General features: G+C 58.3%; 58 protein-coding genes (2 of these 58 only partly in view). 8 read left to right on the top strand and 50 right to left on the bottom strand.

The features are described from left to right. The 10 genes from ACQR3R_RS29270 to ACQR3R_RS29225 all read right to left on the bottom strand — a co-directional run. Nucleotides 1-816: the beginning of a sulfatase-like hydrolase/transferase gene (locus ACQR3R_RS29270; protein WP_428277990.1), read on the bottom strand. Its footprint begins 1,278 nt before the window's first position; 816 of the gene's 2,094 nt are visible here — the first part of the coding sequence; the start codon lies at nt 814-816; its stop codon lies off the left edge, out of view. 276 nt (nt 817-1,092) lie between these two features. Further along, a complete protein-coding gene (locus ACQR3R_RS29265; RefSeq protein WP_428277988.1) occupies nt 1,093-1,695 on the bottom strand; it encodes an START domain-containing protein in 603 nt (200 codons plus the stop codon). 40 nt (nt 1,696-1,735) lie between these two features. Beyond that, nucleotides 1,736-1,990 (bottom strand): YkgJ family cysteine cluster protein, encoded by a 255-nt coding sequence (locus tag ACQR3R_RS29260; protein WP_428277986.1) that lies wholly within the window; start codon nt 1,988-1,990, stop codon nt 1,736-1,738. Nucleotides 1,991-2,156: 166 nt separating this feature from the next. Further along, entirely contained in the window at nt 2,157-2,585 is a 429-nt protein-coding gene (locus ACQR3R_RS29255; protein ID WP_428277984.1) for a hypothetical protein, read from the bottom strand. 134 nt (nt 2,586-2,719) lie between these two features. Continuing rightward, nucleotides 2,720-4,159, bottom strand: coding sequence for an aminotransferase class I/II-fold pyridoxal phosphate-dependent enzyme (locus ACQR3R_RS29250; RefSeq protein WP_428277982.1), 1,440 nt, complete (start codon nt 4,157-4,159; stop codon nt 2,720-2,722). Between the two features lie 201 nt (nt 4,160-4,360). Then, on the bottom strand, nt 4,361-5,173 hold the full coding sequence (locus ACQR3R_RS29245; protein WP_428277980.1) for an OmpA family protein: 813 nt from the start codon (nt 5,171-5,173) through the stop codon (nt 4,361-4,363). Next, on the bottom strand, nt 5,170-5,526 hold the full coding sequence (locus tag ACQR3R_RS29240; protein ID WP_428277978.1) for a DUF4398 domain-containing protein: 357 nt from the start codon (nt 5,524-5,526) through the stop codon (nt 5,170-5,172). The genes ACQR3R_RS29245 and ACQR3R_RS29240 overlap by 4 nt, the downstream gene beginning before the upstream one ends. A 9-nt stretch (nt 5,527-5,535) precedes the next feature. Continuing rightward, a complete protein-coding gene (locus tag ACQR3R_RS29235) occupies nt 5,536-6,360 on the bottom strand; it encodes a transporter substrate-binding domain-containing protein (protein WP_428277976.1) in 825 nt (274 codons plus the stop codon). Nucleotides 6,361-6,453: 93 nt separating this feature from the next. Next, on the bottom strand, nt 6,454-7,383 hold the full coding sequence (locus ACQR3R_RS29230; protein WP_428277974.1) for an FAD-binding protein: 930 nt from the start codon (nt 7,381-7,383) through the stop codon (nt 6,454-6,456). A gap of 2 nt (nt 7,384-7,385) precedes the next feature. Next, complete coding sequence (locus ACQR3R_RS29225) at nt 7,386-8,135, bottom strand: electron transfer flavoprotein subunit beta/FixA family protein (RefSeq protein WP_428277972.1); 750 nt, start codon at nt 8,133-8,135, stop codon at nt 7,386-7,388. Nucleotides 8,136-8,678: 543 nt separating this feature from the next. Here ACQR3R_RS29225 and ACQR3R_RS29220 point away from each other — a divergent pair. Then, nucleotides 8,679-10,343, top strand: a complete 1,665-nt coding sequence (locus tag ACQR3R_RS29220; protein WP_428277970.1) for a 4Fe-4S dicluster domain-containing protein — start codon at nt 8,679-8,681, stop codon at nt 10,341-10,343. 187 nt (nt 10,344-10,530) lie between these two features. Here ACQR3R_RS29220 and ACQR3R_RS29215 read toward each other — a convergent pair whose 3' ends face one another. Next, complete coding sequence (locus ACQR3R_RS29215) at nt 10,531-11,421, bottom strand: AraC family transcriptional regulator N-terminal domain-containing protein (protein ID WP_428277968.1); 891 nt, start codon at nt 11,419-11,421, stop codon at nt 10,531-10,533. Between the two features lie 189 nt (nt 11,422-11,610). Here ACQR3R_RS29215 and ACQR3R_RS29210 point away from each other — a divergent pair, with 189 nt between their 5' ends. Further along, complete coding sequence (locus tag ACQR3R_RS29210) at nt 11,611-12,663, top strand: alcohol dehydrogenase catalytic domain-containing protein (RefSeq protein ID WP_428277966.1); 1,053 nt, start codon at nt 11,611-11,613, stop codon at nt 12,661-12,663. On the opposite strand, the gene ACQR3R_RS29205 is transcribed toward ACQR3R_RS29210, so the two are convergent. From ACQR3R_RS29205 to ACQR3R_RS29185, 5 genes are all read right to left on the bottom strand, one after another. Then, nucleotides 12,660-13,463, bottom strand: coding sequence for an IclR family transcriptional regulator domain-containing protein (locus ACQR3R_RS29205; RefSeq protein ID WP_428277964.1), 804 nt, complete (start codon nt 13,461-13,463; stop codon nt 12,660-12,662). The two genes, ACQR3R_RS29210 and ACQR3R_RS29205, sit on opposite strands and share 4 nt — an antisense overlap. Nucleotides 13,464-13,523: 60 nt before the next feature. Next, nucleotides 13,524-14,834 carry a D-galactonate transporter gene (locus ACQR3R_RS29200; protein ID WP_428277962.1) on the bottom strand — a complete coding sequence of 437 codons (1,311 nt, stop codon included), beginning with the start codon at nt 14,832-14,834 and terminating at the stop codon, nt 13,524-13,526. Between the two features lie 192 nt (nt 14,835-15,026). Beyond that, a complete protein-coding gene (gene dgoD, locus ACQR3R_RS29195) occupies nt 15,027-16,175 on the bottom strand; it encodes a galactonate dehydratase (protein ID WP_090186690.1) in 1,149 nt (382 codons plus the stop codon). Nucleotides 16,176-16,223: 48 nt separating this feature from the next. Further along, nucleotides 16,224-16,844 (bottom strand): 2-dehydro-3-deoxy-6-phosphogalactonate aldolase, encoded by a 621-nt coding sequence (locus ACQR3R_RS29190; RefSeq protein ID WP_428277960.1) that lies wholly within the window; start codon nt 16,842-16,844, stop codon nt 16,224-16,226. Between the two features lie 19 nt (nt 16,845-16,863). Then, nucleotides 16,864-17,856, bottom strand: a complete 993-nt coding sequence (locus tag ACQR3R_RS29185; RefSeq protein ID WP_428277958.1) for a 2-dehydro-3-deoxygalactonokinase — start codon at nt 17,854-17,856, stop codon at nt 16,864-16,866. Nucleotides 17,857-18,047: 191 nt separating this feature from the next. Here ACQR3R_RS29185 and ACQR3R_RS29180 point away from each other — a divergent pair, with 191 nt between their 5' ends. Beyond that, the gene (locus tag ACQR3R_RS29180; protein WP_428277956.1) at nt 18,048-18,491 is read left to right on the top strand and encodes a hypothetical protein; all 444 of its coding nucleotides are present in this window, start codon (nt 18,048-18,050) and stop codon (nt 18,489-18,491) included. On the opposite strand, the gene ACQR3R_RS29175 is transcribed toward ACQR3R_RS29180, so the two are convergent. Beyond that, nucleotides 18,488-18,970 carry a GNAT family N-acetyltransferase gene (locus tag ACQR3R_RS29175; protein WP_428277954.1) on the bottom strand — a complete coding sequence of 161 codons (483 nt, stop codon included), beginning with the start codon at nt 18,968-18,970 and terminating at the stop codon, nt 18,488-18,490. The genes ACQR3R_RS29180 and ACQR3R_RS29175 overlap by 4 nt on opposite strands. Nucleotides 18,971-19,248: 278 nt before the next feature. Here ACQR3R_RS29175 and ACQR3R_RS29170 point away from each other — a divergent pair, with 278 nt between their 5' ends. The 3 genes from ACQR3R_RS29170 (at nt 19,249) to ACQR3R_RS29160 (ending at nt 21,182) form a co-directional block, all read left to right on the top strand. Next, nucleotides 19,249-20,454: an MFS transporter gene (locus ACQR3R_RS29170; protein WP_428277952.1), complete on the top strand. Its 1,206-nt coding sequence runs from the start codon at nt 19,249-19,251 to the stop codon at nt 20,452-20,454. A gap of 83 nt (nt 20,455-20,537) precedes the next feature. Beyond that, entirely contained in the window at nt 20,538-20,876 is a 339-nt protein-coding gene (locus tag ACQR3R_RS29165) for a hypothetical protein (protein WP_428277950.1), read from the top strand. A gap of 51 nt (nt 20,877-20,927) precedes the next feature. Next, complete coding sequence (locus tag ACQR3R_RS29160) at nt 20,928-21,182, top strand: hypothetical protein (protein ID WP_428277948.1); 255 nt, start codon at nt 20,928-20,930, stop codon at nt 21,180-21,182. A gap of 86 nt (nt 21,183-21,268) precedes the next feature. Here ACQR3R_RS29160 and ACQR3R_RS29155 read toward each other — a convergent pair whose 3' ends face one another. The 27 genes from ACQR3R_RS29155 to ACQR3R_RS29025 all read right to left on the bottom strand — a co-directional run bounded on the left by ACQR3R_RS29155 (nt 21,269) and on the right by ACQR3R_RS29025 (nt 45,813). Then, nucleotides 21,269-22,198, bottom strand: coding sequence for a PfkB family carbohydrate kinase (locus tag ACQR3R_RS29155; RefSeq protein ID WP_428277946.1), 930 nt, complete (start codon nt 22,196-22,198; stop codon nt 21,269-21,271). After that, on the bottom strand, nt 22,191-23,657 hold the full coding sequence (locus ACQR3R_RS29150; protein ID WP_428277944.1) for a cytosine permease: 1,467 nt from the start codon (nt 23,655-23,657) through the stop codon (nt 22,191-22,193). Before ACQR3R_RS29150 ends, ACQR3R_RS29155 begins: the two co-directional genes overlap by 8 nt. 226 nt (nt 23,658-23,883) lie before the next feature. Continuing rightward, nucleotides 23,884-24,882 carry an ADP-ribosylglycohydrolase family protein gene (locus ACQR3R_RS29145; protein WP_428277942.1) on the bottom strand — a complete coding sequence of 333 codons (999 nt, stop codon included), beginning with the start codon at nt 24,880-24,882 and terminating at the stop codon, nt 23,884-23,886. After that, nucleotides 24,879-25,556, bottom strand: coding sequence for a GntR family transcriptional regulator (locus ACQR3R_RS29140; protein ID WP_428277940.1), 678 nt, complete (start codon nt 25,554-25,556; stop codon nt 24,879-24,881). Before ACQR3R_RS29140 ends, ACQR3R_RS29145 begins: the two co-directional genes overlap by 4 nt. 233 nt (nt 25,557-25,789) lie before the next feature. Next, nucleotides 25,790-26,758, bottom strand: a complete 969-nt coding sequence (gene araH, locus ACQR3R_RS29135) for an L-arabinose ABC transporter permease AraH (protein ID WP_428277938.1) — start codon at nt 26,756-26,758, stop codon at nt 25,790-25,792. Nucleotides 26,759-26,767: 9 nt separating this feature from the next. Then, a complete protein-coding gene (araG, locus tag ACQR3R_RS29130; protein WP_428277936.1) occupies nt 26,768-28,312 on the bottom strand; it encodes an L-arabinose ABC transporter ATP-binding protein AraG in 1,545 nt (514 codons plus the stop codon). 65 nt (nt 28,313-28,377) lie between these two features. After that, nucleotides 28,378-29,382, bottom strand: coding sequence for a substrate-binding domain-containing protein (locus tag ACQR3R_RS29125; protein ID WP_428277934.1), 1,005 nt, complete (start codon nt 29,380-29,382; stop codon nt 28,378-28,380). A 126-nt stretch (nt 29,383-29,508) separates the two neighbouring features. Further along, nucleotides 29,509-30,327 carry an SDR family oxidoreductase gene (locus tag ACQR3R_RS29120; protein WP_428277932.1) on the bottom strand — a complete coding sequence of 273 codons (819 nt, stop codon included), beginning with the start codon at nt 30,325-30,327 and terminating at the stop codon, nt 29,509-29,511. Between the two features lie 198 nt (nt 30,328-30,525). Continuing rightward, on the bottom strand, nt 30,526-31,401 hold the full coding sequence (locus ACQR3R_RS29115) for an SMP-30/gluconolactonase/LRE family protein (RefSeq protein ID WP_428277930.1): 876 nt from the start codon (nt 31,399-31,401) through the stop codon (nt 30,526-30,528). Nucleotides 31,402-31,445: 44 nt separating this feature from the next. Then, nucleotides 31,446-32,162, bottom strand: a complete 717-nt coding sequence (locus ACQR3R_RS29110; protein WP_428277928.1) for an FCD domain-containing protein — start codon at nt 32,160-32,162, stop codon at nt 31,446-31,448. A gap of 91 nt (nt 32,163-32,253) precedes the next feature. After that, nucleotides 32,254-32,814, bottom strand: coding sequence for a DUF1285 domain-containing protein (locus ACQR3R_RS29105; RefSeq protein WP_428277926.1), 561 nt, complete (start codon nt 32,812-32,814; stop codon nt 32,254-32,256). Nucleotides 32,815-32,830: 16 nt separating this feature from the next. Next, entirely contained in the window at nt 32,831-33,439 is a 609-nt protein-coding gene (locus ACQR3R_RS29100) for a DUF4823 domain-containing protein (protein ID WP_428277924.1), read from the bottom strand. Between the two features lie 105 nt (nt 33,440-33,544). After that, on the bottom strand, nt 33,545-34,513 hold the full coding sequence (locus ACQR3R_RS29095; RefSeq protein ID WP_428277922.1) for a radical SAM protein: 969 nt from the start codon (nt 34,511-34,513) through the stop codon (nt 33,545-33,547). A 138-nt stretch (nt 34,514-34,651) separates the two neighbouring features. After that, the gene (locus ACQR3R_RS29090; RefSeq protein ID WP_008152317.1) at nt 34,652-35,290 is read right to left on the bottom strand and encodes a TetR/AcrR family transcriptional regulator; all 639 of its coding nucleotides are present in this window, start codon (nt 35,288-35,290) and stop codon (nt 34,652-34,654) included. A 342-nt stretch (nt 35,291-35,632) separates the two neighbouring features. After that, nucleotides 35,633-36,418, bottom strand: a complete 786-nt coding sequence (locus tag ACQR3R_RS29085; protein WP_428277920.1) for a YchF/TatD family DNA exonuclease — start codon at nt 36,416-36,418, stop codon at nt 35,633-35,635. A 14-nt stretch (nt 36,419-36,432) separates the two neighbouring features. Beyond that, on the bottom strand, nt 36,433-36,789 hold the full coding sequence (locus tag ACQR3R_RS29080; RefSeq protein ID WP_428277918.1) for a PilZ domain-containing protein: 357 nt from the start codon (nt 36,787-36,789) through the stop codon (nt 36,433-36,435). Between the two features lie 42 nt (nt 36,790-36,831). Next, nucleotides 36,832-37,818 (bottom strand): DNA polymerase III subunit delta', encoded by a 987-nt coding sequence (locus ACQR3R_RS29075; protein ID WP_428277916.1) that lies wholly within the window; start codon nt 37,816-37,818, stop codon nt 36,832-36,834. Beyond that, the gene (gene tmk / locus ACQR3R_RS29070; RefSeq protein WP_428277914.1) at nt 37,811-38,443 is read right to left on the bottom strand and encodes a dTMP kinase; all 633 of its coding nucleotides are present in this window, start codon (nt 38,441-38,443) and stop codon (nt 37,811-37,813) included. The genes ACQR3R_RS29075 and tmk overlap by 8 nt, the downstream gene beginning before the upstream one ends. A 19-nt stretch (nt 38,444-38,462) precedes the next feature. Further along, nucleotides 38,463-39,650 carry an endolytic transglycosylase MltG gene (gene mltG / locus ACQR3R_RS29065; protein ID WP_428277912.1) on the bottom strand — a complete coding sequence of 396 codons (1,188 nt, stop codon included), beginning with the start codon at nt 39,648-39,650 and terminating at the stop codon, nt 38,463-38,465. 3 nt (nt 39,651-39,653) lie between these two features. Next, nucleotides 39,654-40,469 (bottom strand): aminodeoxychorismate lyase, encoded by an 816-nt coding sequence (gene pabC / locus ACQR3R_RS29060; protein ID WP_428277910.1) that lies wholly within the window; start codon nt 40,467-40,469, stop codon nt 39,654-39,656. After that, on the bottom strand, nt 40,469-41,713 hold the full coding sequence (fabF, locus tag ACQR3R_RS29055; protein WP_428277908.1) for a beta-ketoacyl-ACP synthase II: 1,245 nt from the start codon (nt 41,711-41,713) through the stop codon (nt 40,469-40,471). Before fabF ends, pabC begins: the two co-directional genes overlap by 1 nt. A 110-nt stretch (nt 41,714-41,823) precedes the next feature. Continuing rightward, nucleotides 41,824-42,060, bottom strand: coding sequence for an acyl carrier protein (gene acpP / locus ACQR3R_RS29050; protein WP_094468504.1), 237 nt, complete (start codon nt 42,058-42,060; stop codon nt 41,824-41,826). 190 nt (nt 42,061-42,250) lie between these two features. Continuing rightward, nucleotides 42,251-42,994, bottom strand: a complete 744-nt coding sequence (gene fabG / locus ACQR3R_RS29045) for a 3-oxoacyl-ACP reductase FabG (RefSeq protein ID WP_008014356.1) — start codon at nt 42,992-42,994, stop codon at nt 42,251-42,253. Nucleotides 42,995-43,010: 16 nt separating this feature from the next. Further along, nucleotides 43,011-43,949 carry an ACP S-malonyltransferase gene (gene fabD, locus ACQR3R_RS29040; RefSeq protein ID WP_428277906.1) on the bottom strand — a complete coding sequence of 313 codons (939 nt, stop codon included), beginning with the start codon at nt 43,947-43,949 and terminating at the stop codon, nt 43,011-43,013. A gap of 125 nt (nt 43,950-44,074) precedes the next feature. After that, nucleotides 44,075-45,085, bottom strand: a complete 1,011-nt coding sequence (gene plsX, locus ACQR3R_RS29035) for a phosphate acyltransferase PlsX (protein WP_428277904.1) — start codon at nt 45,083-45,085, stop codon at nt 44,075-44,077. 4 nt (nt 45,086-45,089) lie between these two features. Then, nucleotides 45,090-45,272 carry a 50S ribosomal protein L32 gene (gene rpmF, locus ACQR3R_RS29030; protein WP_008152339.1) on the bottom strand — a complete coding sequence of 61 codons (183 nt, stop codon included), beginning with the start codon at nt 45,270-45,272 and terminating at the stop codon, nt 45,090-45,092. 13 nt (nt 45,273-45,285) lie between these two features. Further along, entirely contained in the window at nt 45,286-45,813 is a 528-nt protein-coding gene (locus ACQR3R_RS29025) for a YceD family protein (protein ID WP_428277901.1), read from the bottom strand. 105 nt (nt 45,814-45,918) lie between these two features. Here ACQR3R_RS29025 and ACQR3R_RS29020 point away from each other — a divergent pair, with 105 nt between their 5' ends. After that, entirely contained in the window at nt 45,919-46,497 is a 579-nt protein-coding gene (locus tag ACQR3R_RS29020; RefSeq protein ID WP_428277899.1) for a Maf family nucleotide pyrophosphatase, read from the top strand. A 46-nt stretch (nt 46,498-46,543) separates the two neighbouring features. On the opposite strand, the gene sppA is transcribed toward ACQR3R_RS29020, so the two are convergent. Genes sppA through rluC form a run of 3 tightly spaced genes read right to left on the bottom strand, consistent with a single transcriptional unit; the run spans nt 46,544 to nt 49,166 of the window. Next, nucleotides 46,544-47,533: a signal peptide peptidase SppA gene (gene sppA, locus ACQR3R_RS29015; protein ID WP_428277897.1), complete on the bottom strand. Its 990-nt coding sequence runs from the start codon at nt 47,531-47,533 to the stop codon at nt 46,544-46,546. A 21-nt stretch (nt 47,534-47,554) separates the two neighbouring features. Next, on the bottom strand, nt 47,555-48,217 hold the full coding sequence (locus ACQR3R_RS29010) for an HAD-IA family hydrolase (protein ID WP_428277895.1): 663 nt from the start codon (nt 48,215-48,217) through the stop codon (nt 47,555-47,557). Further along, nucleotides 48,204-49,166 carry a 23S rRNA pseudouridine(955/2504/2580) synthase RluC gene (gene rluC / locus ACQR3R_RS29005; protein WP_428277893.1) on the bottom strand — a complete coding sequence of 321 codons (963 nt, stop codon included), beginning with the start codon at nt 49,164-49,166 and terminating at the stop codon, nt 48,204-48,206. Before rluC ends, ACQR3R_RS29010 begins: the two co-directional genes overlap by 14 nt. Nucleotides 49,167-49,876: 710 nt before the next feature. Here rluC and rne point away from each other — a divergent pair. Further along, nucleotides 49,877-53,095, top strand: coding sequence for a ribonuclease E (gene rne, locus ACQR3R_RS29000; protein WP_428277891.1), 3,219 nt, complete (start codon nt 49,877-49,879; stop codon nt 53,093-53,095). A gap of 77 nt (nt 53,096-53,172) precedes the next feature. Here rne and ACQR3R_RS28995 read toward each other — a convergent pair whose 3' ends face one another. The 3 genes in view from ACQR3R_RS28995 to ACQR3R_RS28985 are tightly spaced (each overlapping or abutting the next) and all read right to left on the bottom strand, a layout consistent with a single transcriptional unit that may run on beyond the window. After that, the gene (locus ACQR3R_RS28995) at nt 53,173-53,763 is read right to left on the bottom strand and encodes an NTP transferase domain-containing protein (RefSeq protein ID WP_428277889.1); all 591 of its coding nucleotides are present in this window, start codon (nt 53,761-53,763) and stop codon (nt 53,173-53,175) included. Further along, on the bottom strand, nt 53,760-54,743 hold the full coding sequence (locus ACQR3R_RS28990; protein ID WP_428277887.1) for an XdhC family protein: 984 nt from the start codon (nt 54,741-54,743) through the stop codon (nt 53,760-53,762). The genes ACQR3R_RS28995 and ACQR3R_RS28990 overlap by 4 nt, the downstream gene beginning before the upstream one ends. Next, nucleotides 54,743-56,222: the 3' portion of a molybdopterin cofactor-binding domain-containing protein gene (locus tag ACQR3R_RS28985; protein WP_428277885.1), read on the bottom strand. The gene runs 851 nt beyond the window's last position; 1,480 of the gene's 2,331 nt are visible here — the last part of the coding sequence; the start codon falls outside the window, past its right edge — the gene reads right to left on this strand; it ends in the stop codon at nt 54,743-54,745. Before ACQR3R_RS28985 ends, ACQR3R_RS28990 begins: the two co-directional genes overlap by 1 nt.

Genomic DNA, 56,222 nt, shown 5'->3' with positions numbered 1-56,222 from the left:
CTGTGGCAGGGTCGCCTTCCAGATGTTGTCGCGATCTTCGGACATCCGGCTTTTGGCCGCACCGATCAACGACAGCGTGCCATTGAGGCCCAACTGGTTAGCGAAGTTGGAGTCGGTGGTGTAAACGTCACCCCAACGCAGTGGCGGGCCTTGACGCAACGTGCCACGAGCGGCCACGACGCAAATCAGCAGGCACACCACGAATACCGCCGCGCGTGTATACCACGGGGCAATCTGGCGAGTGCCAACACTGCCGCCGCTGAACGGACCACGAGGACGGGTGGCGCGGTCCGCGCCCTTGAATGCCAGTGTCAGGATGACAGTACCCACGACCCAGGCCAGCAGGTAACGCACCACTGGAAAGCCGTACCAGAGCATGCTCATCACGGTTTTCGGGTCTTCTTTCACGTACTGGAACACCAAGCCATTGAGGCGCTGGTGGAACTCGCGGTAAAAGTCCATCTCCATCAGGCCAAGGAACAGCGCGATACTCGAGACGATGGTCAGCCAGAAACGGAAGAATCCGCGAGCAGCCATGGCCCGCGCGCTGAACAGGGCCAACAGCAGCGGAACGCTGAAGTAAACCACCAGGCGCAGATCGAAACGCATGCCATTGATGAACGCTTCGAGAAAGGTCGAGGCCGGCGTATCAAGGATCATCTCGCGGTTATAAACCAGCAGCGCAACGCGCAGCAGGCTGAACATGACCATCATGATCAGGGCGCACAGCAACGTGTAGGCCAGATGCGATTTGACGGTCGGTTGCAGCAGGCGACTAGAAGCTCGCTGCTGATTCAGGGCGTCCGGGTTTGCCATGTCGTTTTAGGACCCATTGGAAGTTGAAGTTTCAAAAATACAGCTGCGCCCTGCCCTCTGTTGGCCAAAACCTGGCCCGGGGCTTGCGCGGTGCGCAAATGTTGCACGATCACCCGCAGCATTGCCATTGATTAGTGTCGGCATGTTGTCGCGGGCAAATTGTCTTGGAGCCATTGTGAAAATTTTGTGCAACGCATATTCGGAAACAAAATAAAGACCCGTTAACTAAAAATGCAAACGCCCCGATTAATCGGGGCGTTTTTTTAGCGGCGTGAATTACTTTTCAGCGCGCTCTTTGAGCGCTTTCAACGTATTGAACGGAGCGTCGACCACAAACTTGTTGGCCAGCCAAGATGGCACACTGCCACCCGGCTCGGTGTGAACCTGATAGGTCACTTCAACCTGATCGCCTTTAGGCACGAACTTCCAGAAACCCTGGACCTGAGTAACTCGCACATAACCTTTTTCTTCCGGAATGTACGTTGGCACACCTTCAAGTTTACGCGTCAGGCTGCCATCGGCACCTTCAACGGTGGTGACATGCAGTACCGAATCTCGAGCGGTCACTGGCCACGGTGTATTGAACTGAGTGTAGGTCCAGCTCTGATCACCTTCGTGTTTAAGCAACTTCTGGGTCTTGCATTCGTGAATCCAAGCGCAGGCACCGGGCACGTCTTCTTGTAATGCACGCAACTTGGCCATGGTGGTTTTCATCACGGTAACGCCGCGATAAGCCTTGTATTGAGAACCTGCCACTTCACTCAAGGACACAGTGATACCGTTCTCATCCTTGGCGGTTTTCCATTCTTCAGCCTGAGCGGTGCTCGCCAGCAAAACAGTCAAACCACACAACACAGCCACACGATGCAACGAACCCATAGTTTTATTCCTTATTGTTGAAGTTGCGGCCATCAACCCATCACGCCGCCGTCATTTGCTCCCACCAGCCAATCAACTTGATGGCTTCTTCGCTGCTGGTTCCGCACACCTCGGCATCCGCCGTGAACGCCGAGCACACCGCGGGACGTTCAGGCTTGCCGAAAATGTTGCACAGGTTTTCGACAGACAGCTGCACGCAACGTTCTCCGGCGGGTTTGCCTTCGGGCATGCCGGGAATCGGGGAACTGATGGAGGGGGCAATACAACAGGCGCCACAGCCCTCACGGCATTTCATGACGACAAGCTCCTCGCGACGGGCGATAGGTTGAAAGGACGTGGCACAGAGTAACCGCTAAAACAGGTGTTTGAAATTCCCTTTCCCCGTGTTTTCCCTGGAAAAGGGCGTGACTGACCAGTCTCCGACGAAGCGTCTGGCCAGCGCACTGCAGTGAGTATGACGATTACTGCTTGAACTCGAATTCCAGCGCGGCGCCTTCTACTTCACGGCGTTCTTCATTGCGCAGTTGCAGCTGCATTTCATTGCTCAACAGACGACCGTTGAGCTGGAACGGGCTGCTGCTGGCCTTATCACCGAACATCTGCGGCAACACCGCATCGTGTTTAGGTAAGGGCACGGTACCGATCGGCTTCAACTCTTCGACCATACCTTTGGGCAAGGTCAAATCGAGTTTGGCTGCAGGCAACGGCGTTTTAACCACTTCACTCGCGGCTTTCGATTTGGAAGCAATCGGTGCACGTTTTTTTATCGCAGGCGCTTTCTTTTTCGCCGGAGGGGCTTTCTTTACAGTCACTGGTTTTTTCGCGGGCACACTGGCTGCCGGGGCTTCTTGAGTAGAAGCCGCCATGACACTGTCGACAGAAAAGGTCATCAGCAGGCAAATCGATAGACAGACGGCGGGGAAAATCGGCTTCATGGACCCAACGGCGCTAACGGCAGAGGGCCATATGCTCGCTTGTTGGACGCAACATGACAAGCTCGGGCAGGAATAACCTGCCCATTGTGTCAAATACCGCCAGCCGTTTCCTGGCAGAGCTGAGTGGCCAACAGGCCAAGTGTCATCAGCGCACGCTCCGCTTCGCGATTCCAAGGTATGCCGCAGTTCAGCCGGATACAGTGATTGAACTGCTCGGTATTACTGAAGATAAGCCCCGGCGCGATGCTGATGCCCTGCTGCAACGCCCGTACATGCAGTTCCTGGGTGTTCACCCTGCCAGGCAAACTGACCCACAAAATGAAACCACCCGTCGGCCGGGTCATCTGCGTACCTTCAGGGAAATACTGCTGCACAGCGAGCTGGAAGGCGCTTAGGTTCTTGCGATACTCCTGCCGGATGTAACGCAAATGCCGGTCGTAACCACCGTTCTCCAGATACGCGGCAATGCCCATTTGCGTGACGCTGCAGGCGGAATGAGTGCTGAACGTCTGCAAGCGCTGGATTTCCTGCTGGTACTTGCCGGCAATCATCCAGCCGATCCGTACGCCGGGTGACAGTGTTTTCGAGAAGCTCGAGCAATAAATCACCCGGTCCAGCCGATCATAGGCTTTAAGGGATTTGGTACGGCCCTGCTCGAACATCAGTTCGCCATAGATATCGTCTTCAACAATCTGGATATCGAAATCCGACGCCAGCCGCAGCAGTTGTTTTTGACGCTCTTCGGGCATGGTGCCGCCCAGCGGATTGCTCAACCGGGTGGTCAGCACCAACGCCTTGATCGACCATTGGTTGGCCGCGAGTTGCAGGGCTTCCAGGCTCATGCCGGTGGACGGGTCGCTGGGAATCTCGATGACTTTAAGGCCTAGCAGGTCAGCCAGTTGCAGCAAACCGTAATAGGTCGGCGACTCGGCAGCGATCAAATCCCCGGGGCGGGTCAATACACGCAATGACATCTGCAAGGCATCGACGCAGCCGTGGGTAATGACCACCTCGGAGGGGTCAACCACAACGCCGGCATCACGCATGCGAATCGCTACCTGGCGACGCAACGGCTCAAACCCGGGGCTGAACATGTAGCTGAACGCACGCGGACTATGGAACCGGGTGACTTTGGCCAATTGCTGATGCAAGGCTCGCACTGGCAGATAGTCGACGCTGGGCACGGCCGCACCCAGAGGAAAGACGCCTTCACGGCGCGATTCGACCAATACCTGCTGGATAATACTGCTGCGTGTGACCAGGCCTGGACGTTCAACGCGCGCGATATCCGGGGTTGGCGCAGTCAGTGCCGGGGTCTGGTGTACGTAATAGCCTGACTGTGGCCGAGCGCGGATCAGCCCCTGATCTTCAAGATTGGCGTACGCCTGCAGCACCGTCGCATGGCTGACATTGAGCTGCGAACTCATCTTGCGCACCGAAGGCACGCGCTCGCCCGGCTGATAGACACCACGGCGGATGTCCTCGGCCAGTTGCTGAGCAATACGTTGGTAGAGCAATAGATTGGTCATGACGCTGCACTCGATTTCACGGGCATTTTATTCTTGTGTAAAACACTACCGGCACAGTTTAGAAGTGTACGGGGACAGTTGCCACAATAGTCGACTGCACCGGCCAGTGTCAGCAAAAACTGTACTGTTTTACGGGACGATTGGCAGGGCATAAAAAAACCCGGCGCTGCTGGCAGGCCGGGTTTTCCAGAAACGCAGCCCTTAACGGGCGGCGCCGAGCTGGCCTTTTTCGTCAGAGAATACAATTTCTACCCGACGGTTCTGCGCGCGACCTCGCTCGGAAGCGTTTGCGTCTACCGGGTATTCGTCGCCGTAACCTTCGACCTGAATGCGTTTTTCATCGATTCCCAGGTCCACCAGCACGTCCGCTACCGATTGCGCGCGATCACGTGACAGCTTGAGGTTTTCCTGTTTGCCGCCCGTACTGTCGGCATAGCCCTCGATTCGCACCACACGTTTTGGGTTCAACTGCAGGAACTGTACGATTTTCAACACCACACGGTTTGCCGAGTTTTTCAGCTCCGCTTCGCCGGTATCGAACAGCACATCCCCCAGCGTCAGCACCAAGCCTCGGTCGGTCTGAGTGGTTGCCATCGCCACAATCTGTTCTTCAAGCCATTTACCCTGCTGCTGAACGCTGAGCAATTTTGACTCGCGCAATGCCAACTGAAGACGCTGGCGCTCCAGTTCCAGCTTGGCGGCACGTTCTTCGTTCAGCACCTGGCTGGTGTGTTCACGGGCGATTTCACTGTAGCGCTGGCTCAGATAAGCGTAATGAGCGACATCGGAACCGCTGCCCCAGTAGCTCGACAGGCGATCGGCGCGCGCCAGCGACTCGCCAGCGCGAATCACATCCTTGGGCGCGATGCGCAGCACGTTCGAATCTTCCTTGACCTTCTGGAAGTCGGCGCTCGCCTGTTGCAATGCCGCTTCACTGTGCTGGCCAGCGCAACCGTAGAGACTGGCGCAACCGGCCAGCATCAAACCACCGAGTACTTTGCATTTGAGGCTCATTGGGCATCTCCCAACTGCTTGCGCAAGCGAGCGATGCGAGTATTGAGCACGTTCAATTGTTCTTCGCTTTTGAGGGTCAGCACCTTGGCTTCCGCCAGACGCGCATCCAGTTCAGCCTGCTCGGCGCGCATGCGTGCATGTTTGTATGACTGATCGGCCATGTCGGCCTGGGCTCGCGTGAACTTGTCTTCGGCCAGTTTCATTTCCGGCACCGCCTCGGCGGTGGCGCCCACATCCTTGGCTTGCACCAGTGCCTGTTCAGTCAGGCGAATTTGTTCATTCGGCGCCGGATCGGCTGCACAACCCGCCAGAGCCAGAACGGCCAGGGCAGCGAAAAGAGGTCGAATACTCACTAAAAATCCCTACTGTTTTGAGGTACTGGCGGGTTGTTGCTGCTGTGCTGTCCAACGCTCGATATTGCGTTGCAGCACGGCTTCCGTCAGTCCGGACGCGGGCAATTCTGTCATCTTTTTGGCCAGCTGTCCGCGCAACCACGGATCGTTGCAGGCGGAGTTGTGGGAAATCGCGAGGAACAGCCCAGGTTTATCGACTGGCTGTTGGCGCGCAACCAGGTCGTTGGCCATGCTCAGTGCCTTGGCGGCGGCCATGCCCGAATAACGCCCGGCCAGGACAAATTCCACCTCGCCCAAGAGTAATTTCTGAAAGGCCTGGCTCAGATTGGGTGTGCGCGTGAGGGTCAATTGCTGTTCGGCGAACGTGCCAAATTCGGCCGTCATTCGAGACTTCTCCGACAAGGCCCCGGGATGACCATGAAGGTCCTGCGTTTCCTCATACACCAATGCCGAGTCTTTTCGGGTCCAGACCAGATAATCGTTTTGCAGCAGCGGCGGATGAATGTAGTCCAGCGTTTCCAGCTCACTGACCGTCAATGGCGCATCAAGCAGCATGTCCATCCGCCCGCTGCGAACTTCATCGAGGGCTTGGGAACGTTTACCGGCATACAGGACCTCGACCTTGATGCCCAATTGTCCGGCCACTTGCTGCAATAAATCGGCACTGGCGCCGATCAGGTGCTTGGGATTTTGCGGGTCTTGCCACAGATAGGGTGGGGCATCCGGACTGCCGGTCACCACCAGGCGATCACATTTGCCTGCCGCAATCGCGAGCCCCGTGAACAGCGTCAGGCCCAACGTTAAACAACAGCTGTACGCGCGGCGCAAATCCATGGCGAAACTCTCCACTCAATCCGGTTATGCCTAAAAACGAGCAAAAAAAAGCCCGACCAAAAGGTCGGGCTCTTTATAAGTGAAGCCGCTGGATTAGACCAGCTTCTCCAACTCGGGGATTGCTTCGAACAGATCAGCAACCAGGCCGTAATCAGCCACCTGGAAGATCGGCGCTTCTTCGTCCTTGTTGATCGCAACGATCACTTTGGAGTCTTTCATGCCGGCCAAGTGCTGGATCGCGCCGGAGATACCGACCGCGATGTACAGCTGTGGTGCAACGATTTTGCCGGTCTGACCGACCTGCATGTCGTTCGGCACAAAACCTGCGTCGACTGCAGCGCGCGAAGCGCCAACAGCAGCGCCCAGCTTGTCGGCCAAGGCGTACAGGTGTTTGAAGTTGTCCCCGTTCTGCATGCCGCGACCGCCGGAAACGACGATTTTGGCAGCGGTCAGTTCTGGACGATCGGACTTGGCCAGCTCTTCGCCAACGAAGCTCGAAGTGCCCGCGTCGTGTGCAGCAGCAACGGCTTCAACAGCAGCCGAACCACCTTCAGCGGCAACCGGATCGAAACCGGTGGCACGCACGGTGATGACTTTCACCGATGCATTCGACTGAACGGTAGCGATGGCGTTACCGGCGTAGATCGGACGGGTGAACGTGTCGGCGCTGACGACCGAAATGATCTCGGAGATCTGGTCAACGTCCAGCTGAGCGGCAACGCGCGGCAGGATGTTTTTGCCGTTGGACGTAGCGGCAGCCAGGATATGGCTATAACCGGCGCCAAGCTCGGCAACCAGCGGCGCTACGTTTTCCGGCAACTGGTGAGCGTAGGCGGCGTTGTCGGCCACCAGCACTTTAGCCACGCCAGCAATTTTCGCAGCGGCTTCAGCCACGGCGCCAACGCCCTGACCGGTGACCAGAACGTGGATATCACCGCCAATTTTGGCAGCGGCAGCCACGGTGTTCAGTGTGGCCGGGGCCACTACTTTGTTGTCGTGTTCAGCGATTACCAAGATAGTCATTATCAGATTACCTTCGCTTCGTTTTTCAGTTTCTCGACCAGTTCAGCCACCGACTTGACCTTGATACCCGCGCTGCGTGCAGCAGGCGCTTCGACTTTGACGGTCTTGTTGGTGGAGGCAGTGGAAACGCCCAAAGCGTCCGGAGTCAGCACTTCGAGAGGCTTCTTCTTGGCTTTCATGATGTTTGGCAGGGACGCATAACGCGGCTCGTTCAAACGCAGGTCGGTGGTGACGATGGCTGGCAGTTTCAGGGAAACTGTTTGCGCGCCGCCGTCGACTTCGCGAGTCACGGCAACCTTGTCGCCGCTGATTTCGACTTTAGACGCGAACGTGCCCTGACCGTAGCCGCTCAATGCAGCAAGCATCTGGCCAACCTGGTTGTTGTCGCTGTCGATGGCTTGTTTGCCAAGGATCACCAGTTGAGGCTGTTCCTTGTCGACAACCGCTTTCAACAGTTTGGCCACGGCCAGCGACGTCAGATCTTCAGCGGATTCGACGAGGATGGCGCGGTCGGCACCCAGAGCCAGCGCGGTGCGCAGTTGCTCTTGAGCGGTGGTCGGGCCAATCGAAACGACGACGATTTCAGTCGCAACGCCTTTCTCTTTCAGGCGTACGGCTTCTTCCACTGCGATTTCGCAGAACGGGTTCATCGACATCTTCACGTTAGCGAGGTCGACGCCGGAATTGTCCGCCTTGACGCGAACCTTGACGTTGTAATCCACAACGCGTTTGACAGCTACAAGAACCTTCATGGATTCCTCGTTACTCTCCGGTGAAAAGAAAGTCGCCTAGGCGAACCTGGCGGTTGATGCTCATCGGCGCAAGGGCACCTCTAAAAACGCTGGTTAAGGAATCAGCGACCTTGCTCACGAGGTTGATGACCGTTCGTCAGTGGTGACTTGCGAGTCATTCTGTATCGCGGCGTGTAAACTGCGCGCAAAACCTGCGCTGCCCGTCATCAGGTACTGCCATCACCCTGTCTTTAGAGGTGCTCTTGAAACCTACAGTCAGCCTACGGCGAGCGCAAAACCGACCGTATCTTGACCGGAACGCCTATTCCGGTCAATACGGCAAAATGGCCGTTCGTAAGCCGTGTGACTTTGATTTCTCTGGCCTGGAGCCAATTCAAACAAACGTTTGTATTGGACGCTAGGAGTGGTGTAGATATAATGCGCCACCTTAGAGAGAAAGGTGGCTTATCGATTGTCCTCTCCCGGCATTGCGCAGGGATTCAAGGATGCGGCACCAAACCTCCAATTAGAAAAAAACTGTGAGCCTTGAGTAGGAGATAACCTGTGGAACGCGAATACATGGAATTCGACGTGGTCATCGTCGGTGCCGGCCCCGCTGGTCTTTCTGCCGCCTGCCGCTTGAAGCAGAAGGCTGCTGAAGCCGGTAAGGAAATCAGCGTCTGCGTGGTCGAAAAAGGCTCCGAAGTCGGCGCTCACATCCTGTCTGGTGCCGTGTTTGAACCGCGTGCCCTGAACGAATTGTTCCCGGACTGGAAAGAACTTGGCGCGCCGCTGAACACGCCGGTCACCCGCGACGACATCTTCGTTCTGAAGAACGCTGACAGCGCGCAAAAAATTCCTGACCTCTTTGTGCCCAAGACCATGCACAACGAAGGCAACTACATTATCTCGCTCGGTAACCTGTGCCGCTGGCTAGCCCAGCAAGCCGAAAACCTTGGCGTGGAAATCTACCCTGGTTTCGCGGCTCAAGAAGCGCTGTTCGACGAGAATGGCGTGGTTCGCGGGATCATCACCGGCGATCTGGGCGTTGACCGCGAAGGTCACCCGAAAGAAGGCCTGTACACCCCGGGCATGGAACTGCGTGGCAAATACACGCTGTTCGCCGAAGGTTGCCGTGGCCATATCGGCAAGCAGTTGATCAAACGCTTCAACCTCGACAGCGACGCCGATGCACAGCATTACGGCATCGGCCTGAAAGAAATCTGGGAAATCGACCCGGCCAAGCATCAACCAGGCCTGGTGGTGCACACCGCCGGCTGGCCGCTGGACATCATGGGCACCGAGAACACCGGTGGCTCGTTCCTCTATCACCTGGAAAACAATCAGGTGGTTGTCGGCCTGATCGTCGATCTGTCCTACAGCAACACTTATCTGTCGCCGTTCGATGAGTTCCAGCGCCTCAAGCATCACCCGGTGCTCAAGCAGTACCTGGAAGGTGGCAAGCGAATCAGCTATGGCGCCCGCGCCATCTGCAAGGGCGGCCTGAATTCGCTGCCGAAAATGGTCTTCAAGGGCGGTGCGCTGATCGGTTGCGACCTCGGCACCCTGAACTTCGCGAAGATCAAAGGCAGCCACACCGCGATGAAGTCAGGCATGCTCGCCGCTGAATCCGTGGCCGAGGCGCTGTTCGCTGAAAAGGACGGCACCGAAGAGCTGACCACTTACGTCGACGCGTTCAAGAAGAGCTGGCTCTACGACGAACTGTTCGCCAGCCGCAATTTCGGCCCGGCGATCCACAAGTTCGGCGCGATTGTCGGCGGTGGTTTCAACTGGCTCGACCAGAACATTTTCGGTGGCAAACTGCCGTTCACCCTGCACGACACCAAGCCGGATTACGCGTGCCTCAAACTCGCCGCCGACTGCAAGAAGATCGACTACCCGAAACCGGACGGCAAACTCAGTTTCGACAAACTCAGCTCGGTGTTCATCTCCGGTACCAACCATGAAGAAGAACAGCCGTGCCACTTGAAGCTGACCGATCCGAGCATCCCGATCAGCAAGAACCTGCCGCTGTACGATGAGCCTGCCCAGCGTTACTGCCCGGCCGGTGTGTACGAAGTGGTGACCAAGGAAGATGGCGAGAAGCGCTTCCAGATCAACGCCCAGAACTGCGTTCACTGCAAGACCTGTGACATCAAGGATCCTTCGCAGAACATCACCTGGGTGGCACCGGAAGGTGCTGGCGGCCCGACTTACCCGAACATGTAAGCCGAACGCCTGAACATCAAGGCTCCCGAACCGGGGGCCTTTTTGTTGCCTGTCATTCGGGCCCCAACGCTTATTTCTGTGGGAGCGGGCTTGCTCGCGAAAGCGGTGTGCCAGTCGCCATCAGTGTTGAATGAAAAATTGCATTCGCGAGCAAGCCCGCTCCCACAAGGGGATCATCGTCAATTCATCAGGCGGCGCGCTCATCCCCGGGATTACGTTCGAAGTAGCGCTTGTACTCCCGGCTGAACTGCGACGTGCTCTGATACCCGACGCGATGCGCGACCTGCGCCACCCCCAAGCCCTCGGCTAGCAGTAACTGTTGCGCCTTGAGCAGACGCAGACGCTTGAGGTACTGCACCGGCGATAACAACGTGCTGCGCTTGAAATGTTCGTGGAAGGTCGACGCACTCATGTTCGCGCAACCGGCCAGCGTCTCGACATTCAACGGTTCGGTGTAATGCGCGTGCAGATGGCTGAGTGATGCGGCGACGCGGGCAAATTGCCCTTGTTGTTCGACGAGCGCCCGCAACACATCTGCCTGAGGACCGCGCAACGCGACGAACAATAATTCGCGCAATCGCGCCTGGCCCATAATCTGGCACTCCAGCGGATCGTGCAGACAGCGCAACAAACGCTCCACGCAACCACGCATTGCATCGTCGAGTACCGCCGAGGTCATGGACTCAGGCGTCTGCGCCGCTATGTTGCGCCCCGGCGCCAAGCCCATGGCCAACACCAATTCACCCAGCAACGCTCGGTCGATGGCAACCGAAACCCCGAGCATCGGCCCGTCAGGCGCGGAAAAGGTCTCGCACTCAAACGGAACCGGTAACGCCTGAATCAAATAATGGCCGGCGCCATATTCCATCGTACGCGGCCCCAAGTAGGCCAGTTTGCTGCCCTGGGCGATGATGACCAGGCTCGGCTCGTAAATCTGCGGCCCCCGCGCCACGTCACAACTGGCGCGCAATACCTGCACACCCGGCAATGCCGTAGGCGCGAAGCCGTCGCGTGTGGTCAGTGGCTGGATCAACGAAACCAGCGTGGCATTGGCGTCCAGATGACGGGTCAATAACATAAGAGCTCTTCAAAAAAACAGACGGAAAAAGGCATGCAAGCATCATCGCAGGTCTGCTGCCGCATTTGATCAAACGAGCACTGATGCCGGAGGAATAGGCATGACACCCGGAGGAATCGCCATGGCTGGTCTCGACGACGAAGCCCAGAATTCACCGCCTCTCTTGTCACTGCTTTTGCGAGGTTCCTCATGTACACCGCCATCGGTTATGCCGCTCAATCGGCCACCACTCCCCTCGCCCCCGTGAAATTCGAACGCCGCAGCCCACGACCCGACGACGTTGCCATCGACATTCTGTACTGCGGTGTCTGCCATTCCGATATCCATCAGGCTCGCAACGAATGGGGCATTGCCGTTTATCCGTTGATGCCCGGCCACGAGATCGTCGGCAAAGTGACGGCGGTCGGTACGGATGTCAGTCAATATAAAATCGGCGATCTGGTTGGTGTCGGCTGCATGGTCGATTCCTGCCGTACCTGCGAAGCCTGCCAGTCGAACCTCGAGCAGTATTGCCTCGAAGGCCCGACCATGACCTACGCCACTCCGGACCGGGTTGATGGCAGCAATACCATGGGCGGCTACTCCGACAGCATTGTGGTCAGCGAGCACTTTGTGGTGCGTATTCCGCCGAAGCTCGACCTGGCCAGCGCCGCCCCAATCCTCTGCGCCGGCATCACCACTTACTCGCCGCTGAAACACTACGGGGTCAAGGCTGGTAACAAGGTCGGGATTCTCGGCATGGGCGGCCTGGGCCATATGGGCATCAAGTTCGCCAAGGCGATGGGCGCCGAAGTCACGCTGTTCACCCGTTCGGCGAGCAAGGCTGAAGAAGGTCGCCGTCAAGGCGCAGACCATGTGATCGTCTCAACCGATGCCGAGCAAATGAAGGCCGCGGCCGGTCACTTTGATTTTCTGCTGGACACCATCCCGGTGCAGCACGACCTCAACCCCTACCTCGATACCTTGCGCTTCGATGGCGTGCACATTCTGGTGGGGTTGATTGAACCGATTGATCCGCCGGTGCACGCAGCCAAACTGGTATTGGGTCGTCGTGTACTGGCCGGCTCGCTGATCGGCGGCATTGCAGAAACCCAGGAAGTGCTGGATTTCTGCGCCGAGCACAACATCACTTGCGACATCGAGATGCTCGACATCCGCCAGATCAACGAGGCTTACACCCGCATGATTGCCGGTGACGTGAAGTACCGCTTCGTGATCGACATGGCGACCTTGAAGGTCTAGACCTTAGCGCCGAGTTCCGCAGAAAGCCTTGCTGTGACCCCTTTGATCAGGGGAATCAGCTCGGCCATTTTTTCCAGCGGCATATACGGCACGGTGCTGGCGATGCTGATGCCGGCGACAATTCGTTTGCTGGCATCACGAATCGGCGCTGCCACACAGCGAATCGACGGTTCGTTGTCTTCCAGATCGAAAGCGTAACCCCCCGCCACGTACTCAATCATGCGCTGCTGAAACTGCTCCCAGGATTGCTCCGGGTGTTGCGGCCAAAACAGATTTTTGCCACCTGCCGGCAAGCTGACTTCATACAGCCGCTGCCACTCCTGCTGCGTGTCATCGAGCATCAACGCCTTGCCGATCCCGGTGCGCGCCAACGGCATGCGATGCCCCACGCGTGACCGCATTTCCGGACCATTGCGCCCAGGATTCTTGTGCAGGTACAGCACTTCATCGCCTTCACGAATGGCCAGGTGAATGGTGTCGCCGGTCAATGCCGACAACTCATCCAGATACGGCCCGGCCAATGTCACCAAGGGCAGCTCTTCACGCGCCTGAAAACCCAGCTCGATGAGTTTCGGCCCCAACAAATAACCGACTTGCGGTACCACGCGCAGGTAGCGTTCCTCGACCAGGCAACTGGCCAGTCGATGCGTGGTACTGCGCGTGGTGCCGATCAGCCGGGCGATTTCCTTGAGGTCGCGCGCACCGCTGGCTACGGCCTGGACCACGCCCAAACCACGCAGCAGTGTCTGGGTGCCGGTCGGCGCGGTGTCCTTGGCAATTTTTGGGGCGTCTTCCTGCATATCCAGCCTTTACCGTTGAGCGAGTGAACGGGCGGCATTATGGTCGCCCGATGGCCACGACTACAACTTGATGCGTTCGACTTTACCTACCAGCAGTACGTAGGAAAGCGCACCGATCAATGCCAGCACCGCGATGTAGGTGATTGCCGGAGCGAAAGAATCACCCGTTGCCAGGAAGCCGATGACAATCGGCGTGGTGATCGCCGACAGGTTACCGATGAAATTGAACACGCCGCCCGTCAACCCGAGCAAGCGAGCCGGTGCCAGCGTAGACACCAGCGACCAGGTGATCGAAGCCAGCCCATTGCCGAAAAACGCCAACGCAAGGAACGCAATCACCAGCGGTGTCGATTCGACAAAATTGGCGCCGATGATCGACGTGGAAATCAGCAGGCCACCAATGATCGGCAGCTTGCGTGCGAAACCCACGGTGTAACCGCGACGGATCAGGAAGTCGGAAAAGAACCCGGAACAGAGCACGCCGACGAAGGCCGCCAGAAACGGCAGCGACGCCAACAGGCCAGACTTGATGAAGTCCATGCCGCGATACTTCACCAGGTAGGTCGGGAACCATGTCAGGAAAAACCACAGCGTGGAGTTAAGGCAAAACTGGCCGAGGTAAATGCCCCAGAGTTTGCGCTTGCTCAGCACAATACCGAGGTCGGTCCAGCTGAACTTCGCTTTGACCCGGGCTTGTTCGACCTGGATATCCACCAAACCGCCACCTTCGCGGATCAGGTTGATTTCGGCTTCATTGGCGCCCTTGAAATCCCGGGGTTCGCGATACACCGCGTACCAGACGACGGCCCAGATAATGCCCACCACACCGGTGCTGACAAACACCATGTGCCAGCCGAATTCATGCTGCAACCAGGCAAGCACCGGGGTCAGGAACGCCAGGCCAACAAACTGCCCGGAGGTATAGAAACCGATGGCCGTGGCGCGTTCACGCTCGGGAAACCAGGTGGTGACCACACGGCTGTTGATCGGATAAGCCGGCGCTTCCAATGCACCCACCGCCATGCGCAGCACGAACAGTGCGATGAAACTGGCAGCGAATCCGAGCATTACCGTCGCGATCGACCACAACAGCAAGGCCACGCTGTAGAGAATGCGCGGCGGTACCCGGTCCACCAGCCAGCCACCGGGAATTTGCATGGCGGCGTAGGTCCAGCCGAACGCCGAGAAAATCAGCCCGACGTGAATCGGGTCAATCCCCAGTTCACTGGTGAGCGCGGGGGCGGCAATCGACAGGTTGCTGCGGTCGAGGTAGTTGATCACTACGGTGATGAACAGCAGCACCATGATGAAAAAGCGCTTGCGGCTTGGCGCCACCAACGACGCCTGCCCGGTAAGGGTTTGCGGTTGCATGGGGAGTGCCTCTTATTATGTTTATTGAGGTCGTTGCAAGACTTGCAATGATGCAGATCTCCCGTCCTTGGAGATCAACTGTGGGGGCCCGCCTGCTGGCGATTGCGCTGTATCAGTCTCCACCAATGGAGGTGCTGGCCAAATCGCCAGCAGGCTGGCTCCCACAGGTATGTGTGTTGAGTCAGAGAACACTCACCACTCGGCAAAACTGCCATCGGCATGGCGCCAGATCGGGTTGCGCCAGCGGTGGCCGACGGCTGCACGCTCGATCACGTATTCTTCGTTGATCTCAATGCCAAGGCCCGGGCCATTCGGGATCTTGACGAAACCTTTGTCGTAGTCGAATACCCGCGGATCCTTCACATAATCAAGCAGGTCATTGCTCTCGTTGTAGTGAATGCCCAGGCTCTGCTCCTGGATAAACGCGTTGTAGCAAACCGCGTCCAGTTGCAGGCACGCAGCAAGGGCAATCGGCCCGAGCGGGCAATGCAGTGCGAGGGCCACGTCGTAGGCTTCAGCCATGTTGGCGATCTTGCGGGTTTCGGTGATACCGCCCGCGTGGGACGCATCCGGCTGAATGATGTCGACGTAGCCTTCGCTCAGCACACGTTTGAAATCCCACCGCGAGAACAACCGCTCACCGAGAGCAATCGGGGTGCTGGTCAGCGGTGCCAGCTCTTTCAGCGCTTCGTAGTTTTCACTCAGCACCGGTTCTTCGATGAACATCAGTTTGTAGGGGTCGAGTTCCTTCATCAGCACTTTGGCCATGGGTTTGTGCACCCGGCCATGGAAGTCGACGCCGATCCCGACATTCGGTCCAACCGCGTCTCGCACGGCGGCGACGTTGGCCAACGCGAGGTCGACCTTTTCAAAGGAATCGAGGAATTGAAGTTCTTCGGTGCCGTTCATTTTCACCGCAGTGAAACCACGCTCCACTGCTTCTTTCGCAGCACGCGCGGTGTCTGCCGGCCGGTCGCCACCGATCCAGGAATACACGCGAATTTTGTCGCGCACCTGGCCACCGAGCAGGTCGCTGACCGACACGCCCAAGGCCTTGCCCTTGATGTCCCAAAGCGCCTGATCGATACCGGCCAGCGCACTCATATGGATTGCCCCGCCACGGTAGAAACCGCCGCGATAGAGCACGGTCCAGATGTCTTCGATGTTGCGTGGGTCTTTGCCGATCAAGTAGTCGGACAATTCTTCAACGGCAGCCGCCACGGTGTGGGCGCGGCCTTCGACCACGGGCTCGCCCCAACCAGTCACGCCTTCATCGGTTTCTATCTTGAGGAAGCACCAGCGCGGCGGGACGATGAAGGTGGTGAGTTTGGTGATTTTCATCTGATTGTCTCTCTTGTTAGATGCAGCGCTCGCAGCGCCCAAAAAGTCTTAACGCAGTGCATTCCATGCAGCGACATAGGCCTTGGCGTTTCGCGCCACGTCGTCAGGCGTCATCCCCGGTTTGAACAGCCCGGAACCCAGGCCGAAGCCTTTGACGCCGGCATCGATAAACACCTGCATGTTGTCTGGGGTAATTCCGCCGACCGGTGCCAGAAGGGTCCCGGCAGGCAACACCGCGAGCCATGCCTTGACAACGGCCGGGCCCATTTGCTCGGCAGGGAACATCTTCAACACGTCCGCGCCTTCGGCCAGTGCTGCAAACGCTTCAGTCGGCGTGGCGACGCCAGGTGACAGGTACAGCCCGGCGGCTTTGGCGGCGCGCAGCACTGTCGGGTCGCTGTGCGGCATGACGATGACCTGGCCGCCCGCCGCTTTGACTTGCTCGACCTGCTCCGGCGTCAGCACCGTGCCCGCACCGATCAGGCAATCGGCAGGCAACGTACTGCGCAAGATGCGAATACTTTCGTACGGCTCGGGGGAATTAAGCGGCACCTCGATGACGCGAAATCCTGCGGCATACAGGACTTCGCCGATGGCTGCCGCCTCTGTAGGGCGCAGGCCACGCAGAATCGCGATCAGACCGTTTTGTGCCAATGCTTGCTTGAGCATGTCAGACCTCCAGTCAGGTTTAACGGGATGGGATTTGTGTGACCAGTCCGGCGGCGATCGCCAACTGCCACAAGCCGTGCTCGGTGGCTTGTTCGGCCAATGTCACGCGGGCAAAACCACAGGCGTCGAGCGCCCTGCTGTAACGGGCACAGAGTTGGGAATTACCAATAAGAATGATTGACGGTAAATGAACGCTGTTGCGTCGGCGTCGCTGAACAGTGGCCAGCGCCACCAGTTCGTGGCCAATCAACAAACCGGACAGATAATCCGGCTGGGCAGTGCCACTGAGTTCACCGGTCAGGCCCAGGCTGCGCGCACTGAACAGCGTCGACAGCGGGCCGATCTCGCCGTCCGCCGACAGCGCCACGTGCACGCCTCGGTCGAAGGCTTGGCCATCGAAGCAAGCACCGCGTTGCTGTGTGCGCCCCAGAATGCTGTGCTCGCTGAGGACGGCGAAAATTTCACCGGTCATGAAGGTATCGAAATGGACGATGCAACCGTCGGCCACCTCCACCCATTTAGAATGGCTGCCCGGCAGACCGATCAGCACATCGCCGGTCGCCGCGCCCGGCAAGTTATGCAATACGCCAAGGACCTGGGTTTCTTCGCCGCGCATCACATTCGGCAAGTTCGAGCGCTGGATCACGCCCGGCACGATGTGCACGTCGACCCCGCGAAGACTGCGAACGGTTTGTAGAGACGTGCCGAGATCAGCGACATTCGCCGGCGTATCGCGGTAAACCGCTTCGCGCCAGCCCTGGGCGCTGCCGACCATGCCACAGGCAATGACCGGCAAGCCTGGCTGAGCATCGAGCCAGTCGCCACAGGCCTCATCGAAGGCCAACTCAAAACCGTCGGCGCATTCTTGCCCTGCGATCACCCGCGGCGTTTTCGGCAACTGCATGATCCCCGACGACAGCGAACGCTGTTCGAGCACCTGGCCATCGGCGGCGAGTTTGTAAGCACGTAATGAGGTTGTCCCCCAATCGAGCGCGATCAGTTGCGCCAGCATCGCTTCACCTGATTGTTATTGGCAGTGAGTGAGCTGGACTATAAACCCTGACGTGGACAAATCTCAATATATAAATATCACTCCCATATTATGGGATTTACCACTGTGACAAGATTTTTTCCGGCAACGCTTTAAAATGCCGAGCCTTCACTAACCAGGTGTCCGCCTTAACCGGCATTTCAAGGAAGAAAATGAAGTCTGCTCTGAAAGCACTGCTGCTCTGTACCGCCCTCTGGTCCAACTTTGTGTTCAGCGCATCGGACAAGTTGAAGATCGGCGATACCTGGGCGTACAAAACCCGGCCAGGTGAAGAGGCTTCTACCCTGACCATTCTGAAAATCGAAAACTATCCCAAACTGGGCAAGGTCGTTCACATCAGGGTCGACGGCATCAGGATGATCAACCCAGTGGTAGGCAATGAATTTAATGAATTGCCTCATCTGCCCTTCCAGGCCGAAGCCGTTGAACGCAGCATTACCCGTCGCGTCGGGCACACGACCGCGCTTCCAGACTTCAGCAAGGGTTATGAAGTCTGGAGAGCAGCGTTTGATGAAGGTAAGGCAGGTGTTTTCAAAATCACGGTCCGACAAACACTCGACGGTATGCTCAGCGGCAATTGGGAAGCCTCTGATTAATTACCCTCTGCAAACCCCCGCAGCACCGCCCCATCCATCCGATACCGCACCCACTCTTCCTGAGGCTGCGCGCCCAGAGATTTATAGAAGTCGATGGCCGATGTGTTCCAGTCCAGGACACTCCACTCGAACCGCCCGCAATCATTGGCGCAGGCTATTTTTGCCAAATGGCGCAGCAGGGTTTTGCCGGCGCCGCCGCCACGTTGTTCAGGGGTGATGTAGAGGTCTTCCAGGTACAGGCAGTTGCTGCCAAGCCAGGTGGAATAGCTGAAGAAGAACACCGCAAAACCGATGGGTAAACCCTCGCGCAGGCAAATCAAACCGTGCGCCGTGGCACCCTCACCGAATAGGCTGCGCTCGATGTCGGCAACGCTGGCGATGACTTCGTGGCGGGCACGTTCATAGTCGGCCAGCTCAGTAATGAACGCGAGAATTTGCGGTGCATCGCTGGGCGTCGCCGGGCGGATTTCGATCGTCATGGACGTGCCTTGTCAAAAGTGGAAAACACCATACTAATTCGGTGCACGATTTGTGGCGAGGGAGCTTGCTCGCGCTCGAGTGCGCAGCACGCGCAACGTTCTCGACCAAAGCCGAGAACCCGGCGCGGCGGCTCAGCCCAACGGGAGCAAACTCCCTCGCCACACAAGCGCATTACTCCGGCGTGCACTAACCCTGAAATCGTCAACCACACACCTAACGTCCGCGCCGTGCATGGTAGATAGAGGGACTGCTGTTTATCGGGTCAAGGAACCGTTTCATGTCTACCGCAACGCCTCAAGTATCAAGCAGAGTGTTCGCACTGTTCTGCCTCGCCAGTTATCTGCTGTCGCTGTCCTACGGCTCGACATTTTTGTTGTCACTGTTGATCGGCTCACGCGGCGGTAACGAACACGATGCCGGCAGCGTGATTTCGGCGGCAATGCTCAGTACGTTTGCGGCGGTGATTGTGTCCGGGCACTTGTCCGACGCGCTTGGCGCGGCACGCTCGATTGCCTTGTTCGGCGTGTTGTTGGTGGTCGCAAGCCTGGGCTTCGCACTGACACCCGGGTTCGGCAACCTGTTGTTGTTTTTCGGGCTGCTGCTGGGATTGGGCTGGGGCGTTTTCTATACGCTGGGGCCGATCATCGTTGCCAGCCTGGTCGCGCCAGCACAACGCGCCAAATACTTTGCGCTGCTCTCGGGCAGCATGATGACCGGCATTGGCAGCGGGCCGTTGCTGGGTCGCGCGGCGAGTGCCTTGGGTTATCCGGTGACCGTGGCGTTTTACCTGGCGGCGCTGGCCAGCCTGGTTGGCGTTTTACTGTTTTGGCGGCTGGGTTCACAACTGAAAAAATCGTCGCTGCACAGCACGGCCGTCGCGCGCATTTCCTGGCGCGCAACCACACACGTGCTGTCATCCAAAGCGGTGTTCGCGATCATCATGGTCGGTCTGGGCGGCTGTGTTTTCGGCGGCTTGTCGAGTTTTCAAACCAGTTATGCGGCGTCCCGCTCACTCGACTATTCACTGTTCTTCTTTGGCTTCATGGGTGCCGCCATCAGCAGCCGGATGGTGATTTCAGGCTACGTGGTCAAGCGTGATCCGCTGCGCGCCTCCTGCCTTTTGTCAGGCCTGATGATGGCGTCCATTGCGATGTTCGGTTTTGTCGTCGATAGCGGCTTTACCTACGTTCTGGCCGCGGTAATGCTGGGGATCGGTTACGGGTTGACGTATTCAGTGATCAACGGCCTGGCGGCAAATGAAGCACCGGAAGGCACCACATCGCAGTCGTTGCTGCTGTTCAGCCTGTCGTATTTCATTGGTGTCTTTGGTTTTCCGCTACTGGCCGGGAAGATTATCGTCGAGCACGGGATGATGACACTTCTGCTAACAGTTCTGGGCATAGCACTGCTGAACTGGTTGATCACCGTTGGCCGCTTGCTCTGGCGCCGCAGCATCAGCGCGAAAATAGCGCAGCGGGCCTAGACCGTTCGTCGTTCATCAGGCACCAATCGAAAACGGGGGCGGACCAATAATGGGTAAGGACTCTACATAAATGGAGAGAACCCATGAACACGTCCAAATTGACCGCCCTCGCCTTTGCCGCGCTGATGTCCAGCGCCGCGTTTGCCGCCACGACCGCCTCGGGCACCGGGCCGACCAACCCGGTTGAAAGCCCAAAATCCCCTGCCATCCAAAGCGCACCCGGTATGAATACCGAGGGTGCGGGCATCGATAGCAGCTTGCCTCCAGCCACCGGCACCGACCCGCGAACCCAAGGCAACGACATGGGCCGTCAAGGTGGAATGAACATGCCGGATACCCGGACACCTGATAACGCAGGCAGCGGCATGGGCTCGAAAACCACCACCGGTGGTTCGGGTTCCGAGGGCGGTGCCAGCCAATAATTCGCGCATGCGTTTCAAGCAAGACCTATCCACATCCATGAAGAGGTAACCATGAACGTCGATAAAAACCTTGAGAAAGAAGTCCTGACCCGCCTGCTGCACGCCCATCCGAGTGGGTTGGGCAAAGAGGTTCTGGATAATTACCGGGGAGAAAAGGTTGTCGCCAGCGCCCTCGCCACCCTGCAGGATCGCGGGCTGATCCAGCAGGGCCACGTGACCTGTAACGAGGCCGGCGAACACGCGCTCAATTTGCCGATAAAACTCAGTGCCGCCGGCGTTGAAGCGGCACGCAAGCTAGACGCTTGACCGCATGATTGAAGGCTCACTCTCACACGGATCTGCACACGACGCAGGGTAAAGGTGGGAGTGAGCCTGCTCGCGATAGCAGCAGTTCAGGCGCTGAAAGTCTTGCTGATCAATGCATCCACCTCTGCACTCCCCGGCGACGTCGCCGGCCCCCACCGCGTGACCGCGAGCGCCGCCGCCGCGTTGGCCCGTCGCGCAGCCTCCAGCGCTGGCAAGCCCTGCGCCAGGCCCGACACGAATACCCCGGCATGCGCATCGCCCGCGCCATTGCTGTCTACAGCCTGAACCTCGAACCCCGGCACATGCTGACGGACGCCCTGCTGATTGATCCAGCACCCTTGCGGCCCATCGCGCACCACCATCAATACATCAGACGGTAAATGTTCGCCGAGCAGGGTCAACGCCCCGGCAATGTCCGAAGCACCGGTAAACCGCAGCGCCTCGACGCTGTTGCTGGTCCACAGGTTGATGCGCGGCAACAGCGCCTGCATCAACGGCGCACCCGGCGAATCCACCAGCGGTCCCGGATCGAAAACCACGTTGACGGTGTTCGGCAATCCCAGCACCCAAGTCACCAGCGCTTGGGCCTTGCCGACATGCAACAGGCTGTAGCCACTGACGTAAACGTAGTCGCCCGGCTCGGCCGACACACTGGCCAGGTCCTCGGCGGTCAACTCGCCTTCGGCACCAATATAGGAAATGAAGCTGCGCTCGGCGCCGGCATCGGTCACGGCGACGCACAACCCCGTATCGCGTTCGGCCTTGTGCGCGATGCCGATCCGAATGCCTTCTGCCTGCATCGCTTCACGCGCCAGATCACCGAAGCGACCGGTGCCATGGCGGCCGAGGTAGACCACCGGCAAGCCGTTACGCTGGGCTGCAGCCATCACGTTAAAGCCGCCGCCGGCTTCGAAACTGGCGGATTGCGCCAGCACATCGCCGCCCGATTCAGGCAATTTATCCACGGCCATGACCAGGTCGATTATCACCTGGCCGGTGTGCAACAACTTAGGCATGAGCATTCTCGGTTATTGCGGCGCGACGATCCCTCGCCCCACCGAGCACATAATAGATTCCACCTGCTACCAGGAAGGTCACGATCCAGCCGAGGCCGTTGTGACCGAGCCAGGAATCAGACAGGAATCCGCGAAACCAGACGGTTTTTTCGGTGGTACCGATCGTGGTGAAGCTGAAGCCCAGCACAATCGCCACCGCCCACGCACCAAACGCGCGCCATTCAATGCCGCCGCGGTACCAGTAAGCGCTGCTTGGGCTGACATCCAGCAAGTCTGTGGGGCTGTAGTAATGACGGTGAATCAGGTCGACGATGAAAATCCCGACCCACGCCGTGATCGGCACCGCCAACAACGAAATGAAGGTAATGAACGGGCCATAGAAGCTGTCGGCAATCAGCATGAAGTAGATCGAGCCTGCGAAGATCGCGACGATATCGACCACCACCGCGTACACGCGTTTTACCTTCAGGCCAAGGGTCAACGTGGTCAACCCGGCCGAGTACACCGACAGGTTGTTCGACAACAGCAACCCGCCGAACGCGGTGATCAGGTAGGGCACGGCCATCCAGGTCGGCAACATGTCGCGGATGGCGATGATCGGGTCAGTGGCCGAGGCCAGGTCGTTGTTACCCACCGACAGCAAGCCGCCGAGGGTGATCAGCAACACCAATGGAATACCCGCGCCAAACGCCGCCGAGGCCACCAGACGCACAGCTTTGACGCTGCGGTGTTGATAGCGCGACATGTCGGCACCGGCGTTGGCCCAACCGATCCCGGTGCCGGCAGCCATGGTGCCGACGCCGATGATCATGGCGCTCAAGGGTGCTGGCGTGGCGTTGAATACCGCACTCCAATCGATGGTGGCACAGAGGAAACCACCCACCACCAGGTTCAGCGCACCGAACACGTAGGTCGCCCACTTCTGGATGACCAGCAACGTGGCGTGGCCCAGGCCTGATACTGACAGCGTCAGCAATACGAAAATCGCGATGAACACCAGCGTCAACACAGGAGCGCTCTTGGCTTGCACCGGCGAGTTGAACAGGATCGAGCACAGGGACAGCAGCACGAACGCCGCCGTGGTGGTGTTGACTGTTTCCCAACCCAGGCGCGACATCAGCGAGACCAGCGTCGGACCAATGTTGCCGCGTACGCCAAAGATAGCTCGCGACAGCGTGAGACTCGGCGCTCGGCCACGTCGCCCGGCGATGGAGATGATCCCCACGACCGCGAACGAACCCGCAGCCCCCAGGATAGCGACGATGATTGCCTGCCAGATCGCCAAGCCGCGAAACGCGACCAGCGTGGCGCCCAGCGGCAGGCCGAGGATCGAAATGTTGGCGGCAAACCAGACCCAAAACAGTTGCAGCGGATGTCCGTTGCACTCCGCTTCCGGCACCGGTTCGATGCCTCGGGTTTCCAGTTGCCCGGCGCTTTGCCCGGCGTTCGATGAACTCATGTGAAATGCTCCTGTTGCCATTTTTGTGGTTGTGGGCAATTGCGAGTCGACACAACATCCCGCCAGCCCTGGCCTTGTGTGTGTGCGGTCCGTTGCGGGTGAAAAATCCGAATAAGCGACGCGTCCATTGTCGGAACACCATCGCGAGCAGGCTCGCTCAGACAGTGGTTCCGTGAACGGCACAAATCCCTGCGGCAGAGGCTTTCCCGCGAAGAGGCCAGCCCGGTTAACGCAACGCTAGAAGCCCTGTCACCAATGGCTCCAGCGCCAACCCGTTAACGGCTTTGACTTGTTCGATCATCGCCACCGGCCAGCTCTCAAGGCCCAGGCAGGCCCCAAGCATGGCACCGAGAATCGCCGCAATGGTGTCCGTGTCACCGCCCAGACTCGCGGCCATGCACACGGCTTCGAAGGCGTTCATTTCGCCGATGGCCACTTGCTGGGCCAAGGCAAACGAGACCACCACCGATTCCTGCGATGCCACCGAGGTGCCGATCACGTCGTACATCAAATCGGCGAGCAACGCTTTGTCGCTGTCGACACTGATCGACCGCGCCCAACTAATACGCGAGGCAATACGTCCGCCCGCCACCCAGTGCCCGTGCTTTTCCGCTTGTTGGGCCATCTGCTGGCCGAGGTTCAACGCCTCACCCAGGTCCATGCCGTTGATGCCGGCCGACACCACCGCTGCCACCGCTGCGGCACTGGAGATTCCCAGCGTGGTGTTGTGCGTCACCTGGCAGGCTTGCACCACGGCGCCGATGAACCGTTCCGGGTCGGCGACGTCTGCTGAAATCCCGACCGGAGTAATGCGCATGGCCGCGCCATTAGTCGTGCCGTAGCGCCCGGCCTCTTCTGGTGAATGCCCGGCGAGAATCATTTCGATCGCACGCTTTGTTGAAGGCCCGAGCAAATCTTGCGAACCCTTGGCCTGCATCATCGCTTCCCACTCGATCAAACGCTGGGCCAGTACCGCCGGTTCAATTTGACCGTGGCTTTCGACCAACAACTGCCCGACCAGGATTGCCTGCTCGGTGTCGTCGGTGATCGAACCTTTTGGCATGTTGGCGGCGATGGGTTGATCGGGGCCGGCATCTTCCAGGTCAGTGATTTCACCAAACCGCGCCTTGATCTGGCTGCGGCTGAGAGATTGGGTCGGCATGCCCAGCGCATCGCCCAGGGCCAGTCCATAGAACGCGCCCAAGGCACGGTTGAGCGCAGTCATTTTGACGTTCCAAATTGCAGGTGCAGACGAAAGTGCACAGGATCGAGCAAGCTTTCGACCTGTTCCATGAACCGGCCTTGCCGGTCGTACGTGGTGCGCAAGGCTTTAAGAAATACCGTGCCGACCGGGCATCCGAGCAGTTCTGCATCTTCGGCACTCAACGGCTCGGCACCGATCCACTGATCACCGCGCTCCCCGACGTAGCCATAGGCGGCCAGGGTAATGGTCAGGGAGTTGTCGATCAGCCCCACACGCGGCAGGCTTTCCAGACCACCGGTCGCGGGCATCAACGAACGCTCCAGAGACACCAACGTACCGTCGTTCGCCCGGCGACGGCGGTCCAGGGTAATGAACTTGTCAGTGCCAAAACGCGGCAGCAAATCCGGACGCTCGATAGCCTCCAGTCGCAGCACTTCGGTATTGATCAGCGCCCCACTGTCGGCCAACGCCTGAGCCCAGCCGCTGCGTTGATCCAGCACCACACCGTCGAAGGTGACGATAGAGCCGACACCGCCCTGCGTTGCGATGTAATTGCGCCGTTTCAATTCAGCCAGTGCTTCACGCAACGTGCCTCGGCTGACGTTGAATTCCTGAGCCAGTTGATGCTCGCCCGGCAACAGGAATCCGTCCTCCATGAGGCCGCTTTCGATGCGCCGGATGAGTTCGTCGACCACCCGTTGTTTCTTGTCAAATCGTACCTGTCTAATCATGTACAAAGTGATAACCGATACGGGGGCGGACGGGCAAGGGATATTTAGGGGAAGCGACGGAAGGATGTACAACTGTGGTGAGGGAGCTTGCTCCCGCTCGAGTGCGCAGCACTCGCAAAATCCTGGATCAAAGTAGAGACTTTGGGGCCGCTACGCAGCCCAGCGGGAGCAAGCTCCCTCGCCACAAAAGCTTGGGGTTAGCGCTGTTTCAAGCGGTCGATGACGACGGCCAACAGCAATATCGAACCGCGAATCACGTACTGGTAAAACGTATCGATATTCTTCAGGTTCATCGCATTTTCGATGATCGCCAGAATCAACACCCCGGCGATCACGTGCCGAATCATGCCAATCCCGCCGCTCAACGACACCCCGCCCAGCACGCACGCCGAGATCACTGTCAGCTCAAAACCCTGGCCGATCATCGGCTGGCCCGAGGTCATGCGCGACGCCAGGATCACCCCGGCCAGCGCACCAATCACTCCGTGTACGGCGAAGATGATGATCTTGGTCCGGTCAACGTTGACCCCGGCCAGCAACGCCGCTTCCTGGTTACCGCCGATGGCCATGGTGTTGCGTCCGTAGGTGGTGTAGTTCAACAACCAGCCGAAAAACAGGAAGCACAGGACAGTGATAAGAATCGGCACCGGCACACCAAACAACTGGCCGTTACCGAAGATGAAGAACGACTCCTGCGAGACGCCCACCGCTTTGCCGTTGGCGAAGATATACGCCAGGCCACGAACGATCTGCATGGTCGCCAGCGTGGTAATCAACGCATTGACCCGCAACTTGGCGATCACGATGCCGTTGATCAGCCCGACAATCAGCCCCATCAACAGCGCCGCTACCACGCCGAGAAACACACTGTTGGTGTCGCGCATCACCACCGCCGCGACAACGCCGGCACAGGCAATGACCGAGCCCACCGATAAGTCGAAGTGGCCGGACGCCAGGCAATACAACATGGTGCACGCCGCAATCCCGGTCGTCGAAATCGCCAGGCCCAGGCCGCGCATGTTGAGGGGTGACAGGAAGTTGTCGATCAGCAACGTGCACAGCACAAAGATCCCGATCGCCGCCAGCAACATCACCCAGTCATCGAGAAAGCGCCGCAGGTCCAGCGGTTTGCGTTGGGTTGGCAGGGCGTTGTTTTGAATTGTCATAGTCACCTCTCAGTTCGCCACGCCGTCAGCGCGTTGGCGCGGCAATGCCAGTTGCAGCAGGTTGGATTCATTGGCTTCGGCGCGAGACAATTCACCGCGCATCGCGCCTTCGCAGAGCACCAGGATGCGGTCGGAAATACCCATCACCTCCATCAAGTCGCTGGAGACGACGATCACCGCAATGCCGCTTTCGGCGAGGTTATGAATAATCTGGTAGATCTCGGCTTTCGCACCGATATCGATGCCGCGTGTCGGCTCGTCCAGCAGCAGGACTTTCATTGGCATCGACAGCCAGCGGCCGAGGATGGCCTTCTGTTGATTGCCGCCCGAGAGGTACATGATTTTCTGCGACGCGTTGGGCGTTTTCACTTTCAGCGCTTTGATCTGTTTGTCAGCATTGCCCTTTTCCCACAAACCGCGCAACAGGCAACCAAACGTCGAATGCGCGCCGCGAGCACTGATATTGATGTTCTCGGCGACACTGGCCAGCGGCATGATGCCCTCCTTTTTGCGGTCTTCGGGGCACAGCAAAATGCCGGCAGCAATGGCATCGCGTGGTGAACGCAGTTTCAGTTCATGGCCTCGCAGTTCCAGGCGTCCAGCCGTGTTGCGTGTCAGCCCGCTGAGCATCCGGAACAGCTCGGTTCTGCCCGCGCCTACCAGGCCAAACAACCCGAGGATTTCGCCTTTGTGCACCTCGAAACTCACCGGCTCGCGCAGGCCCGGGCCCAGCAAGCCATCAACCTTGAGCGCCACCGCGCCGCGCTGGCGGCTGCGATAGTCGTAAATGTCCTGAATGTCGCGACCGACCATGCACGTGACCAATTGGTCGTGGGTCAATTGGCTCATGTCCTCGAAGGTCCGCACGAAACGGCCGTCCTTGAACACCGTCACCGCATTGCAGATACGGAACACTTCTTCCATGCGATGCGACACGTAGAGCACGACTTTGCCTTCATCGCGCAGGCGCTCAATGATTGCCATCAGGCGATCGATCTCGCGCGAAGAAAGGCTGCTGGTAGGTTCGTCGAAGGCAATCACATGCGCGCCCCGCGACAACGCCTTGGCGATTTCCACCAGTTGCCGCTGGCCGAGGGACAGGCGCCCGACTTTCTGTTGCGGGTCGATTTCATCGGCCAGGCCTTTAAGGCAGGCCAATGCCTGTTGCCGCAAAGTGCTGCGGTTGATCAGGCCAAAATGTGCCGGCAAGTGCCCGAGAAACAGATTTTCGGCGACGGTCATTTCCGGCACCAGGTGCAACTCTTGATGGATCACCGCAACGCGGTTGGCGATGCTGTCGGCAGTCGACTTGAACACCATCGTTTGCTCGCCGATCTGCAGGTCACCACTGCTGGGGGTGTAAGCACCACCGAGAATTTTCAACAACGTCGATTTGCCGGCGCCGTTCTCACCCATCAAGGCATGAACCTGCCCCGGATGCGCCTCGAAGCTGATCCCGTCCAGCGCCTTCACACCGGGAAACGTTTTGCCGATACCGTTGAAGCGCAAGCTGCCGCCAACGCTGTTTTCCTGTGTTTGTACGTGCGCGTGCATAAACCACCTCATCACACAGATCAGGCAGCCCCGTTGCCGGGGCCGCCACTGAAATCAACCGGCACTCAGTTCCAGAGACCGATTTTTGTCAGCTCCTCCTGGAAGTTTTGCCGAGTAATGAGGGTCACTTCATCCATGGCTGTGTATTTCGGCGGCTCTTTGCCGGTGGTCACCCACTCGTACATCATGACCGCGGTGTTATAGCCCTCGATGTGCGGGCTAGGCAGCATCGAGCCGAAGAAGCCGCTGTCAGGCTTTTTCAGTTCGCCGATGGCGTCGGTGCCGTTGATGCCGATACCGATCACGTTAGTGGCGGCAAACCCGGCGCTTTCGGTGGCGCGCACGCCGCCCAGCACGGTGTTGTCGTTCATGCCGCCGATGATCAGGTTTTTCGCGCCGCTCGGCAGTTTCACCAACGCCGAGTTGGTGGCGTCCATGCTGCCCGGTACGTCGAGGGTTTTCTGAGCGGTGTAAAGAATGTGGTCTTTCGGGAAGCCTGCGTCTTCCAGCGCCTTGACCGAACCGTCAGTGCGTTTTTTGCCGGTGTCGAGTTCGTTGAAGGTGTTGATCACCGCGTAGGTTTCTTTCCAGTCCCAACCGCGTTTTTTCGCTTCGGTGGCCATGGCGCTGCCTTGTTTCTGGCCGACTTCGAACGCCGCCATGCCGAGGTACGGCACGTCTTCCATGAACTTGCCATTGGCGTCGACAAAGCGGTCATCGACAGCAATCACCTTCAGGCCGTTAGCCTTGGCTTTCGCGACAATGGCCGGGCCGAGACCAACGTCCGGTGGGCAGATGACAAAGCCTTTGGCGCCGTTAGCGGCAAGGCTATCAATCGCAGACAGGGTTTTCTCACCGTCCGGTACGGCGATCTTGATGACCGTGAAGCCTTTGTCTTTGCCAGCCTTTTCAGCGAACGCCCATTCGGTCTGAAACCACGGCTCTTCCGCTTGCTTGACCAGAAATCCAATCTTCACTGGCTCGGCGGCCAGTAGCGTACCGCTGAGGCTGACGGCGGTGAAAGCGAGAGCGGCACAGCACAGGGAACGGATCCCACCACGACGATTCATAATCTGACTCCTTGTTATTTTTTTGAGAGTGTTAGAAACCGGTACAGCGTTCGAGCCATGAAGCAAATAGTCATATCGTATGATGATTGGTTTTCAGACGGAGTTCCGCGCCCGAAACCGAAATTATTAGTCGTGGTACATGACCGAGCGCCCGCCATCGATGGTGATGCAGGAGGCATTGATAAACGGCGCTTCATCGCTGGCTAGGAACACAGCGGTCATTGCCACTTCCATCGGCTGCCCGATGCGGCGCGGCGGATGCAGATCCAAGGCGCGCTGACGCTCGGCGTGAGGGTCGTCAAAACCGTTCCAGTAATCGACGTTCAACTGCGTTTCAATGTAGCCCGGAGCGATGGCATTCACCCGAATGCCCTTGGCCGCGTACTCGATGCCCAACGCGCGCGTCAGCCCCAACAAGCCGTGCTTGGCCACCGGATACGGGAAACAGCCCGGGATAATGTGCGTTGAATGGGTGGAGGCAATGTTGATGATGCTGCCAATGCCTTGTTCGATCATCTGCGGCAACACGGCTTTGCAACCAAACCAGGCGCCATCGAGGTCGATGGCGAAGCAGCGGCGCCAGTCTTCCTCGGTCATTTGCAGCGGATCGCGGAAGACGTTGACCCCGGCGCAATTGACCAGCACGTCGATGCGGCCGTGGCGCTGCATGGCCAGTGTGGCCATGGCGTGCAAGTCCTGTTGGCGCGACACATCGGCCTTCATCGCCTGGACGTCAAAGCCCTTGTCTCGCCAGTGCGCCGCGACTTTTTCGACTTTTTCAGCCTGGACATCACTGATGATCAACCGGGCCTGCTGCGAAGCAAATGTCGCGACCATGGCTTCGCCTATGCCCTGAGCCGCGCCGGTCAACAGCACAACCTTGTCTTTCAGGCGCTCACCCTTGGGCGGCTCGGGCACTGGCGGCAGGGAAAGAGGTTCAGCCATAAACCGAAACTCCTTTTTTCAGGCACGACAAAAACCGGGCATCTGTCGATGTCCGGCCTGAAAACTGTTTGGAAAATTCCTGCATCTCTTCACCTGTTTTGTTTTTTTAAGTGTGAGTGCGTGCAACTGATGGAGCCGACTATAAACCCGAGCGGCAAATAATCTCAATATATAATTTTACATCCCATATTTTGGGATTTAACCTGCAAAACGCCGACAAGCCTTTCCGCTCACGCCGACGTCTATCGCCAGTAAGGCCCCGTCCAATGGATGCTCAAGCGGACTCGCTGCACTGGTGATGTAGAGGGTTTTCAGGTCTTCACCGCCGAATACGCAACTGGTCGGGCGACTGACGGGCAGTTCAACCACCCGATCAACCTGGCCATTCGGCGTCAGCCTGAGCAGGCAGCTGCCGTCCCAGCGAGCATTCCAGAGGTAGCCTTGCGCATCCATTGCCGAGCCATCGGGCCCGCCCCGATCACGGGCACCGAACCAGACCTGGGCCGGCTCGAGGTTGCCATCGGTTCGAATGAAATGCCGATAGAGCGTGCCGTCCAGGCTGTCGGCGAAATACAGCGTAGTCGCGTCATCGCTCCACAACAGCGTGTTGGGAATGCCCAGACCTCGAAGCAACGGCGTGACCCGTGCATCGCCATCGATCCGGAATAGTCCGCCAGAGCGGCGCACCACCGGCAGCTCTTCACCGTGCTCGCCAATGTTGTTTTGCATGGTCCCGAGCCAGAGCCGGCCCTGCGCATCGCAGCGAGCTTCGTTGGGGCGATTGCCGGGCTGTGGATCGGCCACGCAAAACAAGCTCAGCCTCGGCTCCAGGCCCGGAGAATCCAGGTCCAGCCGATACACGCCACTGCTCAACGTCACCAACGCATCGCCGCTGTCACATGGAATAAACGCCGATACGTGCTCCGGCATTTGCCAGATTTGCACATTGGCACCGATCAGTCGCAATGCCTGTTTGCCGGCGATATCGACCCAGTACAGCGCTTGGGTCGGCGCATCCCAGAATGGGCCTTCGCCGAGCAAGGCCCGGTGTTGGGTAACCGCAGTCCACTCCATGAATCCTCCTGCATTGTTTTTGTTTCAGGTGGGGATTTTTGTTGTCAGCTGGCTTTTTTGTCGGCCATGACCTGCGGGTAAAAACGTTTGATCGCAAGGTCGGCATTATCGATCAGGGTCATGCAGGCCCACACACCGCGCGCGGCGTCGCGGGCGGCGATGGCCTCAGCCATGTCTTTGTGAATCGGCAGTGTGCGGCGCAATTCGTCGGGGTCGGCGGCAGACACTTCAAAAGACACAGCCAGCAACGCGCCAAGGGCCGGAACCATCTGCTCGATGAATTGATTGTGGCTGGCGGCGAGAATGCACTCGTGGAAGAACTGATCGGCGCGGTTGTAATCGATGCCGCTGTCGACAGCTCGCTCCAAGGCGTTATAGGCCTGAAGCACGGCTTGTATCTGCTCGACAGTCGCCCGCTCGCAGGCCCAGCGCACGGCCATCGGTTCGATGGTGCGGCGTAGATCGAGCAAGTCATCGACAAAGTTTTCCGGCAGGCCGCTGCGTGACAACCAGCCAACCACCTGAGGGTCGAACAGGTTCCAGCGGCGCACCGGCAACACCCGCGTCCCGACCTTGGGCCCGACTTCGAGCATGCCTTTGGCTACCAGGGTTTTGATGGCTTCACGAATGACGGTGCGGCTTACGCCCAATTGCTCGCCAAGGTCGGCTTCGACTTTAAGGGTTTCACCGGGCTTCACCTGACCGGTGGCGATCCAGCCACCGAGCCAGTCGACCGTCGACGCATGAAAACTGCTGGACATGGACACCTCACGGCAGGAACCGCAAAAAACGGTTCGCGATGGCTGTCCACGCTAATCATCATATGATTGGCTGTCAATTTGAATGTGTGGCTTAGGGCTCGAGACCGATGCGAAAGAACTCACCGCCGCTCCACACCCCCAACCAGCGCTGCCCATCAATCTCACGGCTCACCGCCAGTTCCACCAATTGATAAAACACATTGCGATGAATCAGCGCTTCGAGGTTGGTGCGGATGTGTACATAAGGCGCGGGTTCTTGGGTTTGCGGGTCGATCACCACCCGAATCGGATGCTCGGCGCCCGCTTCGGCGGTTTCATCGACGTTGGTGGTAAAGCGCAGGGTTTGAGACTCACCCTCGCCTTCAACATCGACAGCAATCGCCACGAACGGCGCATCGTCGACCTTGATCCCGACTTTCTCGACCGGGGTGATCAAGAAGTAGTCATCGCCATCGCGGCGGATAATGGTCGAGAACAGTTTGACCATGGGTTTGCGGCCAATCGGCGTGCCCAGGTAATACCAGGTACCGTCGCGGGCGATGCGCATGTCGATATCGCCGCAGAAGTCGGGGTTCCACAGGTGGACCGGTGGCAAGCCTTTGGTCTTGGGGATTTGCCCCAACAGGTCGTTGGCTTTTTGCGGGCCACTCATGGCTTTCTCCTTTAAGTTATTGGTCGCTGAGCCCCAGCAGGCTGCGCGCATATTGCGCCAGCGGCGGCCCCATCAGGTCTTCGGGCTTGGTGTCGTGGAACGTCAGTAAACCGCCACGACTTTTGATACGCGCAGTATCAATCAAATACTGGGTGCTGGTCTCGATCAACATGATCTGAACCACGCCAGTGTCGATGCCGAGCCGATCCACCGCTTCCTGATCGAGCCATTCGTCAGAGTTGCCAATGCGGTCATCGGATTTGGCGAATCGAGTGTAAAGAAGGTAGTGAGCGCCGGCTGCACGCGCCTCGCCCATGGCCTGGTCGAGACCTTCTGGCGCTCGGGCGCGCCGAACCATCGGGAAGTATTCGATAAAACCATCGAAGGCCACTTCGGCGATGACATTAGGTCGGGGATAAACAGCGCTGCCGGGCGGTACAAAAGCACCCTGGGCAATGTAGACGAACGAGTCGGGCTGAATGCGCAGGTTATTGATGCGGCGGCTGTCGCTATGATCGAGCAGGCCAGCGTCGCTCATGTGGTAGCGAGTTCCTTCAGCCATATCGCTGACATTCATGCAGCCACCAAGCGCCAAAACGGCCAGCAGCAAAACCAGGCTACGCATCCTATCCTCCAGAGGCCGGTGACGGAAAACCGGCGAATGGCCAGTGGATGCAGCTTCCGCGCCAGCTCGGTAGAAACACCGCCTCCTGGCAGTTGCCGGTCTGGTTTAGCCGCCGATGATCTTCATGATGGTAGCGCCGCCGGAGAAGGCCACTTCCTGCTTGTCGCCCAACGCCTTGACCAGCAAACGCTGCAAGGCCGGCAATGCTTCATGGCGCGGCTTGTCCAGCAGGTCGCCGACGTAGTGGCGATTGCTCGACGACAGACAACCATGCAACCAACCGGTGGACGACAGGCGCAAGCGCGAACAGGTGCGACAGAACGGCACGCTCTCGTTGGCAATCACACCGAAATGACCAAGCCCTGGAATCGCATAGCGCACGGCTGTCGCGTCCACGGGTGCATTGGCCTGAAGATATTCATAGCGTTCGCCAATCAGGCTGAGTAGCTGCTGAAGGCTGACGAACTGCTGCAGGAAGGCATTATTGTCGCTGGCCAGGTGGCCCATGCGCATCAGTTCGATGAAGCGCAGCTCGTAGCCGCGCTCAAGGCAGTAATCCAGCAGCGGCATCACCTGATCAAGGTTCTGACCGCGCAGTGGCACCATGTTGACCTTGATCTTGATGCCGGCCGCACTGGCCTGGTCCATGCCATCGAGCACAGTGGCCAGATCGCCGCCGCGGGCAATACTGCGGAATGCGCTGGCGTCCAGGGTGTCGAGGGAAACATTGATCCGCCGGATACCGGCATCCACCAGCAACGGCAGCTTTTTCGCCAACAATTGGCCATTGGTGGTGAGGCTGATGTCGTCCAGCCCCATTTGACCGACGGCGGTCATGAATGCTTCGAGTTTGGGGCTGACCAACGGTTCGCCGCCGGTGATGCGCAAACGCTCGATACCCGCCGCTTCGATCAAATAAGCGACACCGCGTGCCATGGCGTCGGCCGACAACTCATCCTGCGCAGCGACCAGCCGCTTGCCGTTGGGCACGCAATAGGTACAAGCGTAATTGCAGGCTGAGGTCAGGCTGATCCGCAAATTGCGAAAACGCCTGCCTTGACGATCAACGATCATGGTTACTCCGGCGAAAGGAAATTGGCACGCGCAAAACTTGACTCACAAATCAAGTTTTGGCAAGTCCCATACCTGAGTATATTCCTGCGGTACTGCGCCATGTAGCGAAATAATGGCGCAATCAGGAGGCTGAATGTCTCAGCTGCTCGGGGTGTCGGTGTCGCGCTTGCGCTTGTTGCCCATGCGCACGCCGATGTCCATCAGGAACTGGAAGAAACCTTCCTGATCTTCCAACACATTGCTCCAGAACGGCGAGTGATACAGCGCAACAGCACCGTGCACCAGCGCCCAGGACGCGCAGTAATGGAAGTAAGGCGGCACGTCTTCGAGCTTGCCCTCGCTGATCCGGCCTTTGATCAGCAATGTCAGGCGTTCGAAGTTCGAGGCACGAATCTTGTGCAGTTCCTCGACCATCTCCGGTACCTGATTGCCCTTGACCACTTTTTCTTCCAGGCGATCAAACAAGCGATAGCGTTGCGGGTCGCGCATGCGGAACTCAAAGTAAGCCCGAGACAGCGCTTCCTTGTCTTTATCAACGTCAGCCGAATGCAACAGCTCATTCAAATCGCGCTCGTAATCGAGCATCAAGCGCAGGTAGATCTCTGCCTTGGATTTGAAGTGCTTGTAGATTGTGCCTTTGCCGATACCGACGGCATCAGCAATCATCTCGACGGTGACACTGTCTTCACCCTGATCGAGGAACAGCTTGAGCGCGGTATCGAGAATTTCTTGCTCGCGGCGACGAAACTCACGGACCTTACGAGGTTCTTTATGCATAAGAAAAGGTCTGTAGGGGTCAAAATTCGAAGCCGCGTATTATGCCTAACTTGCGCCAAAATGCACGGATCATCCGACCATATCTGCGGTTCTTGATGATTTCATGCAACATCGAACGTTGATGAGAACTCATCTGAAGCGGGCGTATTCCAAAATTGTTTAAAAACCGGACCGGCTAAACTGGACTCATCGCAATACTGATCAATACTTGAACTGTCGGCGAAACATCTCCCCCAAGTGTCGCGCCGATGAAGGTACCAACGGACCGCGTACCTTTGTTTTACTCCTAATGGTCTTAACCCGGATTCACCCCCCAGAACCCGGGTTTTTTTTGCCTGCGATTTAACCTTTTACGCGTGCCAGCGGGAAAAGTCGCTTGAAGTTATCGGTGGTTTGCTCGGCAAATCGCTCATAAGGTTCGCCCCGCAGCATCGCCAGGAACTCTGCCACTTCTCGCACATATTGCGGGAGGTTCGGTTTACCGCGATAAGGAATCGGCGCCAGATACGGTGAATCGGTTTCAACCAGTAATCGGTCTGCCGGCACTTTACTGGCGACATCGCGCAACGCATCGGCATTTCGAAACGTGACAATCCCGGACAGGGAGATGTAATAGCCCATGTCCAGCGCGGCTTTTGCCATGTCCCAGTCTTCCGTGAAGCAGTGCAGCACGCCAGCCTGCGGCAACGCGGCTTCACGCAGCAAATTTAAAGTGTCGGCGCGGGCGCCACGGGTATGAATGATGACCGGTTTGCCGGTTTGCTGCGCGGCCTGCAAGTGCAGGCGAAACGATGCTTGCTGCAACTGCGCGGCTTCTGGTTCGTAGTGGTAATCGAGGCCTGTTTCGCCGATGGCAACCACGCGCGGGTGGTTCAGCGCCTGCAACAGCCAATCCAGCGCCGGCGCAGCTCCCGGCTGCACGTCCAGCGGATGCACGCCCACCGAACAGTCGACATCGTCGTAACGTTCGGCCAGGGCTTTGACGTCGGCGGCATTCTCGACGCTGACGCCGATACACAGAAAGTGTCCAACCCCACGCTGTCGGGCAGCGTCCAGTGCGGCATCCAGGGAGCCGTTGTGAGCGGCGAGGTCCAGGCGATCAAGGTGACAATGAGAATCTACGAGCATAAAGGGGCTGCAACTTACATCGTATGAGTGGGACGGTCGGACTTGAGGGCTCCGGCCAAGTGGGTTTCGATTCGGCTGCGTGCCGTGTTGTCTCCGTCGTTGAACTGAACGCCAACGCCGGCTGCGCGGTTGCCTTGGGCACCCTTGGGGGTTATCCAGGTGACTTTACCGGCGACCGGAATTTTCTCGGCTTCATCCATCAAGTTCAACAACATGAATACCTCATCGCCCAACTTGTAACTTTTGTTGGTCGGGATAAACAGGCCGCCGTTCTTGATAAACGGCATGTAAGCCGCATAGAGCACGGACTTGTCCTTGATGGTCAGGGACAAGATGCCGTTACGCGGTCCCGGATTAACAGGTTCATTCATGCTGACCTCCACTGCTGATGTTCAGAGTCTAGGCACAGACGCTCACTTCTGGGTAGGCAAAGACGCCCATTGAACGAGCAATGCTTCGAGCAACAACACTCGATTGAGGTTGGCTTTGCTCATGACCTTTTGCCGCTGGGCGAGAATCCAGTCCTGAATATTCAGGATTTTGTTCTGGCTGGTTTTCTGCGCGAGGTACTGCACCACTTTGCGCATGTCTGCCAGCCCAAGCCCCTCCTCGTCCTGGGTCAATTGATAACGCAGGATCAGGCTTGACCAGTCGCAGAACCAGTCAAACAGCAGCAACAATGGAATCGCATTCCAGCCTTCAGCCAATTGAGTCGGCGATTGCTGCTGCTTGAGCAACTTCTTCACACCGTCGACGACCAGTGCACGCTGCTCGCGTACACCCTGCGCTTGCAGGTTGACGGCTGCCAGTGGTGAGCCCGCGGCCAGGGTCAACAACTCCACACGCTCGTCTTCGCTGCAGTCGGGCAGCGCCTTCGCCAGCCATGCCAGGCTCATTGCCTCACTGGGCAATGGGCAGGCTTGCTGCACACAACGGCTCTTGATGGTCGGTAGCAGACGACTGGTCTGGTGGCTGACCAACAGTAAAACGGTATCGCCGGAAGGTTCTTCAAGACTTTTGAGCAAGGCGTTGGCCGCGTTGACGTTCATCGACTCGACCGGCTCGATCAACACCACTTTGCGACCGCCCATCTGCGCGGTTTGAACCACAAAACTGACCAGATCGCGCACCTGATCAACCTTGATGGCCTTGTCGGCTTCTTCAGGTTCAAGAATATAGTTGTCGGGGTGACTACCGGCCTTGAGCAACAGGCAGGATTTGCATTCACCGCAAGCGTCCTGCGCGGTTGGGCGCTGGCACAGCAGGCTGGCCATCAAACGCTCGGCCAAGGCGCGTTTACCGATTCCGGCCGGACCGTGCAGCAGATAGGCATGCGCGTGTTGCTTGCGGCCGGCAAATTGCTGCCAGAGACCGTCCTGCCACGGATAGGCTTCAGCCACGAGTCAGCTCCAGCAAACGCGGCAACAACTGGTCCAGGGACTGCTGAACCTGCGCCAGTGGTTGCGCGGCATCCACCAGCACATAACGCGCCGGATCAGCTTCTGCACGCTTGAGGAATGCACCGCGCACCGCATCGAAAAAGGTTCGGCCTTCAAGTTCGAAGCGGTCCAACCGGCCGCGAGCACTGGCGCGCGCCAGGCCAACTTCTACCGGCAGGTCGAAAATCAGGGTCAGGTCCGGGCGCAAGTCGCCCTGAACGAAGGTTTCGAGCTGTGCGATTCGTGCCAGCGACAAACCGCGACCACCGCCCTGATAGGCGTAGGTCGAATCGGTGAATCTGTCACACAGAACCACTGCGCCCCGCTCAAGTGCCGGACGAATCACCTCGGCCAGGTGTTGCGCTCGTGCAGCAAACACCAGCAACAATTCGGTGTCCGGGTTCATGACTTCATCGACCGGCGCCAGCAGCACCTCGCGGATTCGCTCGGCCAGCGGCGTGCCACCCGGCTCGCGGGTCAGCACTACCTCGACACCGGCATCGCGCAGGCATGCCGCCAGGTATTCGCGGTTGGTGCTCTTGCCGGCGCCTTCGGGGCCTTCCAGGGTAATAAACAAGCCAGTCACAGGCAGTCCTTAGTCAAAATCATTGCGAGTTCTGTGGCGCCGCTGCGTCCGGTTCGGGGGCAGGCCCAGGCTCTTGCGGGGGCACTGCTGGCAGCGCCTCTGGCGCCGTATCAGGCGACGCTGCCGGGATCGGCGCTTGCTCAGCCGGTGCAGTTGGCGCGTCAGGTGAAGTCACTGGCGCAGGGCTGGAGCGATAGTCGGCACGCCGTTTGATCTGGTATTCACGCACGGCGGTGTTATGGGCGTCCAGATCATCGGAAAAAACATGGCTGCCATCGCCCCGCGCGACAAAATACAGGCTGCTGCCAGCCACGGGATTGAGCGCCGCATGGATCGCCTCGCGCCCCACCATGGCAATAGGCGTTGGCGGCAACCCTGCGATCACATAAGTGTTGTAGGGCGTCGCCTCCTTGAGGTGCGCACGCGTCAACTTGCCGCTGTAACGCTCCCCGAGGCCGTAGATCACCGTCGGATCGGTCTGCAACAACATGCCAATTGCCATCCGCCGAACAAATACGCCTGCGATCTGCCCACGCTCCTGCGGCACCCCGGTTTCCTTTTCAACCAGCGAGGCCATGATCAACGCTTGATAGGGATCGGTGTACGGCACATCGGCAGCACGCTGCTCCCACTCCTTGGCGAGAACCTCATCGAGTCGATCATAGGCTTTGCGCAGTAACTCGACGTCCGTCATGCCACGCACGAAACTGTAGGTATCCGGGAAGAATCGTCCCTCAGGGAAAACGTCGGGGTGGCCGAGTTTTTCCATCACCTGGGTGTCGCTTAACCCGTTGAGGGTTTGTTTGAGTTTTTCGTCTTTGGCGAGGGCCGCGCGCACCTGACGGAAATTCCAGCCTTCCACCAATGTCACGTTGTATTGAACAACTTCGCCGCGCTTCCACAGGTCAATCAGCCCTTCGACGGTCATTCCCGGCAGCATGCGGTATTCACCGCTGTGCAGCGGCTGGCCGGCGAGGTTGAATCGCCAATACAAACGTAGCCAAAAAGCGTCCTTGATGACGCCATCGGCTTCGAGTCGAATGAAAGTGCGGGTCGGCGTGGTGCCTTTCGGCACTTCAAGCATTTCTTCCTGGGCAATGTTCAGCGGCTGCACAAGTGCCGAATGGATTTTCCAGGCGGAAGCGCCTAACAACAGCCCTGCCAGAACCAGTCCGGTTTCCAGCAGCAGCAATAATTTACGTCTCACGTATCAAGCATCCAGTAGCGCGCGGGCAATGGTTTGGAGTTTACGGGTGAGCGGCCCAACCGGCCAGCTCAGCGCTGCATAGGCGCGTACCGGCCAAACGCCATAAACACTGTTACAAACAAAGACTTCATCAGCCCATTGCAGCTGTTCCAGGGTGATATCGACGATTTGTGTGGGGATTCCCGAAGACTCGGCTTGAAACAATAATTCAGCACGCATTACGCCGGCCACACCACAGCGCTTGAGGTCAGCGGTGATCAATACGCCGTTGCGCACCAGGAAAAGATTGCTGAAAACGCCTTCTATAACCCGCCCGGCCAGGTCCAGCATCAAGCCTTCGGCATGATCGGCGTCTTGCCATTCTGAACGGGCAATCACCTGTTCAAGGCGATTGAGGTGTTTGAGTCCGGCCAGCAAGGGCTGCCTTGAGAGCCGCGTGGCGCATGGAAAGAGGCGAACGCCCTCGTCAGCATTTACAACAGGATAAGCCGCAGCTGGATTGCCCTGCAGAATACGCCGGGGCGATGCCGAGAGATCAGGTGCATAGCCACGCAGGCCGTCACCGCGTGTCAGGATGAGCTTGAGTACGCCCTCCCCCATAGCGGCGGCGTAGGCCAATACTTCGCGCTGAATCAGGTCGGGATCCGCGGCAATCTTCAGCCGCAAACAACCCTCTGCCAGACGCGCCAAATGCCGATCCAGCAGCAATGCGCGCCCGTTTCGCACAGCGATGGTTTCAAACAGACCATCACCATAAGCCAGGCCGCGATCCTTCAGCGACAGAGCGTCAGCCGGCTGACCGTCGACCCAGCTGTCCATCAGCCAGCAAACCGGCGGAACACCAGCGAGCCGTTGGTGCCGCCAAAACCGAACGAGTTGGACAGCACTACATCGATGTCCATGTTGCGCGCAGTGTGCGGTACGAAATCCAGGTCGCAGCCTTCGTCCGGCTCGTCGAGGTTGATGGTAGGCGGCGCAACCTGGCTGTTGATTGCCAGCACGCTGAAGATCGCCTCGACGGCGCCCGCCGCACCCAGCAAGTGACCGGTCATGGACTTGGTCGAACTGACCGCCAGTTTGTAGGCGTGGTCACCAAATACCGATTTGATCGCGCAGGCTTCAGCAAGGTCGCCGGCCGAAGTGGACGTGCCGTGGGCATTGACGTACTGAACCTGGTCGCCATTGATTTTGGCGTCACGCAAGGCATTGGTGATGCAACGCGCGGCGCCTGCACCGTCAGCCGGTGGCGACGTCATGTGATACGCATCGCCACTGGTGCCAAAACCGATCAGCTCGGCGTAAATGGTCGCGCCGCGTGCCTTGGCGTGCTCCAGCTCTTCAAGTACCAGCGCGCCCGCACCATCAGACAAGACAAAACCGTCACGGCCCTTGTCCCACGGGCGACTGGCGCGAGTAGGTTCGTCGTTGCGAGTCGATAAGGCGCGGGACGCACCAAAGCCACCCATACCCAAACCGCACGCTGCCATTTCGGCGCCGCCGGCAATCATCACGTCGGCTTCGTCGTACATGATGTTGCGGGCAGCCATGCCGATGCAGTGTGTGCCGGTGGTGCAAGCGGTGGCGATGGCGTAATTAGGTCCCTGTGCACCCAAGTGGATCGACAGGAAACCGGAAATCATGTTGATGATCGAGCCAGGCACGAAAAACGGAGAGATCCGTCGTGGGCCAGAATCATGCAGTGTACGGCTGGTGTCTTCGATATTGGTCAAACCGCCAATACCCGAGCCCATGGCCACGCCGATACGCTCTCGGTTGGCATCGGTCACTTCAAGACCTGCGTTGCGCACAGCCTGAAAACCCGCCGCCAGACCGTACTGAATAAACAGGTCGAGTTTGCGTGCTTCCTTGACCGACAGGTATTCCTCGACATTGAAGCCTTTTACCGAGCCGCCAAAACGGGTGGAATAAGCAGAAAGGTCGGTGTGTTCGATCAGACCAATGCCACTGCGGCCAGCCAGAATGCCCTGCCAACTGCTCGGCACATCCGTGCCCAGTGGCGACAACATACCCATACCGGTGACTACGACGCGTCTACGCGACACAGCACTCTCCTTTTTTTCAAATGACGACTTTGCATCAGGCCTAAAGAAAAAACCGCACGCCAAGATGGCAGTGCGGTTTTTCCATGACAGCAAGCAACGATTACAAGCTATTAAGCCTGGTGGTTAGTAACGTAATCGATTGCGGCTTGTACAGTAGTGATCTTCTCAGCTTCTTCGTCAGGGATTTCGGTCTCGAATTCCTCTTCCAGAGCCATCACCAGCTCAACGGTGTCAAGGGAGTCGGCACCCAGGTCTTCAACGAAGGAAGCAGTGTTGGTCACTTCTTCTTCTTTAACGCCCAGTTGCTCAGCAACGATTTTCTTGACGCGCTCTTCGATGGTGCTCATACCTTGTTTTCACTCCTAATGGACAAATTCAGGCAGCTGGCCAGTGGGTAAGTGTATAGAAAGCCTTTTCAGTTTTTCAACTGAAAGCTTCACTCCTCAAACCCTGTGGCCCTCTGCCTATAAATAGATTGCAGCTTTATAACGGATTTTAGACAGCTCGTATGACATTTTTTGAAGCAATCCGTCACATTTAACTCATGTACATCCCGCCGTTCACCGGGATTGTAGCCCCAGTAACGTAAGCCGCACCGTCGGATGCAAGAAAAGCGACCACAGACGCGATCTCTTGTGCTTGCCCCAAACGGCCCAGCGGAATCTGCGTTTGCAAGGCTTCACGTTGAGCTTCAGGCAGTTCGCGAGTCATATCGGTATCGATGAACCCTGGGGCCACCGAGTTTACCGTAATCGAACGAGAACCGACTTCACGCGCCAATGCACGACTGAAACCTTCCAGACCGGCCTTGGCTGCCGCGTAGTTTACTTGGCCTGCGTTGCCCATGGCACCCACTACCGAGCCAATACTGATAATTCGTCCCCAACGGGCCTTGGTCATACCCCGCAAAACACCCTTGGACAGGCGGAACAGACTGTTCAAGTTGGTATCGACGACGTCATGCCATTCGTCATCTTTCATACGCATCATCAGGTTATCGCGGGTGATGCCGGCATTATTGACCAGGATCGCCGGTGCACCGAACTGCTCCTGAATGCTCGCCAACACAGCAGCAACGGATTCGTCGCTGGTGACGTTGAGTTCAAGACCGGTGCCTTGGATTCCGTTTTCTTTCAGGGTAGCAGCGATGCGTTCGGCACCCGACGCGGAAGTCGCCGTGCCAATAACGATGGCACCCTGACGACCCAGCTCCAGCGCGATAGCCTGGCCGATACCGCGGCTCGCACCGGTGACCAGTGCAACTTTACCTTGCAGACTCATGCAAGCTTCTCCTGATTCAGGCCAACGCTGCGCGGGCGGCAGCGAAAGCGTCTGGGGTATTTAGATTGGATGTCGACACGCCTTCGGCGCAGCGTTTGTTCAGACCGGCCAGCACTTTGCCAGGACCACATTCGACCAATTGAGTAGCACCCTTGGCCGCGAGCGCCTGAACCGATTCAACCCAGCGAACTGGCTTGTAAAGCTGCTCAAGCAGATCGCGCTTTAGGGTTTCCAGATCAGCCGGAACGCTGGCGCTGACGTTTTGCACCACGGGAATTTGCGGAGCCTGCCAGTCGATCGCGGCGATCGACTCGGCGAAACGCTCGGCTGCCGGGCGCATCAGCTCACAGTGCGACGGCACGCTGACCGGCAACGGCATGGCACGCTTGGCACCACGCGCCTTGCAACCCTCGATGGCGCGCTCAACGGCGGCCTTGGCGCCGGCGATGACGACTTGGCCCGGGGAGTTGAAATTGACCGCACTGACCACTTCGCCTTGCGCTGCTTCAGCGCAGGCCGCCAGTACATCAGCATCGTCCAGACCGAGAATGGCCGCCATGCCGCCCTGTCCCGCCGGTACCGCTTCCTGCATCAGCTGACCACGACGCTCAACCAGTTTCACTGCGGCGCCCAGGCTCAGGCTACCCGCAGCAACCAGCGCGCTGTATTCGCCCAGGCTGTGCCCGGCAACGTAAGCCGGACGCGCACCACCCTCAGCCAGCCACAAGCGCCACAAAGCGATAGAGGCAGTCAGAATGGCCGGTTGGGTCTTATCGGTTTGATTGAGTTGCTCTTCCGGACCTTGCTGGGTCAACGCCCACAGGTCGTAACCCAAGGCATCGGAAGCTTCTTTAAATGTTTCGAGGACTATTGGATGTTGCGCGCCCAACTCGGCCAGCATGCCGAGGGACTGCGAACCCTGTCCTGGAAAGACGAATGCGAGGGAAGCAGACATGTAACAAGCCCCTAATGATCTTGTCGTCAAAGAGTTGACGTCCCGCTTGGGGGACGCAATAAACTGACAGTTGGATGGCCAATTGAACTGAGCGGTCACATTTAAGCATTGTCCGACGAAAACGCCTAAAGCAACAAATCCTCCAGACGACCGTGAATCCGCTCAGGCAGGTTTTCCTGGATCTCGATCAACGCCCGCGAGATCGCACTCTGAAAGCCCTGTACCCCAGCCGAACCATGGCTTTTCACCACAATGCCCTGCAATCCCAGAAAGCTCGCACCGTTGTGTCGCGCCGGTGCCAGATCGGCTTGCAGTCGTTTCATCAGTGGCAATGCCAGCGCACCGACCATTCGCGACGCGATATTTTTCTTGAACAGCGCTTCAATCCGCCCTGCAATCATGGTCGCCAGGCCTTCGCTGGATTTGAGCAGGATGTTGCCGACAAAACCGTCACACACCACCACGTCCGCGTCGCCCCGGTAAACACCGTCACCTTCGATAAAACCGATGTAGTTGATGCCACGAGCGGCCTGCAACAACGTGGCCGCCAGCTTGACCTGCTGATTGCCCTTGATGTCTTCAGTGCCAATGTTTAGCAGTGCGACGCGCGGGCGAACAATACCGAGTGTTTCTGCCGCGACCGAGCCCATCACTGCAAACTGCAGCAAGTGCTCAGCACTGCAATCGACATTCGCGCCCAGATCGAGCAACTGGCAATAACCTTTCTGCGTCGGAATCGCCGCCACCATCGCGGGCCTGTCGATACCCGGCAAGGTCTTGAGCACAAAACGCGACAACGCCATTAGCGCGCCGGTATTGCCGGCACTGACACACGCCTGAACCTTGCCGTCCCTTAACAACTCCAGCGCCACACGCATTGACGAATCTGGCTTGCCACGCAGGGCTTGAGCAGGCTTTTCGTCCATGGTGATGAATTCGGATGCCGGAGTTATCGACAGGCGCGAGCGATCCGCAGCCGATTGGCCAGAGAGCAATTCTTCAAGGAGAGAGGGTTGACCGACGAGGGTCAGGTGCAGCGAGGGTGTTGCAGCCAGGCAAGCAATGCTGGCTTGAACAATGCTGCGGGGACCGAAGTCCCCGCCCATTGCGTCAATCGCGATGACTTGAGCAGACAAGTGATTACTCGTCAGCGCCCTTGTCGATCACTTTACGGCCACGGTATACGCCTTCTGGCGATACGTGGTGACGCAGGTGAATTTCACCGGTGGTTTTTTCTACAGACAGAGTGCTCGCCGTCAGGGCGTCGTGCGAACGACGCATGTCACGGGCAGAGCGGGATTTTTTGTTCTGCTGAACAGCCATAATTGATTAACTCCTAAACGTTTGGGTCACGCTTTAACTGCGCCAATACACTGAACGGGTTGGACCGCGTTACCTCGTCCTCGCTCGGTTCGGCCTCATCGAGACCCCCCGGCTGCTGGCATTCTTCCGGATGATGAGCAGGCACAATGGGCAAGGCGAGCAGAAGCTCCTCCTCGATCAGTGACTGCAGATCCAATGGATCTTCGCCCAGTTCCAGCACGTCATAACCTTTCGGTAACGACTGGGTATTCGCACCCTCCTTCACCACAGCATAACTGCATTCGCTATGGATCGGCAGGGTGACCAGCTCAAGACAACGCTGGCAAACCATTTTGACTTCGGTGTCGATAAAGCTGTGGATTACCACAGATTTACGTTCATCTCGTTCAAAAACGAATTTAGCCTGCACCGTACCGACAGTGTCGGAAAGCGGGTCGCAGAGTCTCTCCAAATCGGCCAGGAGCACTTCACCTTGAAGGGTGGTGCCACGATCAGCCAATTTGCGCGGGTCAACGTGAGGTGGAATCGGGTCATTCAACATAGGCGCAGCATTATAGGGATGCACCCAGCCATGTCAAAGGAAATTCAGCCCTGTCCGTCACTTGGAAGCCCCGATAGAATTCGCGCCTGTATTCTGGAGATGCGCATGCTGCCTTTATTACTCGCTTCAAGCTCGGTATATCGCCGGGAATTACTGGCCCGCCTGCAGTTGCCGTTCATCTGCAGCTCGCCCGATATCGACGAAAGCCATCGCCCGAATGAATCTGCCACCGACCTGGTGAAACGCCTCGCTGAAGAAAAAGCACGCGCCCTGGCCGATACACACCCGAAGCATTTGATTATCGGCTCTGATCAGGTCGCGGTACTCGGCGACACGATCATCGGCAAACCACACACCTTCGAAAAAGCCCGCGAGCAATTGTTGGCATCCAGCGGCGCCAGGGTCACCTTTCTCACCGGCGTGGCACTGCTCAACAGCCAGTCTGGACGCTGTCAGGTCGACTGCGTGCCGTTCACAGTACACATGCGCACCCTCGACACCGCCCGCATCGAACGCTACCTGCGCGCCGAACAGCCCTATGATTGCGCTGGCAGCTTCAAGGCCGAAGGTTTGGGGGTGAGCCTGTTTCAAAGCACCGAAGGGCCTGACGCCACGAGCCTGATCGGTCTACCGCTGATTCGCCTGATCGACATGCTGCTGGCCGAAGGTGTGCAAATTCCCTGACCAAAAAAAACCGGCCACGACGGCCGGTTTTTTGTTACCCGGGCAATCAACGCAACGATGGACCGTTGAAACCCATCCACATCGCCAGTTGCTCGGCCACGCTGGCACCGAGCTTTTTCGAGAAGCGATCGAACGGCGATTCCTGGACCGTGAAATCGACCAATTCCTTTTCGCCAATCACGTCCCGCGCCACCGAGCTGGTATTTCCAAGCCCATCAATCAAACCGAGGGGTAACGCCTGCTCGCCCGACCAGACCAAACCGGAAAACAGCTCCGGATGCTCCTTGTCCTTGAGGCGATCACCACGCCCCTTCTTGACGCTGTTGATGAACTGCTGGTGCGTCGTATCCAGTACGCCCTGCCAGAACTGGGTCTCGTCGGCCTTTTGCGGCTGGAACGGATCCAGGAAAGCCTTGTGCTCACCCGACGTGTAAGTCCGACGCTCGACGCCCAGTTTCTCCATGGTGCCGACAAAGCCGTAGCCCGCCGCCGTTACACCGATGGAACCCACCAGACTCGCCTTGTCGGCGTAAATCTGGTCGGCCGCACTGGCGATGTAATAGGCACCGGAAGCACCGAGATCAGAAATTACCGCGTAAACCTTGATATCAGGATGCAGGGCACGCAAACGGCCGATTTCGTCATACACGTAACCCGACTGCACCGGACTGCCGCCAGGACTGTTGATGCGCAGGATGACACCCTTGACCTTCGAATCCTCGAACGCAGCACGCAGCGCACCGACGATATTGTCGGCACTGGCCGACTCTTTATCGGCAATCACGCCGGTCACGTCGATGACAGCGGTGTAGTGGGCGCCGCGCGTTGCGCTTTTTTCCATGTCCATCAACGGCGTAAACAACAACAGCGCGCCAAACAGGTACACAAACGTCAGCAACTTGAAAAAAATCCCCCAGCGGCGCGAGCGACGCTGTTCCTGCACGCTGGCCAGCAAAGTCTTTTCCAACAACTTCCAGCTCTTCTCATCACCGCTCTCTGCGCTCGCCTTGGCGGGCGCTTTCCATTCGTCGGTCATTCCATCTGCCCCAGCAAAAACTTAATGAGCCTGGCTCAGCCAGGCATGCAATTCTGAAAATCGATCAATGGCCAGTCGCGGTTCGAACAGCTTCAGCGCCTCAATGGATTGAGCGCCATAGCTGACGGCCACCGAATCCATGCCCGCGTTGCGCGCCATCTGCAAATCAAAGGACGAATCGCCAACCATCAGCGCCTGCTCGGGAGCAACAGCGCAATGCGCCAGAATCTGCTCAAGCATCAACGGATGAGGTTTGCTGGCGGATTCATCGGCGGCACGGGTGATATCAAAATAATCTTCCCAGCCATGCGACTTCAGCACCCGATCCAGCCCACGTCGTGCCTTACCCGTCGCAACTGCCAAGTGATAACCCGCAGCACGAAACGCGTCCATTGACTCGATCACACCCTCGAACAGCGGCGAAGGCACCGCTTCCGACGCAATGTAGTGATCCGCGTAATACTCGCGAAAAGCCGTGAGTTGAGCGTCGCTGATCTCGGGATACAACGTGCGAATCGCTTCCGGCAATCCAAGGCCGATGATGCCCTTGACGGAAAAGTCATCACGCAGTTGAAAACCGGACCTTTCGGACGCGACATGCATCGCCTCGACAATCCGACCAATGGAGTCGGCCAGAGTGCCGTCCCAATCAAAAATCAGCAGCTTGTAATCAGAGGGGTGCACTCAGGCGCTCCACGGTTTTGGCCCACATCTCGTCGACAGGTGCCTGCAATTTCAACTCGCCACCATCCGGCAACGGTACGGTCAGCATATAGGCGTGCAGAAACAGGCGTTTGCCGCCCAAGTCACGAATTTCTTTGCTGAAGGCGTCATCACCATATTTGGTGTCGCCAGCGATGCAGTGCCCCGCGTGCAGCGTATGGACACGGATCTGGTGCGTACGGCCAGTGATTGGTTTGGCTTCGATCAGGGTGGCAAAGTCGCCGAAACGGCGCAGGACCTTGAACACGGTCACAGACTCTTTGCCCTCCTCCTCGTCGACTTCGACCATGCGCTCGCCGGAGCGCAGATTGCTCTTGCCCAGCGATGCACGAACCTGCTTGATAGAGGCCGCCCAATTACCGCGGACCAGCGCCATGTAGCGCTTGTCGACACCATCACCGCGCAGCGCGGTGTGCAGATGACGCAACATGCTGCGCTTTTTGGCGATCATCAACAGGCCGGAGGTATCACGGTCGAGACGGTGAACCAGTTCCAGCTCCTTGCAATCCGGACGCAACTGACGAAAGGCTTCGATTACGCCGTAAGTCAGGCCGCTACCGCCGTGAACAGCGATACCACAAGGCTTGTTGATCACGATCAGCGCCTTGTCTTCGAAGACAATCGAAGCTTCCAGCCGCTGCAGCAGGCCTTGTGCCAGCGGAACCGGCTCGTCGCGCTCAGGCACGCGAACCGGTGGCACGCGCACGATATCGCCCGCCTGCAGCTTATATTCGGGCTTGATCCGGCCTTTGTTCACTCGCACTTCGCCCTTACGCAAAATGCGGTAAATCAAGGTCTTGGGCACGCCTTTGAGCCGAGCGAGGAGGAAGTTGTCAATACGTTGGCCGGCATATTCCGGCGAGACCTCGAGCAGTTGTACGCTTGGGGTCGAAGGGGCAGTAGTCGTCATGGCGCGGATGATAACAATTTTTTATGGAATTGAAGCACTTAATCATTGCTGCTATAGTCGCGAACGCCGCCAAAAGCGGCCTGGACAGCGGACTAACGGTCAAAAACCGGCCCTGACCAACGCAATTCACCAGGACGCGAGGCCGTCCTACGGGGCTTTTGCTAAATAACGGTAGAGTTTTACAGTTGTAACAAGCGCAGGTGACATGAGGCCTGAAGCATGCCGCACAGCAGAGTTTTCACTCGCTTTGCGAGCAAATATTCAAGGCCAGTTCACAAAGTGCAGTCAGCTGCGAACAACCCCGAGCGAACGTTTCGGAAACAACGCCTAAATTTAGCCATGATGCGTGACCTCCCCTTTCGGAGCTCACGGTAAATGCCAACCCGCTGCGGATTCTGCGCGCGGCAGCACCCGAATTATCAGGGATACGTGTAGGGTGGAGATGCACAACCGCTGGACTGTGTAGCAATAGGCTTTATCAAGACGCTTCATCTCGTCCACAGCCGCTGGTTGATTCCTCCTCCTGACTGAGTGCTTAAGTAGCCACAGCAAGCAGGACGCGTACGTCGCGATACCGACCCAATTGGTCGGATTCGCTAGACACTGGAGTGTCCAACCACTCCTGACGCACCTGACACCGACCGTGAGAAGTCGTGTGTGCCGAACGCCGTTTCCGGCAGCCCGGAAACCGACGGTACTACATGAAAAGAATGCTGATTAACGCAACTCAACCCGAAGAGTTGCGTGTTGCACTGGTAGATGGCCAACGCCTCTATGACCTGGACATCGAATCCGGTGCACGCGAGCAAAAAAAGGCCAACATCTATAAAGGCCGGATTACTCGCATCGAACCAAGCCTTGAGGCTGCCTTTGTCGATTTTGGCTCTGAGCGCCATGGCTTCCTGCCCCTCAAAGAAATCTCCCGCGAATACTTCAAGAAAGCCCCCGAAGGCCGCGTCAACATCAAGGACGTCCTGAGCGAAGGCCAGGAAGTCATTGTTCAGGTCGAAAAAGAAGAACGTGGCAACAAGGGCGCAGCCCTGACCACCTTCATCAGCCTGGCCGGTCGTTACCTGGTGCTGATGCCGAACAACCCGCGTGCCGGCGGTATTTCCCGTCGCATCGAAGGTGAAGAGCGCAACGAACTGCGTGAAGCCCTGAATGGCCTGGTAGCCCCAGCCGACATGGGTCTGATCGTTCGTACTGCAGGCCTCGGCCGCAGCAGCGAAGAAATGCAGTGGGACCTCGATTACCTGCTGCAACTCTGGACCGCCATCAAAGAAGCCTCGCTGGATCGCTCCGCGCCGTTCCTGATCTATCAGGAAAGCAACGTGATCATCCGCGCTATCCGCGACTACCTGCGCCAAGACATCGGCGAAGTGCTGATCGACAGCGTGGAAGCCCAGGACGAAGCCCTGACGTTCATCCGCCAGGTGATGCCGCAGTACGCCAGCAAGATCAAGCTGTACGAAGACAGCGTGCCGCTGTTTAACCGTTTCCAGATCGAAAGCCAGATCGAGACCGCGTTCCAGCGCGTCGTTGAATTGCCTTCCGGTGGTTCCATCGTTATCGACCCGACCGAAGCCCTGGTGTCCATCGACATCAACTCGGCGCGTGCCACCAAAGGCAGCGACATCGAAGAAACCGCACTGCAGACCAACCTTGAAGCCGCCGAAGAAATCGCCCGTCAGTTGCGCTTACGCGACATCGGCGGCTTGATCGTCATCGACTTCATCGACATGACACCTGCCAAGAACCAGCGCGCCGTGGAAGAGAAAGTCCGCGAATGCCTTGAAGCCGACCGCGCTCGCGTGCAAGTCGGTCGCATTTCGCGCTTCGGCCTGCTGGAAATGTCCCGTCAACGCCTGCGTCCTTCGCTGGGCGAAAGCAGCGGCATCGTTTGCCCGCGCTGCAACGGCACCGGCATCATCCGTGATGTTGAATCGCTGTCGCTGGCGATCCTGCGCCTGATTGAAGAAGAAGCCCTGAAAGACCGCACCGCCGAAGTTCGCGCACAAGTGCCGATTCCGGTTGCTGCCTTCCTGCTTAACGAAAAACGCAACTCGATCACCAAGATCGAACTGCGCACCCGTGCCCGCATCGTCATTCTGCCGAACGATCATCTCGAAACGCCGCACTTCGAAGTTCAGCGTCTGCGTGATGACAGCCCGGAAGCACACGTTAATCAGTCCAGCTACGAAATTGCTGCTGCCGCTGCCGAAGTGGAAGAAGTCCAGCCAGCCGCTGCGACCCGCACCCTGGTTCGCCAGGAAGCCGCGGTCAAGACGGCACCCGCTCGCGCCAACGCTCCGGTTCCGGCTGAAGTCGTCGCCGCGCCGGTGGCTGCACCGGCCTCAGCGCCAGAACCGAGCCTGTTCAAAGGCCTGGTGAAATCGCTGGTCAGCCTGTTCGCGACCAAGGAAGAGCCAGCAACACCGGTTGTGGTTGAAAAACCGGCTACCGAACGCCCGGCTCGTAACGAAGAACGTCGCAACGGTCGTCAGCAGAGCCGCAACCGTAATGGTCGCCGCGATGAAGAACGCAAGCCTCGCGAAGAACGTGCACCGCGTGAAGAACGCGCTCCACGTGAGCCACGCGAAGAGCGTGCACCACGCGAAGCTCGCGAAGAAACACCAGCCGTAGCCCGCGAGGAACGCGCTCCACGCGCCCCCCGTGAAGAACGTGCACCGCGCGCTCCCCGCGAAGACCGCAAGCCACGTGGCGATCGCGAAGAACGCCCGGTTCGTGAACTGCGCGAACCTCTGGATGCCGCACCGGTCGCTGTTGCCAATGCTGAAGAGCGTCCGGCTCGCCAGCCACGTGAAGAACGCGCTCCACGCCCACCGCGTGAAGAACGTCAACCACGTGCCGAGCAGGCTGCTGCCGCTGTAGCTGAAGAAGAGTTGCCGACCAACGAAGAGCAATTGCCGGAAGACGGTCAGGAAGGCGCCGAAGGCGATCGTCCACGCCGCCGCTCCCGTGGTCAGCGTCGTCGCAGCAACCGTCGCGAGCGTCAACGCGATGCTAACGGCAACGTGATCGAAGGTTCGGAAGAATCCGAGTCCGCCGAAGGCGAAGCCAGCGAAGCGCCAAGCACTGCCGATCTGGCCGCCGGCCTGGCTGTCACCGCAGCCGTTGCCAGCACCGTGATCAGCGCACCTGCTGAAGCACAAGCCAACACGCAAGCTGAACGCGCCACTGCCGCCACCCTGGAAACTGCTCCAGTTGAAGCGCCGGTTGTTGAAGCAACTACGCCGGTCGAAACGACCACCGCGCCGGAAATCGAAGTAGCGCCAGCTCCTGAAGCCCAGCCAGAAGTTCAAGCTGCAGCCGAACCAGCTGTCGTCACCGAAAAGCCTGCTGTGGTTGCTGAATCGACTGTCGACACAGTCGCTGAAACAGTGACCGAAACTGTTCGTGAAGTTCGCGAAGAGCAGACGGCATTCAACTGGGTGGCTGAGCCGGTGGTTACTGAAGCGCCAGCTCCGGTTGCTGAAGTAGCAGCGGTTGAACCTGCCGCTGCCGTGCAACCAACCGTGGCCCCTGAGCCAGTGGTTGCTGCGGTAGAGCCGACTCCGGTAGTTGAAGCACCGGTTGTTGCTGAAGTGGCGGCTCCGGTTGTCGAAGCGGCGCCAGTGAGTGCACTGACCGAAAATGGCCGCGCACCGAACGACCCACGTGAAGTGCGTCGTCGCAAGCGCGAAGCCGAGCGTCTGCAGAAGGAAGCCGAATTGGCTGCCGCTGCTGCTCCGGTTGAAGTGGCTGTTGCCGCCGAGCCTGCACCGGTTGTTGCTGAAGTGGTCGAAAGCGCACCTGCTGCCGAACCTGCTGCGTCGGTCATCGACGAAGCACCGCGTTCAGTTCAAGCCGCAGTAGAGCAACACGAGCACGCGGTGGAAAAAGAGCACGAGCCTAAACCTCTCGTCTAACTCCATCGTCCAATAAAAAGCCCCGCCTGGTGATCCAGGCGGGGCTTTTTTATGCCAGAAGGATGTCCCTTCTATGATTACTTGAAGACCAGCCTTTCAGGCACATCCACGTCCCACAAAACCCCGGGGTCATCCACCGCGACCTCCAACACTCTCGCCTGCGCAAACAACGGCCTGGCCCCACGGTCACCCGACAATGCCGTTAATCCTGGCCCAAAGCTGCGGCCAAAACCCACCGGATGGCCGAGTTCTTGTTCATGCACCGGCACGCTGATCACATCAACAGCAACGCCTGCGAGCACCCGCTCTATGGTCGACGGCAAGACAAACGGCATATCGCCCAGCACAATCAACCAGCCATCGAGGTGCGAACACGCCGCCACGCCTGCTGCAATGCTGTCACCCATGCCGGTGGACGCGATCAGTACCACTTCAAAATCATAAGCCTGCGCCATCCGAATAACCTGCGGGCGGTCGTCGGTCGTTACCAAAACGCGCCTGCTCAGTGAGGTCGGCAAGCTCAACAAAACGTGCTCGATGACCGAGCGCACGGCGCCATCACGACCGGCGCAATCCGCCAGCAGCTTATCTTTTTCTACACCCGCGATCTGCCGAAAGCGACTGCCCTGCCCCGCCGCGAGCACGATAACGCCAATGGTTTCACTCATACGCTATCCTGCAGCAACGGCTTGGTCGTGCTCTCGATACCGTTTTTGATCGCAACGATTTCAGCCAACAGTGACAAGGCGATCTCTGCCGGAGTGTGGCTACCGATGTGCAGGCCGATCGGGCCGTGCAGACGTTCGATAGCCTGCTGCGACAGGCCTAATTGAGCCAGGTTTTCACGGCGTTTCACGCTGTTGACCCGAGAGCCCAGCGCACCGACATAAAACGCCTTGGAGTCCAGCGCCGTCAGCAGGGCCATATCGTCCAGCCGAGGGTCGTGAGTCAGGGCGACGATGGCGGTGCGTTCGTCAGTCTGGATAGTCAACACGGCTTCATCCGGCATGCCGGAGATAAAGCGCGCGTGCTGGTCCTCCCAGCCATAGACAAATTCGCTGCGCGGATCACAGATCAATACTTCGAAATCCAGCAGACGCGCCATTTCTGCAACGTAACGCGACAGTTGCCCCGCACCGATCAGCAGCAATCGCCAGCGCGGGCCGTAAATGGCCCGTAGCGTCTGGCCATCAAAGGTCAGCACGTCCGCCTTGTCTGCCGGCTGCAGAACCACCTCACCGGTTGCAAGATCCAGAGTGCGCGACACCAGTTCATGGGCCTCGCATCGCGCCAGCAATTGGGCGACCCAGGCCGGGTCGCCCACCCGCTCTTCGGTCAAACGCAGCGTGCCGCCGCAAGGCAGACCAAAACGGGCAGCCTCCTCGCGGGTTACACCATAGGTGATCAACTGCACGGGCGGCCCATCGGCCGGGATACGCCCATCGTGCAGCCGCGCGATCAGATCGTCCTCGACGCAGCCCCCGGACACCGAGCCGATTACCACGCCGTCCTCGCGCAATGCCAGCATCGCGCCAGGCGCTCGGGGCGCTGTGCCCCACGTCTGGACGACGCTGTACAACATCACCCGTTGTCCAGCACGGCGCCACTCCAGCACGCTGCGCAGAACATTCAGATCGACGCTGTCCATCAGGCGTCAGCCTTCTGCCAACCCTGCAATTGATAGCGAACCGGCAGATTACGAATACGCTTACCGGTCGCCGCGAAAATCGCGTTACACAACGCGGGTGCAATCGGCGGAACGCCTGGTTCACCGACTCCACCCAATGGCACTTCGCCCGGCGGTGTCACCAAATGCACCGCCACCTCCTTCGGGGCCAGCGACATCCGCGCCACCTCGTACATATGGAAGTTATCTTGCTGGACCTTGCCGTCCTTGAAGCTGATTTCGCCCAGCATCGCGTTACCCAGGCCCATGACGCAGGCGCCTTCAAACTGCGAGCGAATTCGTTCCGGATTAATCTGCGGACCGCAATCCACGGCAATGTCTGCCTTGTGCACAATCAGCGTGCCGTCATCTTTGACTTCGACTTCAATCACCGCCGCCACATACGTGACGAAGCTGTAGTGAACGGCCAGACCCAAGCCCCGGCCCTTCGGCATTTCACGGCCCCAACCGGCAGCTTTGGCAGCGGTTTCCAGCACCGTGCGCATACGCGCAGTGTCGATCGGGTAACGCTCGGGAGACTCGCCGTAGTTCCACTCTTCACTGAGGGTGCGCGGATCGATCTGACGGTCCGGGCCCAGCAACTTGATCTGGTATTTCAGGGGATCTTGACCAGCCTTGTGCGCCAATTCATCGACAAAGCTTTGAATCGCAAAGCCGTGAGGGATGTTCGACACCGATCGATACCAGCCAACACGCGCGTGAACCGTCGCCTGCGGGTTCTCCAGTCGTACATTGGGAATCGCATACGCCATGTTGGTAAACCCCATGCCCAACTCGAATGCGGCTTCGTGGTTCATGCCCGGCGCAAACAACGCGGTAATACTCGGCGCGACTGTACGGTGCAGCCAGCCGGAAGGCAGGCCGTCCTGATTCAGGCTGGCCTTGAGGTATTCCGCCGACACGGTGTGAAAGTAGGAACAGTGAATATCGTCTTCACGGGTCCACTGCACACGCACCGCCTTACCCGCAAACTCCTTGGCCAGGATGGCCGCCTCGATGACGAAATCGGGTTTGGATTTACGACCGAATCCACCGCCCAGCAACGTTACGTTGACAGTGACGTTATCGAACGGCAAGCCGAGGCGTTCACTGATTCGTTCGCGGGTGACTTGTGGTGCCTGGCTTGGTGCCCAGGCTTCGCACACGCCATCCTTGAATCGTGCAATGGCAACCATCGGTTCCATGGGTGACTGCGCCAGGTGCGGCAAATAATAGGAGGCTTCAAGGGTGCTGTTGGCACTGCTCATCGCCTGATCGATATTGCCGGTGTTACGCACCACCTTGCCAGGCTTGAGCGAAGCGGCTTCGAGCTCCTTGCGATAGGCAATCGAGTCATAACTGGCGTTAGGGCCATCATCCCACTCAATCTTTAGTGCTTCGCGGCCCTTGATCGCGGCCCAGGTATTGCTGGCAACAACGGCCACGCCGCCCAAGGGTTGA

It is taken from the genome of Gordonia sp. IEGM753, assembly GCF_050321825.1.
Lineage (GTDB): Bacteria > Pseudomonadota > Gammaproteobacteria > Pseudomonadales > Pseudomonadaceae > Aquipseudomonas.
Note: the sequence above shows the minus strand (reverse complement) of the source record. Positions and strands in the feature narration are given on the sequence as shown.

What these genes read in the sequence shown, in the direction of transcription:
- ACQR3R_RS29265 (WP_428277988.1), bottom strand. Translation starts at nt 1,695, where the DNA reads ATGGGTTCGTTGCATCGTGTGGCTGTGTTGTGTGGTTTGACTGTTTTG.
- ACQR3R_RS29260 (WP_428277986.1), bottom strand. Translation starts at nt 1,990, where the DNA reads ATGAAATGCCGTGAGGGCTGTGGCGCCTGTTGTATTGCCCCCTCCATC.
- ACQR3R_RS29255 (WP_428277984.1), bottom strand. Translation starts at nt 2,585, where the DNA reads ATGACCTTTTCTGTCGACAGTGTCATGGCGGCTTCTACTCAAGAAGCC.
- ACQR3R_RS29250 (WP_428277982.1), bottom strand. Translation starts at nt 4,159, where the DNA reads ATGACCAATCTATTGCTCTACCAACGTATTGCTCAGCAACTGGCCGAG.
- ACQR3R_RS29245 (WP_428277980.1), bottom strand. Translation starts at nt 5,173, where the DNA reads ATGAGCCTCAAATGCAAAGTACTCGGTGGTTTGATGCTGGCCGGTTGC.
- ACQR3R_RS29235 (WP_428277976.1), bottom strand. Translation starts at nt 6,360, where the DNA reads ATGGATTTGCGCCGCGCGTACAGCTGTTGTTTAACGTTGGGCCTGACG.
- ACQR3R_RS29230 (WP_428277974.1), bottom strand. Translation starts at nt 7,383, where the DNA reads ATGACTATCTTGGTAATCGCTGAACACGACAACAAAGTAGTGGCCCCG.
- ACQR3R_RS29225 (WP_428277972.1), bottom strand. Translation starts at nt 8,135, where the DNA reads ATGAAGGTTCTTGTAGCTGTCAAACGCGTTGTGGATTACAACGTCAAG.
- ACQR3R_RS29215 (WP_428277968.1), bottom strand. Translation starts at nt 11,421, where the DNA reads ATGTTATTGACCCGTCATCTGGACGCCAATGCCACGCTGGTTTCGTTG.
- ACQR3R_RS29210 (WP_428277966.1), top strand. Translation starts at nt 11,611, where the DNA reads ATGTACACCGCCATCGGTTATGCCGCTCAATCGGCCACCACTCCCCTC.
- ACQR3R_RS29205 (WP_428277964.1), bottom strand. Translation starts at nt 13,463, where the DNA reads ATGCAGGAAGACGCCCCAAAAATTGCCAAGGACACCGCGCCGACCGGC.
- ACQR3R_RS29200 (WP_428277962.1), bottom strand. Translation starts at nt 14,834, where the DNA reads ATGCAACCGCAAACCCTTACCGGGCAGGCGTCGTTGGTGGCGCCAAGC.
- dgoD (WP_090186690.1), bottom strand. Translation starts at nt 16,175, where the DNA reads ATGAAAATCACCAAACTCACCACCTTCATCGTCCCGCCGCGCTGGTGC.
- ACQR3R_RS29190 (WP_428277960.1), bottom strand. Translation starts at nt 16,844, where the DNA reads ATGCTCAAGCAAGCATTGGCACAAAACGGTCTGATCGCGATTCTGCGT.
- ACQR3R_RS29185 (WP_428277958.1), bottom strand. Translation starts at nt 17,856, where the DNA reads ATGCTGGCGCAACTGATCGCGCTCGATTGGGGGACAACCTCATTACGT.
- ACQR3R_RS29180 (WP_428277956.1), top strand. Translation starts at nt 18,048, where the DNA reads ATGAAGTCTGCTCTGAAAGCACTGCTGCTCTGTACCGCCCTCTGGTCC.
- ACQR3R_RS29175 (WP_428277954.1), bottom strand. Translation starts at nt 18,970, where the DNA reads ATGACGATCGAAATCCGCCCGGCGACGCCCAGCGATGCACCGCAAATT.
- ACQR3R_RS29170 (WP_428277952.1), top strand. Translation starts at nt 19,249, where the DNA reads ATGTCTACCGCAACGCCTCAAGTATCAAGCAGAGTGTTCGCACTGTTC.
- ACQR3R_RS29165 (WP_428277950.1), top strand. Translation starts at nt 20,538, where the DNA reads ATGAACACGTCCAAATTGACCGCCCTCGCCTTTGCCGCGCTGATGTCC.
- ACQR3R_RS29160 (WP_428277948.1), top strand. Translation starts at nt 20,928, where the DNA reads ATGAACGTCGATAAAAACCTTGAGAAAGAAGTCCTGACCCGCCTGCTG.
- ACQR3R_RS29155 (WP_428277946.1), bottom strand. Translation starts at nt 22,198, where the DNA reads ATGCCTAAGTTGTTGCACACCGGCCAGGTGATAATCGACCTGGTCATG.
- ACQR3R_RS29150 (WP_428277944.1), bottom strand. Translation starts at nt 23,657, where the DNA reads ATGAGTTCATCGAACGCCGGGCAAAGCGCCGGGCAACTGGAAACCCGA.
- ACQR3R_RS29145 (WP_428277942.1), bottom strand. Translation starts at nt 24,882, where the DNA reads ATGACTGCGCTCAACCGTGCCTTGGGCGCGTTCTATGGACTGGCCCTG.
- araH (WP_428277938.1), bottom strand. Translation starts at nt 26,758, where the DNA reads ATGACAATTCAAAACAACGCCCTGCCAACCCAACGCAAACCGCTGGAC.
- araG (WP_428277936.1), bottom strand. Translation starts at nt 28,312, where the DNA reads ATGCACGCGCACGTACAAACACAGGAAAACAGCGTTGGCGGCAGCTTG.
- ACQR3R_RS29125 (WP_428277934.1), bottom strand. Translation starts at nt 29,382, where the DNA reads ATGAATCGTCGTGGTGGGATCCGTTCCCTGTGCTGTGCCGCTCTCGCT.
- ACQR3R_RS29120 (WP_428277932.1), bottom strand. Translation starts at nt 30,327, where the DNA reads ATGGCTGAACCTCTTTCCCTGCCGCCAGTGCCCGAGCCGCCCAAGGGT.
- ACQR3R_RS29115 (WP_428277930.1), bottom strand. Translation starts at nt 31,401, where the DNA reads ATGGAGTGGACTGCGGTTACCCAACACCGGGCCTTGCTCGGCGAAGGC.
- ACQR3R_RS29110 (WP_428277928.1), bottom strand. Translation starts at nt 32,162, where the DNA reads ATGTCCAGCAGTTTTCATGCGTCGACGGTCGACTGGCTCGGTGGCTGG.
- ACQR3R_RS29105 (WP_428277926.1), bottom strand. Translation starts at nt 32,814, where the DNA reads ATGAGTGGCCCGCAAAAAGCCAACGACCTGTTGGGGCAAATCCCCAAG.
- ACQR3R_RS29100 (WP_428277924.1), bottom strand. Translation starts at nt 33,439, where the DNA reads ATGCGTAGCCTGGTTTTGCTGCTGGCCGTTTTGGCGCTTGGTGGCTGC.
- ACQR3R_RS29095 (WP_428277922.1), bottom strand. Translation starts at nt 34,513, where the DNA reads ATGATCGTTGATCGTCAAGGCAGGCGTTTTCGCAATTTGCGGATCAGC.
- ACQR3R_RS29090 (WP_008152317.1), bottom strand. Translation starts at nt 35,290, where the DNA reads ATGCATAAAGAACCTCGTAAGGTCCGTGAGTTTCGTCGCCGCGAGCAA.
- ACQR3R_RS29085 (WP_428277920.1), bottom strand. Translation starts at nt 36,418, where the DNA reads ATGCTCGTAGATTCTCATTGTCACCTTGATCGCCTGGACCTCGCCGCT.
- ACQR3R_RS29080 (WP_428277918.1), bottom strand. Translation starts at nt 36,789, where the DNA reads ATGAATGAACCTGTTAATCCGGGACCGCGTAACGGCATCTTGTCCCTG.
- pabC (WP_428277910.1), bottom strand. Translation starts at nt 40,469, where the DNA reads ATGGACAGCTGGGTCGACGGTCAGCCGGCTGACGCTCTGTCGCTGAAG.
- acpP (WP_094468504.1), bottom strand. Translation starts at nt 42,060, where the DNA reads ATGAGCACCATCGAAGAGCGCGTCAAGAAAATCGTTGCTGAGCAACTG.
- fabG (WP_008014356.1), bottom strand. Translation starts at nt 42,994, where the DNA reads ATGAGTCTGCAAGGTAAAGTTGCACTGGTCACCGGTGCGAGCCGCGGT.
- fabD (WP_428277906.1), bottom strand. Translation starts at nt 43,949, where the DNA reads ATGTCTGCTTCCCTCGCATTCGTCTTTCCAGGACAGGGTTCGCAGTCC.
- rpmF (WP_008152339.1), bottom strand. Translation starts at nt 45,272, where the DNA reads ATGGCTGTTCAGCAGAACAAAAAATCCCGCTCTGCCCGTGACATGCGT.
- ACQR3R_RS29025 (WP_428277901.1), bottom strand. Translation starts at nt 45,813, where the DNA reads ATGTTGAATGACCCGATTCCACCTCACGTTGACCCGCGCAAATTGGCT.
- ACQR3R_RS29020 (WP_428277899.1), top strand. Translation starts at nt 45,919, where the DNA reads ATGCTGCCTTTATTACTCGCTTCAAGCTCGGTATATCGCCGGGAATTA.
- sppA (WP_428277897.1), bottom strand. Translation starts at nt 47,533, where the DNA reads ATGACCGACGAATGGAAAGCGCCCGCCAAGGCGAGCGCAGAGAGCGGT.
- rluC (WP_428277893.1), bottom strand. Translation starts at nt 49,166, where the DNA reads ATGACGACTACTGCCCCTTCGACCCCAAGCGTACAACTGCTCGAGGTC.
- rne (WP_428277891.1), top strand. Translation starts at nt 49,877, where the DNA reads ATGCTGATTAACGCAACTCAACCCGAAGAGTTGCGTGTTGCACTGGTA.
- ACQR3R_RS28995 (WP_428277889.1), bottom strand. Translation starts at nt 53,763, where the DNA reads ATGAGTGAAACCATTGGCGTTATCGTGCTCGCGGCGGGGCAGGGCAGT.
- ACQR3R_RS28990 (WP_428277887.1), bottom strand. Translation starts at nt 54,743, where the DNA reads ATGGACAGCGTCGATCTGAATGTTCTGCGCAGCGTGCTGGAGTGGCGC.